At 67.1% G+C, this 57,345-nt stretch carries 50 protein-coding genes (2 of these 50 cut by a window edge); 21 read left to right on the top strand and 29 right to left on the bottom strand.

The window, feature by feature from the left end; genetic code table 11:
- From N5D45_RS07350 to N5D45_RS07380, 7 genes are all read left to right on the top strand, one after another.
- Positions 1-1,269: the 3' portion of a S9 family peptidase gene (locus N5D45_RS07350; protein WP_057503001.1), read on the top strand. The gene continues 1,101 nt to the left of window position 1, outside the view; only the last 1,269 of its 2,370 coding nucleotides appear in the window; its start codon lies beyond the left edge, outside the window; it ends in the stop codon at positions 1,267-1,269.
- Positions 1,266-1,685, top strand: coding sequence for an NUDIX domain-containing protein (locus tag N5D45_RS07355; RefSeq protein ID WP_049454181.1), 420 nt, complete (start codon positions 1,266-1,268; stop codon positions 1,683-1,685). Before N5D45_RS07350 ends, N5D45_RS07355 begins: the two co-directional genes overlap by 4 nt.
- A 30-nt stretch (positions 1,686-1,715) precedes the next feature.
- Positions 1,716-2,276, top strand: coding sequence for a hypothetical protein (locus N5D45_RS07360; RefSeq protein WP_049454183.1), 561 nt, complete (start codon positions 1,716-1,718; stop codon positions 2,274-2,276).
- Between the two features lie 32 nt (positions 2,277-2,308).
- Entirely contained in the window at positions 2,309-3,427 is a 1,119-nt protein-coding gene (locus tag N5D45_RS07365) for a hypothetical protein (protein ID WP_279938685.1), read from the top strand.
- A gap of 37 nt (positions 3,428-3,464) precedes the next feature.
- Positions 3,465-5,081, top strand: a complete 1,617-nt coding sequence (locus tag N5D45_RS07370; protein WP_279938686.1) for a hypothetical protein — start codon at positions 3,465-3,467, stop codon at positions 5,079-5,081.
- Between the two features lie 54 nt (positions 5,082-5,135).
- Positions 5,136-6,032, top strand: coding sequence for an oxygen-dependent coproporphyrinogen oxidase (gene hemF, locus N5D45_RS07375; protein ID WP_107433471.1), 897 nt, complete (start codon positions 5,136-5,138; stop codon positions 6,030-6,032).
- Positions 6,033-6,130: 98 nt separating this feature from the next.
- Complete coding sequence (locus N5D45_RS07380; RefSeq protein ID WP_279938687.1) at positions 6,131-7,651, top strand: hypothetical protein; 1,521 nt, start codon at positions 6,131-6,133, stop codon at positions 7,649-7,651.
- Between the two features lie 78 nt (positions 7,652-7,729).
- Here N5D45_RS07380 and N5D45_RS07385 read toward each other — a convergent pair whose 3' ends face one another.
- Both N5D45_RS07385 and polA read right to left on the bottom strand, forming a co-directional pair.
- The gene (locus tag N5D45_RS07385) at positions 7,730-8,209 is read right to left on the bottom strand and encodes a YetF domain-containing protein (protein WP_010482347.1); all 480 of its coding nucleotides are present in this window, start codon (positions 8,207-8,209) and stop codon (positions 7,730-7,732) included.
- Between the two features lie 328 nt (positions 8,210-8,537).
- Positions 8,538-11,312, bottom strand: a complete 2,775-nt coding sequence (gene polA / locus N5D45_RS07390) for a DNA polymerase I (RefSeq protein ID WP_279938688.1) — start codon at positions 11,310-11,312, stop codon at positions 8,538-8,540.
- Between the two features lie 98 nt (positions 11,313-11,410).
- On the opposite strand from polA, the gene N5D45_RS07395 reads away from it, so the two are divergent.
- A complete protein-coding gene (locus N5D45_RS07395; RefSeq protein WP_005411628.1) occupies positions 11,411-11,695 on the top strand; it encodes a DUF2782 domain-containing protein in 285 nt (94 codons plus the stop codon).
- Between the two features lie 133 nt (positions 11,696-11,828).
- On the opposite strand, the gene N5D45_RS07400 is transcribed toward N5D45_RS07395, so the two are convergent.
- The gene (locus N5D45_RS07400) at positions 11,829-12,275 is read right to left on the bottom strand and encodes a universal stress protein (RefSeq protein ID WP_005411629.1); all 447 of its coding nucleotides are present in this window, start codon (positions 12,273-12,275) and stop codon (positions 11,829-11,831) included.
- Between the two features lie 185 nt (positions 12,276-12,460).
- On the opposite strand from N5D45_RS07400, the gene N5D45_RS07405 reads away from it, so the two are divergent.
- The gene (locus tag N5D45_RS07405; RefSeq protein ID WP_010482354.1) at positions 12,461-12,607 is read left to right on the top strand and encodes a hypothetical protein; all 147 of its coding nucleotides are present in this window, start codon (positions 12,461-12,463) and stop codon (positions 12,605-12,607) included.
- Positions 12,608-12,688: 81 nt separating this feature from the next.
- Here the strand turns inward: N5D45_RS07405 and N5D45_RS07410 are convergent, their stop codons facing one another.
- The 7 genes from N5D45_RS07410 to rpmB all read right to left on the bottom strand — a co-directional run bounded on the left by N5D45_RS07410 (position 12,689) and on the right by rpmB (position 19,558).
- Positions 12,689-13,243, bottom strand: a complete 555-nt coding sequence (locus tag N5D45_RS07410; RefSeq protein ID WP_053443736.1) for a hypothetical protein — start codon at positions 13,241-13,243, stop codon at positions 12,689-12,691.
- Between the two features lie 106 nt (positions 13,244-13,349).
- Complete coding sequence (locus N5D45_RS07415; RefSeq protein ID WP_164192960.1) at positions 13,350-13,676, bottom strand: low molecular weight protein tyrosine phosphatase family protein; 327 nt, start codon at positions 13,674-13,676, stop codon at positions 13,350-13,352.
- A 105-nt stretch (positions 13,677-13,781) separates the two neighbouring features.
- Positions 13,782-15,974 carry a DNA helicase II gene (gene uvrD / locus N5D45_RS07420; RefSeq protein WP_279938693.1) on the bottom strand — a complete coding sequence of 731 codons (2,193 nt, stop codon included), beginning with the start codon at positions 15,972-15,974 and terminating at the stop codon, positions 13,782-13,784.
- A gap of 9 nt (positions 15,975-15,983) precedes the next feature.
- Entirely contained in the window at positions 15,984-17,405 is a 1,422-nt protein-coding gene (locus N5D45_RS07425) for an FAD/NAD(P)-binding protein (protein WP_125437847.1), read from the bottom strand.
- A 45-nt stretch (positions 17,406-17,450) separates the two neighbouring features.
- Entirely contained in the window at positions 17,451-18,869 is a 1,419-nt protein-coding gene (gene cls, locus N5D45_RS07430) for a cardiolipin synthase (RefSeq protein ID WP_010482360.1), read from the bottom strand.
- Between the two features lie 274 nt (positions 18,870-19,143).
- Positions 19,144-19,311 carry a 50S ribosomal protein L33 gene (rpmG, locus tag N5D45_RS07435; RefSeq protein WP_169411268.1) on the bottom strand — a complete coding sequence of 56 codons (168 nt, stop codon included), beginning with the start codon at positions 19,309-19,311 and terminating at the stop codon, positions 19,144-19,146.
- 10 nt (positions 19,312-19,321) lie between these two features.
- Positions 19,322-19,558 carry a 50S ribosomal protein L28 gene (gene rpmB, locus N5D45_RS07440; protein WP_005411638.1) on the bottom strand — a complete coding sequence of 79 codons (237 nt, stop codon included), beginning with the start codon at positions 19,556-19,558 and terminating at the stop codon, positions 19,322-19,324.
- 287 nt (positions 19,559-19,845) lie between these two features.
- Here rpmB and N5D45_RS07445 point away from each other — a divergent pair, with 287 nt between their 5' ends.
- On the top strand, positions 19,846-21,060 hold the full coding sequence (locus tag N5D45_RS07445) for a glycosyltransferase (protein WP_010482363.1): 1,215 nt from the start codon (positions 19,846-19,848) through the stop codon (positions 21,058-21,060).
- Positions 21,061-21,073: 13 nt separating this feature from the next.
- Here the strand turns inward: N5D45_RS07445 and dnaQ are convergent, their stop codons facing one another.
- Entirely contained in the window at positions 21,074-21,583 is a 510-nt protein-coding gene (gene dnaQ / locus N5D45_RS07450; RefSeq protein ID WP_010482365.1) for a DNA polymerase III subunit epsilon, read from the bottom strand.
- A 166-nt stretch (positions 21,584-21,749) separates the two neighbouring features.
- Positions 21,750-22,643, bottom strand: a complete 894-nt coding sequence (locus tag N5D45_RS07455) for a LysR family transcriptional regulator (protein WP_279938695.1) — start codon at positions 22,641-22,643, stop codon at positions 21,750-21,752.
- A 108-nt stretch (positions 22,644-22,751) separates the two neighbouring features.
- Here N5D45_RS07455 and N5D45_RS07460 point away from each other — a divergent pair, with 108 nt between their 5' ends.
- From N5D45_RS07460 to N5D45_RS07480, 5 genes are all read left to right on the top strand, one after another.
- The gene (locus N5D45_RS07460; RefSeq protein ID WP_010482367.1) at positions 22,752-23,141 is read left to right on the top strand and encodes a RidA family protein; all 390 of its coding nucleotides are present in this window, start codon (positions 22,752-22,754) and stop codon (positions 23,139-23,141) included.
- A 227-nt stretch (positions 23,142-23,368) separates the two neighbouring features.
- Positions 23,369-23,701, top strand: a complete 333-nt coding sequence (locus N5D45_RS07465; protein WP_019337929.1) for a hypothetical protein — start codon at positions 23,369-23,371, stop codon at positions 23,699-23,701.
- A 56-nt stretch (positions 23,702-23,757) separates the two neighbouring features.
- A complete protein-coding gene (locus tag N5D45_RS07470; RefSeq protein WP_010482369.1) occupies positions 23,758-25,011 on the top strand; it encodes a TolC family protein in 1,254 nt (417 codons plus the stop codon).
- Positions 25,008-26,213 (top strand): efflux RND transporter periplasmic adaptor subunit, encoded by a 1,206-nt coding sequence (locus tag N5D45_RS07475; RefSeq protein ID WP_143993862.1) that lies wholly within the window; start codon positions 25,008-25,010, stop codon positions 26,211-26,213. The genes N5D45_RS07470 and N5D45_RS07475 overlap by 4 nt, the downstream gene beginning before the upstream one ends.
- A 10-nt stretch (positions 26,214-26,223) precedes the next feature.
- The gene (locus N5D45_RS07480) at positions 26,224-29,433 is read left to right on the top strand and encodes a CusA/CzcA family heavy metal efflux RND transporter (protein WP_279938698.1); all 3,210 of its coding nucleotides are present in this window, start codon (positions 26,224-26,226) and stop codon (positions 29,431-29,433) included.
- 59 nt (positions 29,434-29,492) lie between these two features.
- Here the strand turns inward: N5D45_RS07480 and N5D45_RS07485 are convergent, their stop codons facing one another.
- The 8 genes from N5D45_RS07485 to N5D45_RS07520 all read right to left on the bottom strand — a co-directional run bounded on the left by N5D45_RS07485 (position 29,493) and on the right by N5D45_RS07520 (position 36,747).
- Positions 29,493-31,265, bottom strand: a complete 1,773-nt coding sequence (locus N5D45_RS07485; RefSeq protein ID WP_043399629.1) for a DUF885 family protein — start codon at positions 31,263-31,265, stop codon at positions 29,493-29,495.
- Between the two features lie 161 nt (positions 31,266-31,426).
- Positions 31,427-31,774 (bottom strand): lipid-A-disaccharide synthase N-terminal domain-containing protein, encoded by a 348-nt coding sequence (locus tag N5D45_RS07490; RefSeq protein ID WP_043399630.1) that lies wholly within the window; start codon positions 31,772-31,774, stop codon positions 31,427-31,429.
- The gene (locus N5D45_RS07495; RefSeq protein WP_043399632.1) at positions 31,774-32,496 is read right to left on the bottom strand and encodes a glycosyltransferase family 2 protein; all 723 of its coding nucleotides are present in this window, start codon (positions 32,494-32,496) and stop codon (positions 31,774-31,776) included. Before N5D45_RS07495 ends, N5D45_RS07490 begins: the two co-directional genes overlap by 1 nt.
- An 89-nt stretch (positions 32,497-32,585) precedes the next feature.
- Positions 32,586-33,551, bottom strand: a complete 966-nt coding sequence (locus N5D45_RS07500; protein WP_043399634.1) for an NAD-dependent epimerase/dehydratase family protein — start codon at positions 33,549-33,551, stop codon at positions 32,586-32,588.
- 85 nt (positions 33,552-33,636) lie between these two features.
- A complete protein-coding gene (locus tag N5D45_RS07505; protein ID WP_008267278.1) occupies positions 33,637-34,560 on the bottom strand; it encodes a ParB/RepB/Spo0J family partition protein in 924 nt (307 codons plus the stop codon).
- Complete coding sequence (locus N5D45_RS07510; RefSeq protein ID WP_010482381.1) at positions 34,560-35,357, bottom strand: ParA family protein; 798 nt, start codon at positions 35,355-35,357, stop codon at positions 34,560-34,562. Before N5D45_RS07510 ends, N5D45_RS07505 begins: the two co-directional genes overlap by 1 nt.
- 112 nt (positions 35,358-35,469) lie before the next feature.
- A complete protein-coding gene (gene rsmG / locus N5D45_RS07515; protein WP_010482382.1) occupies positions 35,470-36,108 on the bottom strand; it encodes a 16S rRNA (guanine(527)-N(7))-methyltransferase RsmG in 639 nt (212 codons plus the stop codon).
- A gap of 39 nt (positions 36,109-36,147) precedes the next feature.
- Positions 36,148-36,747, bottom strand: coding sequence for a 4'-phosphopantetheinyl transferase superfamily protein (locus tag N5D45_RS07520; protein WP_010482383.1), 600 nt, complete (start codon positions 36,745-36,747; stop codon positions 36,148-36,150).
- 84 nt (positions 36,748-36,831) lie between these two features.
- Here N5D45_RS07520 and N5D45_RS07525 point away from each other — a divergent pair, with 84 nt between their 5' ends.
- Positions 36,832-37,083, top strand: a complete 252-nt coding sequence (locus N5D45_RS07525; RefSeq protein ID WP_005411656.1) for a GlsB/YeaQ/YmgE family stress response membrane protein — start codon at positions 36,832-36,834, stop codon at positions 37,081-37,083.
- 72 nt (positions 37,084-37,155) lie between these two features.
- Here the strand turns inward: N5D45_RS07525 and xth are convergent, their stop codons facing one another.
- Together xth and N5D45_RS07535 are read right to left on the bottom strand one after the other, a co-directional pair.
- On the bottom strand, positions 37,156-37,923 hold the full coding sequence (gene xth, locus N5D45_RS07530) for an exodeoxyribonuclease III (RefSeq protein ID WP_010482386.1): 768 nt from the start codon (positions 37,921-37,923) through the stop codon (positions 37,156-37,158).
- A 170-nt stretch (positions 37,924-38,093) separates the two neighbouring features.
- Positions 38,094-39,503, bottom strand: a complete 1,410-nt coding sequence (locus N5D45_RS07535) for a coniferyl aldehyde dehydrogenase (protein WP_279938703.1) — start codon at positions 39,501-39,503, stop codon at positions 38,094-38,096.
- A 141-nt stretch (positions 39,504-39,644) separates the two neighbouring features.
- On the opposite strand from N5D45_RS07535, the gene N5D45_RS07540 reads away from it, so the two are divergent.
- Genes N5D45_RS07540 through N5D45_RS07550 form a run of 3 tightly spaced genes read left to right on the top strand, consistent with a single transcriptional unit; the run spans position 39,645 to position 41,223 of the window.
- Positions 39,645-40,112, top strand: a complete 468-nt coding sequence (locus tag N5D45_RS07540) for a hypothetical protein (protein ID WP_279938705.1) — start codon at positions 39,645-39,647, stop codon at positions 40,110-40,112.
- On the top strand, positions 40,109-40,531 hold the full coding sequence (locus tag N5D45_RS07545) for a hypothetical protein (RefSeq protein ID WP_164194059.1): 423 nt from the start codon (positions 40,109-40,111) through the stop codon (positions 40,529-40,531). Before N5D45_RS07540 ends, N5D45_RS07545 begins: the two co-directional genes overlap by 4 nt.
- Before the next feature lie 14 nt (positions 40,532-40,545).
- On the top strand, positions 40,546-41,223 hold the full coding sequence (locus N5D45_RS07550; protein ID WP_164194057.1) for a hypothetical protein: 678 nt from the start codon (positions 40,546-40,548) through the stop codon (positions 41,221-41,223).
- A gap of 140 nt (positions 41,224-41,363) precedes the next feature.
- Here the strand turns inward: N5D45_RS07550 and N5D45_RS07555 are convergent, their stop codons facing one another.
- Both N5D45_RS07555 and N5D45_RS07560 read right to left on the bottom strand, forming a co-directional pair.
- Positions 41,364-43,025: an MFS transporter gene (locus N5D45_RS07555; RefSeq protein WP_279938706.1), complete on the bottom strand. Its 1,662-nt coding sequence runs from the start codon at positions 43,023-43,025 to the stop codon at positions 41,364-41,366.
- Positions 43,026-43,135: 110 nt separating this feature from the next.
- The gene (locus N5D45_RS07560) at positions 43,136-44,563 is read right to left on the bottom strand and encodes a DcaP family trimeric outer membrane transporter (protein ID WP_019337935.1); all 1,428 of its coding nucleotides are present in this window, start codon (positions 44,561-44,563) and stop codon (positions 43,136-43,138) included.
- A gap of 245 nt (positions 44,564-44,808) precedes the next feature.
- Here N5D45_RS07560 and acs point away from each other — a divergent pair, with 245 nt between their 5' ends.
- Entirely contained in the window at positions 44,809-46,752 is a 1,944-nt protein-coding gene (gene acs / locus N5D45_RS07565) for an acetate--CoA ligase (RefSeq protein WP_279938708.1), read from the top strand.
- Positions 46,753-46,873: 121 nt separating this feature from the next.
- Positions 46,874-47,539, top strand: a complete 666-nt coding sequence (locus N5D45_RS07570; protein ID WP_005420420.1) for a response regulator transcription factor — start codon at positions 46,874-46,876, stop codon at positions 47,537-47,539.
- A gap of 102 nt (positions 47,540-47,641) precedes the next feature.
- Here N5D45_RS07570 and N5D45_RS07575 read toward each other — a convergent pair whose 3' ends face one another.
- The 5 genes from N5D45_RS07575 to N5D45_RS07595 all read right to left on the bottom strand — a co-directional run.
- Positions 47,642-48,097, bottom strand: coding sequence for a transposase (locus tag N5D45_RS07575; RefSeq protein ID WP_279938709.1), 456 nt, complete (start codon positions 48,095-48,097; stop codon positions 47,642-47,644).
- A gap of 146 nt (positions 48,098-48,243) precedes the next feature.
- Positions 48,244-48,819, bottom strand: a complete 576-nt coding sequence (locus tag N5D45_RS07580) for a manganese efflux pump MntP family protein (protein ID WP_010482394.1) — start codon at positions 48,817-48,819, stop codon at positions 48,244-48,246.
- A 318-nt stretch (positions 48,820-49,137) separates the two neighbouring features.
- Entirely contained in the window at positions 49,138-52,596 is a 3,459-nt protein-coding gene (locus tag N5D45_RS07585) for a PAS domain-containing hybrid sensor histidine kinase/response regulator (protein WP_260363797.1), read from the bottom strand.
- 134 nt (positions 52,597-52,730) lie between these two features.
- Positions 52,731-54,878 carry a S46 family peptidase gene (locus N5D45_RS07590; RefSeq protein WP_019337940.1) on the bottom strand — a complete coding sequence of 716 codons (2,148 nt, stop codon included), beginning with the start codon at positions 54,876-54,878 and terminating at the stop codon, positions 52,731-52,733.
- Between the two features lie 179 nt (positions 54,879-55,057).
- Positions 55,058-57,345 carry the 3' portion of a translocation/assembly module TamB domain-containing protein gene (locus N5D45_RS07595; RefSeq protein ID WP_164194168.1) on the bottom strand. The gene runs 1,573 nt beyond the window's last position, so only the last 2,288 of its 3,861 coding nucleotides appear in the window; its start codon lies off the right edge, out of view; the stop codon is at positions 55,058-55,060.

The following is a 57,345-nucleotide window of genomic DNA, read 5'->3' on the forward strand; positions in this document are numbered from 1 at the left end:
GTCAACGCTGCCGACGGCCGCGTGCAGAACCGCCACCGCCTGACCGACAACGCCTGGATCAACTGGGGCTTCAACGATTTCGGCTGGATGGCCGATGGCCGCACGCTGTGGCTGCTGTCGGAGGAATCGGGCTTCTCGCACCTGTACACCCAGGCCGGTACCGCAAAGCCGCAGGCGCTGACCAGCGGCAAGTGGGAAACCTCGGCGCCGGTGCCGTCGGCCGATGGCAAGGGCTTCTACTTCCTGTGCAACCAGCAGGCGCCACATGACTACGAAGTCTGCGCGGTCGACACCGGCAGCCGCCAGGTGCGCGAGCTGACCAGCCTCAACGGCGTGGAAGACTTCTCGCTGTCGCCGGACGGCCAGCAGCTGCTGGTGCGCTACTCCGGCGCCTACCTGCCGCCGCAGCTGGCCGTGCTGCCCAGTGCCGGTGGCCAGACACGCGTGCTGACCGACACCCGCACCGCCGACTACAAGGCGCGCCAGTGGATCCAGCCGAAGCTGGTGGCAGTGCCGTCCAAGCATGGTGCTGGCGTGGTCTGGGCCAAGTACTACGAACCGGAAAACAAGGAACCGGGGAAGAAGTACCCGATCGTGATGTTCGTGCACGGCGCCGGCTACCTGCAGAACGTGCACCAGCGCTACCCGGCCTACTTCCGCGAGCAGATGTTCCACAACCTGCTGGTGCAGAAGGGCTACATCGTGCTGGACATGGATTACCGCGGCAGCGAGGGCTACGGCCGCGACTGGCGCACGGCGATCTACCGCAACATGGGCCACCCGGAACTGGAAGACTACAAGGACGGCCTGGACTGGCTCGTCGACACCCAGCAGGGTGACCGCGACCACGCCGGCATCTACGGTGGTTCCTATGGCGGCTTCATGACCTTCATGGCGCTGTTCCGCTCGCCGGGCACCTTCAAGGCCGGCGCCGCGCTGCGCCCGGTGGTGGACTGGCACCAGTACAACCACGGCTACACCAGCAACATCCTCAACACCCCGGACATCGATCCGGAGGCGTACCGCGTGTCCTCGCCGATCGAGTACGCGCAGAACCTGCAGGACAACCTGCTGATCGCCCACGGCATGATGGATGACAACGTGTTCTTCCAGGACTCGGTGAACCTGACCCAGCGCCTGATCGAGCTGCACAAGGACAACTGGTCGATCGCGCCGTACCCGCTGGAGCGCCACGGCTACGTGCGTGCCGACTCCTGGCTGGACCAGTACAAGCGCATCCTCAAGCTGTTCGAGCAGAACCTGAAGTGAGCAACGCCGCGGCCACGATCCACATCGTGGCCGCGGTCATCCTGGATGACCGCGGCCAGGCGCTGGTGGTGCGCAAGCAGGGCGCCAGCCGCTTCATCCAGCCGGGCGGCAAGCCCGAACCCGGCGAGGCGCCTCTGCAGGCGCTGGCCCGCGAGCTGGACGAGGAGCTGGGCGTGCAGTTGCGTACGGCTTCAGCGGCTGCGCTGGGCACGTTCGAGGACTGGGCGGTGAATGAGCCTGGCCACCGCGTACAGGCACAGGCCTGGTGGGTGCAGGTGCACGGCACGCCACAGGCGCGCGCCGAGATCGCCGAACTGGCCTGGGTGCCGCTGCAACCACCGCATGGCCTGCCCTTGGCACCCTTGAGCGAACACCATATCCTGCCGGCGGTCGCCACCCGGGTGACGGCCCGCTGACCGCGCGGGCACCGATTGCAAGGACACCGGATGTCAATGTCGATCCCGCCGATTCCTTCGCTGGTCCAGCCGGCCTATCACGCCTGGGTGCGCCCGATCGCACAGGCCTCGTTCTGGCTGTCACTGCTGCTCACGGTCTACTTCGTGATGCAGGGACTGCTGCTGTGGCCGCTGCACAACCTTCCGATCTGGCATCTGGTTGAGAGGGAAGTGCAAGACCAGCACCTGCACAGCCTGATCTGGCTTTTGGCGCATCCGGTGGCCGCGTCGTTGATCGTCGCGCTGCTGTGCCTGGCCTCGACCCTGGCCAGCTGGGGCCTGCTGCGCGAGCGCAGCTGGGGCCTGTGGAGCTTTGTGGTGATCCTGCTGCTGAGCGCATTGACCAACTTTGCGATCGCCGGCTGGTTGGACGTGTTCATGCGTGACGTCATCCCGTTTCTCTCCGACGACGCCCTCCTGCAGCAGGAACTCCATCTGAAACGCTGGTTGATCACGCTGACCGTGGTGGCCATGTCATTTGTGTTCCTCGGCCTGCAGGGCTGGCTGGCCTGGCGCCTGCTGCGGCCGGACATCCGCTCACGTTTCCACTGAGTCCCCCTTTTCCGCACGACAAGGACCGTCGCATGCGCTTGCAGGCTCTTCTCCCCGCACTGCTGCTGTTCGCCGCGCTGCCAGCCGGCGCCGACGCGTTGCAGTGTGGCGAATACCGCAGCGCCGATGGCGGCATGGCGCTGGTGTTCACCACCCCCAGCAGCGGCTACCACCACGATGACGGCAGCGAGCCGCAGCCGCTGTGGGTTGATCGCAGTGCGGCGCAGACGCGCCTGGTCATGCTCGACGATGGCGTGGCGGAGCCGATCCGGATCAGTGCCGGTGGCCAGCGCATCGAGGACGACGGGGTGGTGACCTACACCCTGCGCCAGTCCCGTGCCTGCACCGTCGAGCCCAGCACGATGGACGGCAGCTGTCGCGCCGCCGGCAGCCACTGCATTGCGCAGCTGCCCACGGCCTCTCCCGGCCAGGCCCAGCGCGCGTGCGGCGAAGGCGTTGGCGCGGGCTGCTCGGCGCTGTTGCGACAACTGCGCGATGGCAACGCCGCAGCCGCTGGTGACACCGGCGCCGCCCTCTTCGAGCGCCCGTCCGCCTGCCGCGAACACACGCCCGAGCATGACCCGCAGGCCTGCGAGGCGCTGACCGGTGATGCGCTGGCCACCGCGATGCAGCGGGTGGGTGAACGCCTGCAACAGGAAGACGAAGACGCACTGGATTCACCGCTTCCGGCCGCTGCACGCGATCGTCTGCAGCAGCTGTGCCTGCAGCACCGCAGTGGTCGCTTCTGCGTCGAAGTGGCCGAACAGCAGTTGATCGCGCTGGAACCCGCGTTGGCGGTGCAGGCCCTGCAGGTGGTCTGCGATGCAGGCCGCATCAGTGCCTGCGAACGCATCGCACCGCTGCGCGATCTCGGCGCGGACCTGCGCCTCGTCCCGGCCCAGCAGGTGCCGTGCGGCCGCTATCAGGCCGACAGTGGCGTGATCGACAGGCTCGACTTCGGCGATGGCGCGCGTGGCCGTCTGCATGACGGCGCGATCCACCTGCAGCAGAACGGCGAAAACCTTGTGCTGCGTCAGCTCGGCAATGGCGACCTGCTTGGTATGGATGCGCAGACGGGATATCAGCGTTACCAGCCGGTGCCCGGCACGGCACAATGCACGCCCCCGCGCGAGGGCCGTGGTTCGCCGTAGCGCTTGGAGTTTTCCGTTCGATCGTCAAGGAGACGACATGCATTCACCCGCACCGCGCCGCCGCTGGCTGGCCTGGGCACTGCTGCTGGCCGCGCCGATGGCCGCCGCACAGTCACCGCAATGCGGCATGTTCAAGGCCGACGAAGGCAGCGGTACGCTGCGCATCAGCTCGCCAAACCGCGGCGAGCAGAAACACTTCGGCAGTGCGCCCTCTCCGGTCGCGTTCCAGCAGATCGACGGAAAGCTGCAACTGGTGAACCTGGAGTACGGCCTGCCCAGCGCGCTGCAGGTGCGCGATCGTGGCCGGACGGTCGAGGTGGATGGCACGGTCTACATCCTGCAGGCCCCTGCACAGTGCGCCGCAGCCGCCGCGCCGGCTGAAGGCAGCTGCCTGGCCGATGCGGCGGCGTGCCTGGACAACCGTCGCGAAGCCACCCCGGCCGCGCTGGAATCAGGGTGCCGGGAAGGCGTGCCCGGCATGTGCCTGCAACTGGCTGATCGTTGGCACGAGGAGGCCAAACCTACGGTCGAGGCCGATCCTGCCCTGGCAAAGGCAGCGCTCGACGCCGCCCTGTCCGGCATCAAACTCCCCGCCGCCTGTGACGACGGTGGCTTCGAACAGGGAACCCCGGCGTGTGCCGCCGCACTCGAGGCCGCCCCCGCAGTGCAGGAGCAGCTGGTCAAGGCGGCGATGACGGCAGCCATGACCGAAGCCGTGGTGACGATGACGGCGCCGACCGTGCCGGTGATCATTCCAGCCGAGCGGCGCCAGCAGTTGTTGCGGCTGTGCCGCGAGGTAGCGCACGGCGGCTTCTGCACCCGCGTGGCTGAGCTGTCCTGGGAGGCGGGAGATCCCCAGCAGGCGGTGCAGGCCCTGGTTGCAGCCTGCCCCCCCGGCAATGACACCGCCACCTGCCAGCGCCTGCCGGCGTTGCAGGCGGTGGGTGCATCGTTGCAGCCGCAGCCGGCAACGGTCCTGCCCTGCGGCAGTTACCGGTCCGACGGCGGCCTGATGGACACGCTGGATTTCGGCGATGCCGGCCTGGTCGGTGTCGGCTGGAGCAGCCATCTTCGCGCGCGCGTCGAAGCGGGCGACATCCGCATCCGCCACGACCGGGACGGCGACTTCGTGCTGCGCCCGCTGCCCGGCGGGCAGCTGCTGGGCCTGGATAACTGGACCCGCTTCCAGGTGTTCGTCCCCACCGGGGAGGGCCCGACCCGGTGCAGTGCGCCGAAGCAGTTCAGGGTGCTGCCACTGCCACAGGATTGCCCGCTGGCACTGACCAACGAGGACGGTGCCGACGCCTGCTGCGCGCAGGGCAAGCTGCAGGGCTGCAACATTCTCGGCAACCGTCTTGCGTTGTCCGGGCACTGGCTGCAGGCCGTCGAGCACTACACAACGGTCTGCCGTGCCGGTGTCCGCGAGAGTTGCGAGAATCTGGTCACCGCACAAGGCAACGGTGCGGAGGTGGACGCGCGTCGAATCCTGGAACAGCTGTGCAAGGCCGACCGCAGCGGCCTGCATGTGGCCTGCGACGTGCTCGAAACCCAGAACTGGGAGCTGATCACGCTGGGCGGTGCCCTGCAGAAGGCGGTTGACGAGGCGGCGGTGGACGACACTCCGGTACCGCGCAATTCCAACCGCAAGCGCTGAGCCGGCCAGGGCCTGCCCGCAGCTTCGGCCGGGCCCTGCGGTAAAGTACGCGCCATGAACGAATTCGAGCGCGTGCGCGCCTACCTCACCGACCTGCAGGACCGCATCTGTGCGGCGATCGAGGCCGTCGATGGCCAGGCCCGCTTCCAGGAAGACCTGTGGCAGCGGGCCGAGGGCGGTGGCGGGCGCACCCGCGTGCTGCGTGACGGTGCGGTGTTCGAGCAGGCCGGCATCGGCTTCTCCGACGTGGCCGGCAGCCGCCTGCCGCCATCGGCCTCGGCCAACCGCCCGGAACTGGCCGGCGCCTCCTGGCGCGCCACCGGCGTGTCGCTGGTGTTCCACCCGCTCAATCCCTACGTGCCGACCACCCATGCCAACGTGCGCTTCTTCCAGGCGCAGCGCGACGGCGAAGTGGTGGCCAGCTGGTTCGGCGGCGGCTTCGACCTGACCCCGTTCTATCCGTTCGACGAGGACGTGCAGCATTGGCACCGGGTCGCACGCGACCTGTGCACGCCATTCGGCGAAGAACGCTATGCCGCGCACAAGCGCTGGTGCGACGAGTACTTCTTCCTGCGCCACCGCAATGAAACGCGCGGCGTCGGCGGCCTGTTCTTCGACGACCTGCATGGCGACTTCGAGCGCGATTTCGATTACCTGCGCGCGGTCGGCGATGGCTTCCTCGACGCCTACCTGCCGATCGTGCAGCAGCGCAAGGACACCGCCCATGGCGAGCGCGAACGCGAGTTCCAGCTGTACCGCCGTGGCCGCTACGTGGAATTCAACCTGGTCTATGACCGCGGCACGCTGTTCGGTCTGCAGAGCGGTGGCCGCAGCGAGAGCATCCTGATGAGCCTGCCGCCGCGGGTGCGCTGGGAATACGGCTTCAGCCCGGAGGCCGGCAGCGCCGAGGCGCGCCTGGCCGACTACCTGGTGCCGCGCGACTGGCTCTGATCTTCCGGCGCCACGCCTGACGCGTGGCGCCTTCCCCGCCTGTAGTGCGTCCAGCACCGGACAGGTCCTGCTGTACCTCCTTCAAGGATGATCCCCCAATGTCTGTCGCTGTTTCCTTCCGTCCCCGCGCTGCGGGCTGGCGCTCCCTGCTGTTGCTTGCACTGGCCTCAGCCGCGCTGCCGGCATCGGCGCAGTCAATGGCCTGTGGTACTTACACCAACAGCAGCGGCACCACCACGCTGACCCTCGAGAGCGAGGGTCACGGCCACCTGTCCGGTCCCTACCAGGCCACCGAAGAACTGCGCGTGGCCCGCGAGCAGGACGTGCTCGGCACCGGCAACCTGAGCACCGGCCGCCTGGAAAACTGGTTCTTCGAGAACGACGACCGCAACATCGTCACTCCCTATGGCGAGTTCACCCGCCAGCGCTCCGCGGCCTGCAAGGCGATGCCGGAACCGATCGAGGGCGGCTGCGTGATGAATACCTCGGACTGCCTGGAGGCGTTGCCCGAGGCCGCACCGCCGAAGCTGCACGCCTGGTGCGCCGAAGGCGTGGGCGCGGCCTGCGTGCAGTTGCTGGAAACCTACCAGCAGCAGGCCAAGGACGCGGCCCCGAAGGCCACGCGGGCAGAGCCACCGATGCCTGAACTCTGCAAGGAAGATTCCCCATCGTTCGACGCAGAAGGATGCGAGGCGATGGCCTCAGTGGTGACCTGGGAGCAGATGGGCAAGCTGGTGTTCGGGCTGGAACACGCGATGGCGCCGCTGCTGCCGGCCGCGCAGCTCGATGAATTGTCTGCGCTGTGCCGGCAGCAGCACGGTGAGACGTTCTGCAGCAAGGTAGCCGATGTACTGTGGAGTGCCGGGCGCACGCTGCAGTCCCGCGACGCGGTGCAGCTGGCCTGCGCACAGCGCCCGGAGGCATCCGAGTGCGAGACCGCCAGACGTCTCGCGGTGCTGGACACGGTGCCGGCCACGGCGCTGGCACCGGTGCCAGCCATCACCCTGCCCTGCGGGCGCTACGAAGCCGAGCACAGCGTGCTCTCGCAGCTGAACTTCCTCGATGGCGGCGTGGTCGATGTCGAGGGCCGCAGCCAGCGCCTGCGCGCCAGCCTGGAAGGCGGGCGCATCCTGATCCGCCGCGACGTCGGCAGCGACTTTGTGCTGCAGGCGCTGCAGAACGGCAACCTGATCGGAATCGACAGCGGCAACCGCTTCGCCTACTACCAGCGCAAACCCTCTGCCGGCGGGGCCAGCTGCAAGCCACCGGTGGCCTTCGTGGAGATCCCGCTGCCGCTGGATTGCCCGACCCTGGCACGCAAGGACGGCGCCAAGGCCTGCTGTACCGATGGCAAGCTGCTGGGCTGCAAGGTTGCCGGCGAAGCGCTGTTCGAGTCCGAAAAATGGGCCGCGTCGCTGCCCTACTTCGAGACGCTGTGCGGCGCGGGCGTGCGCGAAGGCTGCCTGGCATTGGCAGCGGTGTATTCGCACACCGCAGACCCGAAGATCCCGCAAGCCATGGCTGCGATCTGCGCGAAGGATGGCAAAGGCACGCACGTGGCCTGTGATGTGGACGCCACCCGCAACTGGCCGGCACTGAAGGCCGAAGCCGCGCCCTGAGGCTCATGCACCTGTAGAGCCGAGCCCATGCTCGGCTCCGGACGCAAGGCAGCCGAGCATGGGCTCGGCTCTACAAGGTCAGGTGCTCTTCCTCGGAATGATGGTGATATGCCCGTTGATTTCCAGCAGGGCCAGCTCGACATCCTTCACGCCCAGGCCGCCCTGCTGGCGCATGGCGGCCTCGAAATCGGCACGCGTGACCTGCTCGCGACGCAGAACGGCGTCGAACAGGCGCCCATCACGCGCGATCACCACGGGTTCTCCTTCAACCAGGCGCTCGATCCGCCGGCTGCGGGTACTCACCCAGCCTACCCCATAGTTGAGCAGGATCAGGGTTGCGGCCAGCAGCAGGCCACCGCCCAGCGAGGTATCGGTGCCCAGCAGCGCGTTCTGCACCGCATTGCCCAGCAGCACGATCAACAGCACGTCGAACGGCGTGATCTGCCCTAGAGCCCGCTTGCCGCCAAGCCGGACCATGCCCAGCACCACGACATAGACCACCACCGCGCGCAGGATGAACTCCCACCACGGCATTGCCAGTGCGAACAGGTCGGGCATGGTCTTCCCCTGCGGAGCGGTGGCCCAGCGTGGCGCAGGCCATGGCGTCTGGCAACGGCGCAAATAAAAAGCCCCGCTGACCAGGGGGAGGTCAACGGGGCCGGGGAACGGGCACTTGGGGAGGAGTCCCCGTTCCGAGATCTGCTCCAGGGGATGGGAGAGATCCACAACAGGCGTTGCGCCTGTCGAGAGTTATAGAAGCACTCCGAACACTAACGGTTCGTGAAGGGGCCCAATTTAATGAACCTCGATCAGGGCAACATTCATGATCGAGTCAGAAACCTCTGACGAATGAACGAATTCACGTCGTTTTCGGCCTGAAACACCCTCAGTGTGCTTCGTCCCAGTTGTTGCCGATGCCGGTATCGACCACCAGCGGCACGCGCAGTTTGGCCGCTTGCGACATGCGCTCCACCACCTGCAAACGTAAGTCTTCAACGAAACTACTTTCGGTTTCGAAGACCAGTTCATCGTGCACCTGCAGGATCATCCGTGCCGGTGCCCCGCTGTCGCGCAGCCACCGGTCCACGTCCACCATCGCGCGCTTGATGATGTCGGCGGCGGTGCCCTGCATCGGCGCGTTGATCGCAGCACGCTCGGCACCGGCGCGCAGGCCCTGGTTACGTGCATGAATGTCGTTCAGGTACAGGCGGCGGCCGAACAGGGTCTCCACATAGCCCTGGTCGCGGGCCTGCTGGCGCATCCGCTCCATGAAGTCACGCACGCCCGGGTAGCGGCTGAAGTACAGCGCCACGTAGTCCTGCGCCTGGCCGCGGTCGATGCCCAGGTTGCGGGCCAGGCCGAAGGCGCTCATGCCGTACATCAAGCCGAAGTTGATCGCCTTGGCAGCGCGGCGCTCGTTCGGGGTCACCTCTTCCAGCGTACGCCCGAACACCTCGGCGGCGGTGGCACGGTGCACGTCGGCGCCCTGCTCGAAGGCACGCACCAGACCCGGGTCCTCGGACAGGTGCGCCATGATCCGCAGCTCGATCTGCGAGTAGTCGGCGGCCAGCAGCTGGAAGCCCTCCGGGGCGATGAACGCGCGGCGGATGCGGCGGCCATCTTCGGTGCGGATCGGGATGTTCTGCAGGTTGGGGTCCGACGAGGACAGGCGGCCGGTGGCGGCGCCGGACTGGTGGTAGCTGGTATGCACGCGGCCGGTGTCCGGGTTGACCATCTCCGGCAGCTTGTCGGTATAGGTGCTGCGCAGCTTGGCCAGCCCGCGGTACTCCAGGATCACACGCGGCAGCTCGTGCTGGTCGGCAATCGCCTCCAGTGCCTCTTCATTGGTGCTGGGCTGGCCCTTCGGGGTCTTCACCACCGCCGGCAGCTTCAGCTCGTCGAACAGCACCGCCTGCAGCTGCTTGGGCGAATCCAGGTTGAAGCTGCGCCCAGCCAGTTCGGTGGCCTTCTGCTGCGCCGCCAGCATGCGCGAGGACAGGTCCTGGCTCTGCCGGCGCAGTTCGTCGGTGTCGACCCGCACGCCGTTGGCTTCGATGCTGGTCAGCACCGGCACCAGCGGCATCTCGATGTCGCGGTACACGCTGTCCAGTGCCGGTTCGGCCAGCAGCTGCGGCTGCAGCGCGCGGTGCAGGCGCAAGGTGATGTCGGCGTCCTCGGCCGCATAGCGGCTGGCTTCGTCGATGCCCACCTGCGAGAACGGAATCTGCTTGGCGCCCTTGCCGGCCACGTCCTCGAACTTGATGGTTTTGTAGCCCAGATAGCGCAGGGCCAGCGAATCCATGTCGTGGCGGGTGGCGGTGGAATTGAGCACGAAGCTCTCGAGCATGGTGTCGTCGTGGTAGCCCTGCACGTCCACGCCGTGACGGCGCAGCACGTGCAGGTCGTACTTGCCGTGCTGGCCGAGCTTCTTCTTCGCCGGGTCCTGCAGCATCGGGCGCAGCGCATCCAGCACCTGCTGCATCGGCAGCTGGGCCGGCGCCCCCGGGTAATCGTGGCCGACCGGAATGTAGGCGGCCTTGCCCGGCTCGACCGCCAGACTGACGCCGACCAGGCGCGCACGCATCGCGTCCAGCGCATCGGTTTCGGTATCGAAGCTGATCAGGTCCGCCTGCTGCAGGCGCTCGACCCAGGCCTGCAGCTGCTCGGCGGTCAGCACGGTCTCGTATTCACCTGGCGCGGCCAGCGCCGGATCCAGCGTGCCCGCTGCCGGTGCCTCGGCGCTGCCGCGGGCAAAGCCTGCTGCCGTACCGCGCAGGCTCGGCGTTGCTTCGCTGGCGGCCGTCGGCGCCGGCAGCGGTGCACCCAGCTCCTTCAGCGCCTGGGTGAAGCCGTAGCGCGCATACAGCTCGGTCAACTCCGGCACGTCCTGCTCGCGCAGGGCCAGCATGGTCGGGCTGGCGTCCAGCTCCACGTCGGTGCGGATGGTCACCAGCTCGCGGTTCAGCGGCAGCCGCTCCAGCGCCGCCCGCAGGTTCTCGCCGATCTTGCCCTTCATGGTCGGCGCGGCCGCCATCACCCCATCCAGGTGCTGATACTCGGCCAGCCACTTGGCGGCGGTCTTCGGCCCGCACTTCTCTACGCCCGGCACGTTGTCGACGGTATCGCCCATCAGCGCCAGCAGGTCGATGATCTGGTCGGCGCGCACGCCGAACTTCTCCATCACCGCCGCGTCCGAATCCATGCGGCTGCCGGTCATGGTGTTGACCAGCTCGATGCCCGGGCGCACCAGCTGGGCAAAGTCCTTGTCGCCGGTGGAGATGGTCACCTTCAGGTCCTGCGCCACGCCCTGCAGGGCCAGCGTGCCGATCACATCGTCGGCTTCCACGCCGGGAATGCGCAGGATGCTGATGCCCAGCGCTTCGACGATGCGGCACATCGGCTCGACCTGGCTGCGCAGCTCATCGGGCATCGGCGGGCGGTTGGCCTTGTACTGGTCGTAGAGGTCATCGCGGAAGGTCTTGCCGGGCGCATCGACCACGAACGCCACGTAAGCCGGGCGTTCCTTCAGCGTCGAGCGCAGCATGTTGACCACGCCGAACAGCGCGCCGGTGGGTTCACCCTGTGCATTGGACAGGGGCGGCAGCGCGTGGAACGCGCGGTACAGGTAACTGGACCCGTCGATCAGGACTAATCTGCTCATGGGTCGATTCTACGCGCCCGTGCCTGCATCGCGGCGACACGGCAGGCGCCCGGCGATGGGGCATAATCAAGGCTCTTTCCAGGCAAAGGCCCCCGCCGATGAAGACCCTGATGCTGGCTTCCCTGCTCCTGCTCGCTGGCTGCGCCAGCATGGGTGGTGCGGGCGCTCCCCCGGTGGACGTCAAGGGCGCGGATGTATCCAAGCGCACCATGGACAACGGCGATGTCATCGAGGAATACCGCGTGTCCGGCCAGCTGCGCATGGTCAAGGTGACCCCGTCGCGCGGTGCCCCGTTCTACATGTACGACAAGAACGGCGACGGCCGTTTCGACAACGACAAGGATGGCGTGTCGCCGGTGTACTGGAAGCTGTACAGCTGGTGATCTGACCGGGGTCGGATCCCTGCGATCCAGTGGATCCACGCCATGCGTGGATTCACCCCCGGCCCCCCACAAAAAACAACGCCGGCGCGCATCCTGCGGCCGGCGTCGGGTCCCCTCCCCGGGAACGCTTGAATCAGCGGATGACCAGCACCGGCAACGTGCTGCGTGCCAGCACCTCGGCAGTCTGGCTGCCCAGCAGCACGCGGGTCACGCCACGGCGGCCATGCGAGGTCATCACGATCAAATCACTGTTGCGCTCGCCCGCCGTCTCGATGATGCCGTCGGCCGCGTAGCGGTCCAGCACATGCACCGGGTTGGCGGTAATGCCCTGCTCGGCGGCCTTGGCCAGCGCCGGCTGCAGCACCTTCTGCGCGCCTTCCTCGCGGTCGGCCTTGTACTCCGGGCTGTTCATGTAGCCCACGCTCCAGCCCATGGCGTCGTACATGCCGACGGCCCACGGCTCGGACACAGTCACGATATCGACCTCGGCATTGAGGTCCTTGGCCAGCTCCAGGCCCTTGGCCAGGCCCTTGTCGGCCAGCTCGGACCCGTCGGTGGCAATCAGGATGCGCTTGTACATGGTGGGGCTCCGTGGCGATCTGCCAGATGGGAACGACACCATTACACACCGGATGTGCAGGCTGCGCCTTGAGCAGGATCAATCCGGCGCCGCGCAGCGGCGTGTGCGCACCGTCCGCTTGCACGCACCGGTCGGGCGGCGCATGCTCGGCGGGCGGCGCACTGCCGCGCCCAAGGACGACCGACATGCAGGACAACAAGCCGCCCGTCTGGAGTTCCCAGAAATCCATCATGGTCGCCGCGATCATCGCCTTGGCGGTGCTGTTCGGCGGCTACCAGATCGGCAAGGACATGGCGCTGCGCGACAACGCCCTTCAGGCAGCGGGCAAGTAACCTGCTTCTGTAGAGCCGGGCCCATGCCCGGCTGCGGATGAAGCAGCCGAGCATTGGCCCGGCTCTACATCAGGCCCGCCCTCAGGCGATCTGCACCACGCGTGCGTTCTGGCACAGCGGATAGCTGGCCACGAATTCGGCAATCGCATCACGCATCGCCTCGAACGATTCGCCATACATGTACAGCGCGGTTTCGGTCGGGCCCTGCCACCAGCTGCAGATCTCGCCCAGGCCGTCGATGTTCTCCGACAGTTGTTCGAATACGTGGTTGGAATCGCACTGTTCGTAGACTTCGTCCGGCAGGTTCAGGCCATCCAGGTAGATGCCCAGGCCCTCGGTCACGCCGAAGCTGCGATCAGCCTCGCCAGCCCCCTGCAGCTGCGAACCCTTCGGCGCGCCCAGCTGTTCCAGCAGGTCGATCAGCTTCGGCACGCCATCCGCACCGACCAGTGCCACTTCGATGTCGCCGTATTCGACCTCACCCAGATCCGACATCGCGGTGCCGCCGCCGGTGAGCTCGCCCACCTGGGCCGCCTGCAGCAGCGCGTCGAGCGGATCCTCGAACAGCTCGTGGCGATGCTCGGGCTGCAGCCGGGCGTTCAACTTCACGGTGACGTGCAGCGTGGGTTCGGTCATGGGGGCGTTCCTGGAAGAAGTGCCGCCTATTGTAGAGCCAGGCCCATGCTCGGCTGCTTTTCGCGCCAGAAGCAGCCGAGCATGGGCTCGGCTCTACAACAGCCCGTCAGCGCAGGAACGGCGTCACCTTGCGCTTCAGCAACTCCACCAGCACCGGGGCCATGTACTCGTAGTCATCCGGGATATCCAGGCAGATCACCCGCTTGCCGTTCAGCCATGCCTTGTAGCGGCTGGACAGCCGGTTGCGGTGGGCGCGTTCCATCACGAACACCAGGTCGGCCCACTGCAGCAGCTCGGGGCTGAGCACTTCCTCGGCGTCGGCCAGCAGCCCGGCCGAGGCGGTCTCGATGCCCGGCCAATCGGCGAATACCTGCTCGGCCGTCGGGCTGCGCAGGCGGTTCTGGCTGCAGAGGAAGAGCACGTTGCGGGTCATGCGTACTCACCTTGGTAGAGCCGAGCGATGCTCGGCTGGTTTTCTCCGCCAAAAGCAGCCGAGCATGGCTCGGCTCTACAGGAATTCCTGCCCCCCCGACGGTGATCAGATCACCGTCAGGTTGGCGTAGGCCATCACCAGCCACTTGCTGCCGGCGTCGGCGAACTCGACCTGCACGCGGGCGTGGGCGCCGCTGCCTTCGTAGTCGGTCACCATGCCTTCGCCGAACTTGGGATGGGTGACCAGCGCGCCGAGCTTGATCGGCGGTGCTTCGATCGAGGCATGGCCTATCACCCGGCTGGCGCCCATCGAGGCCGGCCGCGAGACCTGCACCTTCGGGCGCACTTCATGCAGCAGCTCGCGCGGAATCTCGCGCAGGAAGCGCGAGGGCAGGCTGTAGTTGTCCTGGCCGTGGATGCGACGCGATTCGGCATAGCTCAGCACCAGCTTCTGGCGCGCGCGGGTGATGCCGACGTAGGCCAGGCGGCGCTCTTCCTCCAGCCGCCCGCTTTCTTCCAGCGAACGTGCGCTGGGGAACAGGCCGTCTTCCATGCCCGCCAGGAACACCAGCGGGAATTCCAGGCCCTTGGCCGAATGCAGGGTCATCAACTGCACACCGTCCTCGCCGGCCTGCGCCTGGCCTTCACCGGCCTCCAGCGCGGCATAGGCCAGGAACGCGACCAGCTCGTCCATGTCCTCGCCCACTTCCTCGATGTCGTCGGCGCGGCGCACGAAGCGCGACGCCACCGAGACCAGTTCGTCGAGGTTGTCGGTACGCGATTCCGAATCCAGCGCGTTGCGGCTTTCCTTGCTCCAGTGCTCGCGCAGCTGCGAGCGGGTCAGCACGTGGTCCACGCGCTCGGCCAGGGTCATGTGCACGGTCTGGGCCTGCAGCTCGTTGACCAGCCCCAGGAAGCCAGCCAGCGCATTGCGCGCGCGTGCGGCCAGCGCGTTGCCCTGGGTGACCAGCATGGTCGCTTCCCACAACGAGATGCCCTGTGCGCGCGCCTCGCGGCGCACTTCGTCGAGCGTGCGGTCGCCGATGCCCCGGGTGGGCGTGTTGACCGCGCGCTCGAAGGCGGCGTCATCGTTGCGGTTGGACAGCAGGCGCAGGTAAGCCAGCGCATCCTTGATTTCGGCACGCTCGAAGAAGCGCATGCCGCCATACACCCGGTACGGCACCTGTTCGCTCAGCAGCGCTTCTTCCAGCGCGCGCGACTGCGCGTTGCTGCGGTAGAGCACGGCCACTTCGGTGTAACTGCCACCGTCGCGCACCCATTGGCGGGCACGCTCAACGATGTAGCGCGCCTCGTCCATCTCGTTGTACGCCGCGTACAGATCGATCGGCTCGCCGTCGCCGCTGTCGGTCCACAGCTGCTTGCCGATGCGGTCGGGATTGTGCGCGATCACCGCGTTGGCGGCACCGAGGATGTTGGCGGTGGAGCGGTAGTTCTGCTCCAGGCGGATGGTCTGCGCACCCGGGAAGTCGCGCAGGAAGCCCTGCACGTTCTCGACCTTGGCACCGCGCCAGCCATAGATGGCCTGGTCATCGTCGCCGACCACGAACACGTGGCCGGAATCGCCGGCCAGCACGCGCACGAAGGCGTACTGGATGGCGTTGGTGTCCTGGAACTCGTCCACCAGGATCTCGCGGAAGCGGGCGCGGTAATGCGACAGCAGCGCCGGGTTGTCGCGCAGCAGTTCGTGCGCGCGCAGCAGCAGCTCGGCGAAGTCGACCAGGCCGGCGCGGTCGCAGCGCGCCTGGTACTCGATGTAGGCCTGGCGCATGGTTTCCAGCCACGCGTCGTGCGGCTCGGGCTGGATGTGCTGCGGGCGGCGGCCCTCATCCTTCTGCGCGTTGATCCACCACGCGATCTGCTTGGCCGGGTACTTGCCGTCGTCCAGTTCCAGCGCCTGCACCACGCGCTTGACCAGCCGCAGCTGGTCGTCCGAATCCATCACCTGGAAGCCTTCAGGCAGCTTCGCGTCCTGCCAGTGCAGGCGCAGCAGGCGGTTGGCCAGGCCGTGGAAGGTGCCGATCCACATGCCGCGGCTGCCATGGGGCAGCTGGGCGTCGATGCGGTGGCGCATCTCGCCGGCCGCCTTGTTGGTGAAAGTCACCGCGAAAATGCCGTGGGTCGGCACGCCATTGACTTCATGCAGCCAGGCGATGCGGTGGGTGAGTACGCGGGTCTTGCCGGAACCGGCACCGGCCAGCACCAGGTGGTGGCCGGGAGGAGCGGAGACGGCTTCGCGCTGGGCCGGGTTCAGGCCATCAAGCAGGTGGGAGACATCCATGCCCCCATTTTACGGCATCGCCGTCGCGGCTCCTGCGATCACTTCGGTGGCGAGCGCCTGCGCCTGCTGACGCAGTTCAGGCACCGCCAGGCTTTCCCACAGGCTGCCGATGCGCAGGCTGCCGAGCACGCCCAGCCGCGCCTGTGGCTGGCCACCGGCGGCGCGCAGGCGGCCGCCCGGCACCGTGCTGTCCAGGCCCAGCCCATGCGGGCCGGGGCGGGCCAGCCCATCGGCCTGCAGCTGCTGCAGCAACGGATTGCGCAGCGCACTGGCGCGGGTTTCGACGCCGGTGGCGTTGATCACACCGCTGATCGTCCACTGCTGTTCATTGCCGGAGGCATCGCGGCCCGACAACTGCAGCGCATCGCCGTCGCGCCAGACGCGCTGCAGGCGCGACCGGTGGATACGCAGTTGGCCGCTGTCCTGCAGGGCCTGCAGCTGCGCGTCCACCTCTTCGGCGATGCGGTGGCGATGCACGTCCCAGTAGCGCACCACATGGCGCAGGAAACGACGCTGGTCGGCCTCATCGAGGCTGCACCACAGCGCCTGCCCGTGCGGACGGATACGGTCCATCACGCTCTGCCATGGCAAGCCGTCGGCCTGCGCCTGACGCGCGAACCCACGTAGCGCGCGCAGGCGCTGGCGCAGGTTCATCGGCAGCAGCATCGCCGGATCGAACGTGGGCAGGCCGCCGTGTGCGTGCGGCAGCGGCAGCAGGCCGTGACGCGAGATCACATGCAGCGGGCCGGTGTGACCGGCAGCAACCAGCGCCAGCACGGTGTCGGCCATGCTCAGGCCGGAGCCGACAATGGCCACGGCCTGTTCGCCGGCCAGGGTACGCACACCGTCGTAGTCCCAGGCCTCGATCACATCATCGGCAGGCAGCGCGTCGGCACCGGCCACGGGCAACGGGCGCATGCTGTTGCCGGTGGCCAGCACCGCCTGCGCAGCATGCAGCGTGCTGCCATCGCCGAGTGTCAGCTGGTAGCCATGGTCATCCGGCTGCAGGCCCAGTACCGGCTGCGCGATCACCTGCAGCTGTGCGGGGCTGGCGGCCACGGCCTCCTGCAGGCGCTGCTGCAGGTAGGCAGCAAAGTAATGGCGACACACGTAACGCTCGCCCAGCACCTCGCGCGCCTCGCCCGGGTAGGCGTTGGCGGCCACCAGATAGTCGAGGAAATCGCCGGGCTGGTCGGCAAACGCACTCATCTTTGCCGCCGGTACGTTCAGCAGGTGCTCCGGCCATGGCGTGGCATAGGCGATACCCTGGGCCAGCTGCGAGGCGGGTTCGAAGATGGCCAGCGCCAGCGGCGCGTGGGCCTGGCGCAGTACCTGGATCGCCACCAGTACCCCGGCTGCACCACCACCGATGATCGCCAGGTCCAGTTCGCCATTACGCGGTGAATCAGTCATGTGCCGATTGTAGGCCATCGGCGATGACAGGCCGGATTGCCGGAATGGGCGGCCGGCATTGCCTTACATCAACGCATCGGCCAAGCGTGCGATGCCCTCGCGGCTGCGCCGCCAGGCAGGACGCTTGCGCCATTGCTGCAGATCCAGCTGCCGCGATTCACGCAGGTAGCCGTCCTCGATCCCGCACAACTGCTTCACCAGCGCGTGGTCGTAGCAGATCAGGCCGATCTCGGCATTCAGCGCGAACGAACGGATATCCATGTTGATCGAGCCGAGTACGGCGATGTCCTCGTCCACGCTCATGTGCTTGGCGTGCAGGAACTGCGGTTCGTACAGCGCGATGCGCACGCCACAGCGCAGCAGCTCGTCGTAGTAGGCCTCCTGCGCCCACGAGGTCAGCCGCTGGTTGTTGCTGGCCGACAGGATCAGCTGCACCTGCACGCCGGACAATGCGGCGATACGCAGCGCGCTCAACGTGGCCTCGTCGGGCACGAAATACGGGGTCACCATCACCAGCCGGCGCCGCGCCAGATGAATCAGCGCCGCAACCGCATCGCGCGCGTTGCTGTACGGGTAGGCCGGGCCGCTGGGCAGCAGCTGGGTGGCGATGTCGTCGCCGCATTCGGGAACATCGGTGATCACATCCAGGCGCTGGCCGGTTTCCATGTACCAGTCGCTGGCGAACACCGCTTCCAGATGCGCGACCGCCGGGCCGCGCACGCGCGCCACCAGCTCGCGGTTCGGGTGGCCAGGCACGAACTGCGGGCCGGCCAGATTCTGCGAACCGACATAGGCCACTTCGTTGTCGATCACCGCGATCTTGCGGTGGTTGCGCAGGTCCATGCGGCCGCTGCGGCGCCAGCGCAGGCCACCGGGCAGCATCGCACGCACTTCGATATCGCGAGCTTCCAGGCGTTTGCGATAGGCGCGCAGGCCACGCTTGGCACCCACCGCGTCGAGCAGCACACGGCACTGCACGCCCCGTGCAGCCGCACGCTGCAGTGCCTCGACGATAGCCTCGCCCACCGCGTCGTCGAACATCAGGTAGTACAGCAGGTGCACCCGGTCTTCGGCCTGGTCGATGTCGGCGATCAGCGTGTGCAGCGATTCGTCGTAGTCGGTCAGCAGATCGACGGCGTTGCCGTGCACCGGCATGAAATCGCCCTGGCGCTGCACCAGCGGCACGATCTCGGCGCTTGCGGTATCCGGCTGCGGGGTCCAGCGCAGGCGGTGCTGCAGCGCCTGTTCCTCGCGGATGACCTGCGAGGCCTCGGCCTGGCGGCGGATGCGTTCGCGTGACAGCCACGGGTGGCCAAACAGCAGATACAGCGGCAGGCCCAGCAGCGGCACGAAGCCGACCAGCAGCAGCCAGCTGCGCGCCGCACCCGGCGTGGTGCGGGTGGGAATCCAGCACAGCGCGACCAGCCGGATCAGCCAGTCGATCAGCAGCAGATACGAACCCAGCAGCCACTCGAACAGCATCGCGTCGCCCGTCGGGAGGTGATGGGCCATTCTGCCCAGCAGGGTGTGTAGAGTCGAGCCGCGCTCGACTGCTTTGAACCAGCGTGTTGACCAAGGTCGACACCTACCAGGCGCGGGGACAGTGCGCCGGCCAAGGTTGGCGGCCGCCGGGTATGGGAACAGCGTGCCGACCAACGGTCGGCACCCACCATGGGAACACCGGGCGTGGATACCGGGCATGAAAAAACCCGCCACAAGGGCGGGTTTCTTCGCGGGGATCAGCAATCCTTGCGGATTACTTGATCTTGCCTTCCTTGTACAGGACGTGCTTGCGCACGACCGGATCGTACTTCAGGAATTCCATCTTCCCCGGGGTGTTCTTCTTGTTCTTGTCGGTCGTGTAGAAGTGGCCGGTACCGGCCGAGGAAATCATACGGACCTTATCGCGCTTGCCTGCCATGATGCTTTACTCCTCAGACCTTTTCGCCGCGCGCACGCAGCTCAGCCAGAACGGAATCAATGCCGTTCTTGTCGATGGTGCGCAGTGCATGCGCGGAAACACGAAGCTTGACCCAGCGGTTCTCGCTGGCCACCCAGAAACGGCGCTCGTGCAGATTCGGCAGGAAACGACGACGGGTCTTGTTGTTGGCGTGCGAGACGTTGTTACCCGTCTGCACTCGCTTGCCGGAAACCTGGCATACGCGGGACATTGCGCACCTCGATAGTAGTAGTTGTCAGCCCGTAGCCCGGGAGACGGCGGCCTCGATGGTTGCCCACCACACGTCAAGAGAATCAAAGGGTTACGCTGGCGTTGGGCGGCCGGGGACGTGCTCCCGGGGGCGCCGCCCGGTAGAAAACCGGACACAGCGAGCCGCGCATTATGCACGGGTTCAAGCACTTGCGCAAGTTACCCACAGGCGAGGCGACTGAACGTGGCACGCCTCGTTCATGGCAGGGCTGGCCATACTGACGGCCCCTTCCGTGGCGGCGCCCCCCGATGCGACTGCTGGCCCTGACCTATGGAACCGAAGGCGACACCCGGCCGCTGGTGATGCTGTGCCATGGGCTGCGCCAGGCCGGCCACGAGGTGCTGCTGCTGGCCGAACAGGGAACGTTGGGCAGCGCGCGCGCGCTGGGGGTGCCGCACGCGGCGCTGGAAGGCGACATCCACGACGAAGTGGTGGCCCTTGTGGCACGCGGCAACAACCTGGCCGCCGCGTCGCGCGGCCTGGCGCGGATGGCCGGTCGCCACGTGCCGACCTGGATGACGCAGGCCGATGCGGCCGCCGCCGGCTGCGATGCCGTGCTGACCGGCGGCCTGGCCGCGCTTGTCGGCCTCAGCGTGGCTGAGCGGCACGGCCTGCCGGGCATCGGCACCGGCATGATTCCGCTGACGCCGACGCGCGACTTCGCATCGCCCTTTCTGCCGCCGATGCCGCTGCCGGGCGTCCTGCGCCGGGCCAGTTACGGGCTGGTCAACCAGGCGGTGTGGCGCACCTTCCGCGGGCCGATCAACGCCGCGCGCGCCGCACTGGGGCAACCGCCGCGCCGCACGCTGTGGACCGGCCTGCCGATGCTGTACGGCATTTCCCCGCAGCTGCTGCCGCCGCCTGCCGACTGGCCGACCGATCATGTGGTGTGCGGGCAATGGCGGATGCCGGAACAACCTTGGTCGCCGCCCGCCGACCTGCAGGCTTTCCTCGATGCCGGGCCCGAGCCGGTCTATCTCGGCTTCGGCAGCATGACCGGCTTCGACCGCGAGCGCGTGCTGTCGGCCCTGCTGCAGGCGTTGGCGCCACGCCGCGTGCTGCTGTTTCCGGGCTGGGCCGGACTACCGTCGGGTGCTTTGCCAGCGAACGTGTTCGTGGTCGGCCCGACCCCGCATGAAGCACTGTTGCCACGCTGCGCGCTGGCCATCCACCATGGCGGCAGCGGCACCACGCATTCGGCCTGCCGCGCCGGCATTCCCTCGCTGGTGATGCCGTTCGCCGCCGATCAGTTCTTCTGGGCGCGGCGCCTGCAGACGCTAGGGGTGGCGACTGCGCCGTTGTCACCCAAGCGGTTGGATGCGGGAGTCCTGGCGGCGGCCATCAGGTTCGCCGAGGACGGCGCGACGCGTGCGCGTGCGGTTGCACTGGGCGTAGCAATGGCGAGCGAGGATGGCGTGGCCACGGGCGTGGCGATGATCGAGCGCTGGCTGCAGCCTGCGTAACCCCGCGCGGCCATCAACGCAGATGCGGGATCACCTGGGCCAGCAGATGGGCATCCTTCAGCGCGCCGTGCAGGCCGCGATTGCCGGGAATGCGCAGGCGCTGCAGCACATCGTCCAGCTTGTTTCCCTGCCCGGGCCAGCGCCCGCGCGCCAGCTTCAGGCTGCAGGTGATGCGGCAGTGCTGGGCCAGCGTGGCGGGAATGCCGGCCAGGCGCAGCTCGTTGTCGAGGAAACCCACATCGAAGGTGGCGTTGTGCGCGACCATCTCGCTGCCGCGCAGGAAGTCCAGCAGTTCGGCGGCCTTGCTGGAGAACAGCGGCTTTCCCACCAGCATTGCATCGCTGATGCCGTGCACGCGCTGCGCGCCCCAATCGACCCTGCGCTGCGGTTGCAGGTAGGTGTGGAACTGGCGCCCGGTGAGCTGGCCTTCGATCAGTTCGACGGCACCGATCTCGATCACGCGATGACCCAGGCGGTGGGAGATGCCGGTGGTTTCGGTGTCCAGTGCGACGATGCGATTCATGCGTGGCGATGGTTCCTGTTGCGTGCCGCGATGATTTTCGCATGTCTGCAGCAGGAAGGTCCCACTGGAGAGCCGAGCCCGTGCTCGGCTCACGCGCTAAGCGCGGGCCTTGGGCGCTGGTGCCAGACGCAGCCGAGCGTGGGCTCGGCTCTACAGGCGCGCGCGATCAACCCGACGCTTCCACCACCCAATCGATGAACACCCGCAGCCGCTGGCTCATGTGCCGATTGGGCGGGAACATCACATGCATCGGCATCGGCGGCAGCTGCCAGTCCTCCAGTACCGGCAGCAGTTCGCCACGTGCGACATGCGATTCGGCCATGTAGCTGGGCAGCGCGACCACGCCGAGACCTGCCAGCGCCGCCGCCAGATAGGCGTTGCCGTCGTCGAAGCCGACCGTGTAGCGGCCCTGCACCTCGATGCGCTCATCGCCGCGCTGTGCAGTGAACACGCGGGCACGGCCACTGCGCGGGCTGAGGAAACCGACCATGTGGTGGTCCGACCCCTCCAGCGCGCGCGGGTCGGCCGGCATACCGAAACGCTGCACATAGCCCGGGCTGGCATGGAAGCCGATTGGCAACGCCGCCAGCGGCCGCGCCACCAGCGCCGGGTCGGATGGTGTGCCGCCACGGATCACGCAGTCGACGTTGTCGGCGATGACATCGACCTCGCGATCACTCACGCCGACGTCGAGCTGGATCTCCGGGTAGCGCGCCTGAAAATCCGGCAGCGCCGGTACCAGCCGCAGCCGCGCGTAGGGCCCTGGCACATCCACGCGCAGGCGGCCACGCGGCTGGGCGGCCGCGTCGCCCAGCCCGCCTTCGACCTCGTCCAGTTCGGCCAGCAGGCGGGCGATGCGCGGGTAATAGGCCGCGCCGTCGGCGGTGACGCTGACCCGCCGGGTGGTGCGGTTGAGCAGGCGCAGCCTTAGGTGCGCCTCCAGCTGCTGCACCAGCTGGGTAACCGTGGTGCGGCTGATCTGCAGGGTGTGCGCGGCGCGGGTGAAGCTGCCGGTTTCCACTACCCGGGCAAAGGCCCGCATCGCCTCGAAACGGTCCATGGCCGGCCGTGATTATTTGGGATTGGCAATCAATCTAGGCCGATCATCGCGGTTTATCCAGACAGCGCTCGCGAGGAGGATGGCGTTCTCTCCCACGGGATCTTCCCCATGTCACAGCGTGATGTCGTTTTCCCCGCCGGGCGCCAGGCCCTGTACGAGCGCAACCGCTACTCTCCGGCGATCCGGTCCGATGGCTTCCTGTTCGTTTCCGGCCAGGTCGGCAGCCGCGAGGACGGTTCGCCCGAGCCGGACTTCGAGACGCAGGTGCGCCGCGCCTTCGAGAATCTCAATGCGGTGTTGGCTGCTGCGGGCTGCACGTTCGATGACGTGATCGACGTGACCGTGTTCCTGGTCGATCCGGAAACCAACTTCGAGAAGGCCTGGGCGATCGTGCCCGAGTACTGGGGCGAGGCGCCGCACCCGACCCTGACCGGTATCGGCGTGACCTGGCTGTATGGGTTCCAGTTCGAGATCAAGGTGATCGCGAAGCTGCCGTGACCGATCCCATGCTCAGCTGGTCGTGCGAAAGCAGCCGAGCGTAGGCTCGGCTCTACAGACGCGCAGCCCGGTGTCCGACCCCACGGGCCGAAAAGCGTGCCGGCCAAGGTCTGCACCCGCCAGGGCAGAAGGCCCCAGGCCGCCCACCTGAACGGGAGATTCCGACGTATTCCCGAAGCGGCCATTGATATTGTATCCGGCGAAAACCGCTTGCTAGCCTCCCCTTCATGCGCTGGATCACCCGCCACCTCCGTTCGACCCTGCTGATGCTGCTGATGGCGGCATTCGTGGTCGTGCCGGTGGCCGATGCCCTGGCGTGCACGGTGGAACCGCACGCCAGCACGGTGCATGTGGAATCCGCACCGGATGCCGATGGCGATACCGACGGCAAGCATGTCGGTGCCTGTGGCCACAACCACTGCCACCACTCCAACCTGAGCCTGCCGGCGCACACGATCGCCGCCTTCGGGGCGCCACTGCCGGCGCGCTGGATGAGTGCGGGCGATGCGGCGACCTATGCGGTCGCCCAGGATGAATTGACGCGTCCACCCCGGGCGTGAGTTGAGCGCGTCCCGCGATTGCGGGCTCCCGTTTCACTCACAACCGGAATCCCCCTATGTCGATCCTGACACCTCGGTCGCCGCGTGCGGCCGGGCTGGTCGTCGCCGTGTTGCTGGGCCTGGCCCCGGCGGCATCGGTGATGGCGCAAGCCGCCCCCTCCTACGACACCCTGCTTGAACGCCTGGACCAGCTGCCCGGCACTCGTGTGGGCACGGCACTGGCCGAGGCCGCCGATGCGCGCGCCGACCAGGCCCGTGCGCTACCCAATCCCTCCCTTTCCTGGTCGGCCGAAAACGCCTGGGGCTCCGGCACCTACCGCGGCATGGGCAAGGCCGACACCGTACTCACCCTGTCCCAGCCGCTGGAGGTCTGGGGCCAGCGTGGCGCGCGCGTTCGTGCCGCCCGTGCCGAGGCCCAGGCGGCCAACCTGCGTGGCGCGCAGAGTCGCAGCGACGTGGCCAGCCAGCTGGCGGTGGTCTATGCACAGGCGGAAAGTGCACTGCGCCGCTACACCCTGGCCGAGGAAGCACTGTCACTGACCCGCGATGACGCCAACGCCGTCAACGCCATGGTCAAGCAGGGCCGCGAACCACAGCTGCGCGCGGTGCAAGCGCAGAGCGAAGTAGCCAATGCCATGGCGTCGCTGGATGAAGCACAGGCGTTCCGCGATGCCGCGCTGGCCCGCCTGGCCGGCACCGCGCTGCTGGATGCGCCGGTGCAGTCGATCGACAACAGCCTGCTCGACCGCGCACCGCCGCTGCCGCGCGGTGCCACCGATACCGCACTGGCAGTGCGCATTGCCGAAGCCGAAGCCGATGCGGCGGGCAAGCTGGTCGACGTGGAGCGCAAGCGCGCCCTGCCCGACCTCAGCGTCACCGCCGCACAGACCCGCTTCCGCGAAGGCGGCGAGCGTGCCTACAACCTCGGGCTCAGCCTCAGCATCCCGCTGTTCGACCGTAACCGCGGTGGCATCCGCGCCGCCAATGCCGACCAGCGCGCGGCCGAGGCACGCCTGGACCAGCAGCGCCGCGACAGCGAGGCCGCACGCCTGTCCGCCGTGGCCGGGCTGAAGGCGGCCGGCAGCCGCACCCGTGCCGCCGATGAAAGCGTGGTCGCCGCCGAAGAGGCCTACCGCCTTGCACGCATCGGCTTCGACGCCGGACGCATCTCGCAGCTGGAACTGCGCAGCACGCGCAGCGCCCTCATCGCCGCCCGCGGCGCCGCCGTGGATGCGCGCCTGTCGCGCGTCGGCGCGGAAATCGATCTTGCCCGCCTTGAAGGGCGCGCACCTTTTGTGGAGGCCCCATGACTCTCTCCCGTACCTTCCCGCTGATCGGCGGCGTGCTGCTGACCGTGCTGCTGGCCGGCTGCGCAGGCAATGCGCAGACACCTGCAAATGAAGACCCCGCCGCGGCCAAGGCGGGCACCGACGATGGCCATGGCCACGCGACCGACAGCAAGGAAGCCAAGGCGGAAGCCGCCAAGGCGCCGGCTGACGCCGATGAAGGCGTGGTGCCGCTGACCCCGGAGCAGATCAAGGCGTCCGGTATCGAGGTGGTCGCCATCGGCCGCGGTGGCGGTGGCTCGACGCGCCTGTCCGGCCGCGTCGAGCCGTCGGTGGGCGCACGTGCCTCGGTGGCGTCGACCGTGACCGGCCGCGTCGAACGCGTGCTGGTCGCACCGGGCACCGCAGTGAAGCAGAACCAGGCCCTGGCCATCGTGGTCAGTGGCGAAGCGGCGGTGTTCCGTGCCAATGCGCTGGCCGCCTCGGCCGAAGCCGAGGCTGCGCGCCTGGCCTATGGCCGCGACAAGGCGCTGGTCGACCAGGGCGTGGTCGCCCGCCAGGAAATGGAAGCCTCGCGCGCACGCTCGCTCGCGGCACAGGCCCAGGCCGCCGCCGCGCAAGCGCAGGCCGCCGCCAACGGTGCGCCCGATGCCAGTGGCCGCGTGCGCATCACCAGCCCGGTGGCCGGCATCGTCGGCAACGTGCAGGTCACTCCAGGCGGTGTGGTCGCCGCCGGCAGTGCGGTAGCCGACGTCGCCGATCCGGCGATGAACGAGCTGGTGTTCACCGCACCGCCGGCGCTGGCCGCGCAGGTCACGCCGGGCATGAAGCTGGAAGTGAGTGTGCCGGGTGGCAGCTTCACCGCCACCGTCACCGGCTCGGCCGCCGATGTGCGCCAGCAGGGCGGCGTCGCGGTGATCCGTGCCGCGCCGGTGAATGCCGCGTTGCCGCCGGCCGGTTCGCCGGTATCGGCGGTGGTGGTCACCGAAGGCCAGGACGGCTCGCTCAGCGTGCCCGCCGATGCGGTGCAGAACGTCGATGGCAGCAGCGCTGTGTTCATTGCCGTCGAAGGCGGCTTCAAGGCACAGCCGGTACTGGCCGGGCGTCGCGCCGGCGACCGCATCGAGATCCTCGGTGGGCTGACCGGCAACGAGCGCATCGTCGGTGCCAACGCCTTCCTGCTCAAGGCCGAACTGGCCAAGGGCGAAGCCGAGCACGGCCACTGAGGAGGCGACCATGTTCAAGCTGATCATTGAAACAGCGGTGCGCCACCGCTGGCTGGTGGTGTTCATGGCCGCACTGATCGCCGCCGTGGGCCTGTTCCAGCTCGGCAAGCTGCCGATCGACGCGGTGCCGGACATCACCAATCGCCAGGTACAGATCAACACGGTGGCGCCAGCACTGACCCCGGAGCAGATCGAGCGGCAGGTGACCTATCCGCTGGAAACCGCGCTGGCCGGCATTCCCGGCCTGACCACCACGCGTTCGCTGTCGCGCAATGGCTTCTCGCAGGTCACCGCGATCTTCACCGATGCCACGGACATCTACTTCGCCCGCCAGCAGGTAGCCGAGCGCATGCGCGAAGCGTCGGAAGCCCTGCCCGATGGTGCATCACCGATGCTGTCGCCGGTCACCACCGGCCTCGGTGAAGTGCTGATGTGGACGGTGGACTTCACCACGTTCGACCCAGCCAAGCTGGCCAAGCCCGGTGAAGCCGGCTGGCAGGCCGGTGAGGTCTACCGCACACCGGAAGGCAACCTGCTGCGCACGCCGGAGGAACGCGCGACCTACCTGCGCACCGTGCAGGACTGGATCATCGCGCCGCAGATGCGTTCCAGTCCGGGGCTGGCCGGCGTCGATACGGTCGGTGGCTACGTCAAGGAATACGGCGTGCATCCGGACAGTGCCAAGCTGGCCGCGCACGGCCTCGGCCTGGCCGACCTGGTCACTGCCCTGCAGCGTTCCAACGTGCAGGCCGGTGCCGGTTTCGTGCAGCGTGCCGGCGAGGGCCTGGTGGTACGTGCCGACGGCCTGGCGCTGACCACCGACGACCTGGCGCAGGCGCCGGTGGCCACCCGCAATGGCGTGGTGGTGCGCGTGGCCGATGTGGCCGACGTCGACCTGAGCCGCGCGCCGCGCCTGGGTGCGGCCAGCCGCAATGGCCATGAAGCCGTGCTGGGTACCGCGCTGATGATCGCCGGTGGCAACAGCCGCACCGTGGCGCAGGCAGCTGCGGCGCGCCTGGAACAGGTGAACAAATCGCTGCCGGCCGACATCGTGGCGGCACCGGTGCTGGACCGCAGCGTGCTGGTCAATTCCACCATCAAGACCGTGGCCAGGAACCTCACCGAGGGCGCACTGCTGGTGGTGGTGGTGCTGTTCCTGCTGCTGGGCAACCTGCGTGCGGCGACGATCACCGCGCTGGTGATCCCGCTGTCGTTCCTGTTCGCAGTGATCGGCATGAACCGCTTCGGCATCAGCGGCAACCTGATGAGCCTGGGTGCGCTGGACTTCGGCATCCTGGTGGACGGTGCGGTGATCGTGGTCGAGTCGACCCTGCTGATGCTGGGCCAGCGCCGCGCCGAACTGGGCCGTGCGCTGACCGCGATGGAACGCCTGCGCGTGGCCGCCGATTCGGCGCTGAGGATGGCGCGCCCGGCGGCGTTCGGCCAGCTGATCATCCTGCTGGTGTTCGCGCCGATCCTCACCCTGGAAGGCGTGGAGGGCAAGACGTTCCACCCGATGGCGGCCACCTTCATGCTGGCCCTGGTCGGTGCCTTCCTCTTCTCTTTCACCTTCGTGCCGGCGATGGCCGCACTGCTGGTGCGCGAGCCGAAGCTGAAGGACGGCGAGGCACACAGCGATGATGGCGAGCACGAAACCAGGCTGATCCGTGTACTGCGTGCGCGCATCGAGCCGGTGATCCGCAAGGCCGTGGCGCATCCGCGCACGGTGGTGGCCGGTGCGGTGATGATGGTGGTGGTGGGCATCGGCTCGTTCTCGCTGCTGGGCCGTGAGTTCATGCCGACGCTGGACGAAGGCAACGTGGCGATGCAGGCCCTGCGCGTGCCATCGACCTCGCTGGAGCAGTCACTGGCCATGCAACTGGCGTTGGAGAAGGTGATTGCCAAGCAGCCGGAAGTGGAGACGGTGTTCTCGCGTACCGGTACCGCCGAGGCGGCGATCGATCCGATGCCGACCAACATCTCCGACAGCGTGATCGTGCTGAAGCCGCGCAAGGACTGGCCCGATCCGAAGCTGGCCAAGGACGCACTGGTGGCGCGCTTCGAGAAACTGGCCGGGCAGCAGCTGGGCAACAGCTTCGAGTTCAGCCAGCCAATCGAGCTGCGCTTCAACGAGCTGATTTCCGGCGTGCGTACCGACCTGGCCGTAATGATCTTCGGCGATGACTTCAGCCAGCTGCAGAAGGTGGCCGACCAGGTGGCGTTGAAGCTGCGTGCGGTGAACGGCGCGGCCGACGTGCGGGTGGAACAGATCTCCGGCCTGCCTACGCTCAACGTAGCGATCGACCACGTGGCGGCGGCGCAGTACGGGCTGACCGCCGCGGACGTGAGTGATGCGCTGTCCACCGGCATTGGCGGCACTGCGGCGGGCAAGATCTTCGAAGGTGATCGCCGCTTCAACGTGGTGGTGCGCCTGGACGATGCCTCGCGCAACGATCCGGACCAGCTGGCCTCGCTGCCGATCGCCACGCCGTCAGGGCTGGTGATTCCGCTGTCGTCGGTCGCGCGCATCACGGTGAGCGAAGGGCCGAACCAGATCAGCCGCAACAATGGCAGCCGCCGTGTGGTGGTGCAGGCCAATGTGCGTGGCCGCGACCTGGGCGGCTTCGTCGGCGAGGCACAGGCCGCAGTGGCCGACGTGGCACTGCCGCCGGGTGCCTACCTGACCTGGGGCGGTCAGTTCGAGAACCTGCAGCGCGCGGAGAAGCGGCTGGCGACGGTAGTACCGGTGGTGTTCCTGCTGATCGGTAGCCTGCTGTTCATGGCGCTGCGCAGCGGCAAGGAAGCCATTCTGGTGTTCAGCTGCGTGCCGCTGGCGCTGGTCGGCGGCATCCTCGCCCTGCTGCTGCGTGGCATGCCGTTCTCGGTATCGGCGGCGGTCGGCTTCATCGCCGTCTCCGGCGTGGCGACCTTGAACGGCCTGGTGTTGATGCAGGCGATCCGCGAACGCCTGGATGCCGGCGACCTGCCGCTGCAGGCGGCGATCAACGGTGCCTCCAGCCGCATCCGCGCGGTGTTGACCACGGCGCTGGTGGCGATCGTCGGCTTCATTCCGATGGCGATTGCCAGTGGTTCCGGCGCGGAGGTGCAGAAGCCGCTGGCGACGGTGGTGATCGGTGGCCTGATCACCGCCACCGTGCTGACCCTGCTGGTGCTGCCGACGTTTGCCGCGCGCGTGGCCAAGCCGCGGGCGGTGGGGTGAGGTGAGAGGGGGTCGGAGCCCCGCCCTTCGGGCGGGGCTCCGACCCGATCACACGACGGTCAGGCCTTCTTGCGTTCGGCGATGTAGGCCTGGATCTGCTGTTCCAGCACCGGCAGCGGCACCGAGCCCTGCTTGAGCAGGGTGTCGTGGAAACCCTTGATGTCGAACTTGTCGCCCAGCTCCTTCTCGGCCTGCGCACGCAGGCGCACGATGGCGATCTCGCCCAGCTTGTAGCTCAGCGCCTGGCCAGGCCAGGAAATGTAGCGGTCCACTTCGGTGGTCACTTCATGCTCGCTCAGCGCGGTGTGGTCACGCAGGTAGGCCAACGCCTGCTCGCGGGTCCAGCCCTTGCTGTGCACGCCGGTGTCGATCACCAGGCGCGCAGCACGCCACATCTCGTAGGTCAGACGGCCGAAATCCTCGTACGGGGTTTCATAGATGCCCATTTCCACGCCCAACTTCTCGCAGTACAGCGCCCAGCCTTCGCCATAGGCGGAGATGTAGGCATTGCGGCGGAACTCGGGCAGGTTCTTCTGCTCGGCGGCGATGGCGCCCTGCAACGCGTGGCCCGGATCGGACTCATGCAGGGTCAGTGCCGGCAGGTTGTACAGCGGGCGCGACGGCAGGTTGTAGGTGTTGAGCCAGTAGGTGCCCATGCCACCGCGGCCGGCGGTCCAGAACGGCGCAATGTCCGGCGGCACCGGCACGATGGTGAAGCGGGCGCGCGGCAGCGTCATGTACTTGCCAAGCTGGCCATCGGCGCGCTTGGAGATCCACGCGGCACGCGACAGCAGCTCTTCCGGCGTCTTGGCGTAGAACCGCGGGTCGGTACGCAGGAAGGTCAGGAATTCGGCGAAGCTGCCCTTGAACTTCACCTGCTTGATGATGTCGTTCATTTCCTTCTGGATGCGTGCGACTTCATCCAGGCCGATGCGGTGGATCTCGTCCGGCGACAGGTCCAGCGTGGTGTATTCGTGGATCTGCTGCTTGTAGTACGCCTTGCCGTCGGGCATCGCTTCGGCGGCCAGGGTGGTGCGCGCCTGCGGCACGTACTCGTTGACGAAGAAGGTGCGCAGCTGCTGGAACGCGGGCACCACCTTGCCACTGATCGCTTCACGCGCCTGCGCCTGCAGCCTGGCCTGTTCGGCCGCCGGAACGGTGTTGGGCAGCTTCTTGAACGGCGCGTACAGCGGCGACTCGGTCGGGTCCTTCAATTCGGCGACGGTGGCGATGGAGACCTCGCGGCCATCGAGCACGGCACGCGGCACGCTGAAGCCGCGCTTCAGGCCGGCGCGCATGTTGTCGGTCTGCTGGCCGAAGTAGCGCGGCACATCGTTCAGCCGTGCGATGTAGTTCTGGTAGTCCTGCACGGTCTTCATCTCGCGCCGGGCCATGAAGGACAGGTTGGACCAGAACGAGGAGTCGGCGTTGAACGGCATCTCGTAGCCACGCAGGCGCGTCTCTTCGGCCAGGTTGAACACCTGGTCGTGGTAGATCGCGTAGTTGACCTGGTTGTCGGGCGACAGGGTCTTCGGATCGATCTTCTTCAGCGCGGCGAGGGTCTCGTCCCACACCTTCAGGCGCGCCTGCTGCGCGGCCGGGCCGACATCGGGCATGCGGGTGGCGTTGGCCGGAGCGTCTTCGTCCTCGCTGGCCTCGCCGCCGCCATCCTGGCGCCACTTCCATTCCTTCTCGTACAGCGCGCGGAAGGCAGCATCGGCGGGCGATTCGGTGGCCACGCTGGCCGGTGCGGCGGTGGCGGGCGGCGCGGCCAGGGCCACGGCAGGGGCGGACAGGGCGATCAGCAGGGCAACGGCAAGACGGGTTTTCACGAGCACAGGTTCCCGGGAAGGCAGACCCCGATCATGGCACCGCTCACCGTCCGTGGCATGGGACGAAGGTCCTGCCTGCGCCGCGGACCGGGGCCCCGGTAGCGGCCAACCTTGGTTGGCCCCAAACCCAGCGCCGACCAAGGTCGGCATCTACCGGAGACCTAGTGGCTGGCCTTGTCCCGCTTCCAGCCCCGGTGCTTGATGTCCAGCTGCAGGCTGTACAGCGCGGTGAACGCCGGGAACAGGTTCTGCAGCACGCCCACCGAGTCCTGCTTGGCCGAGAACAGGAAGTAGCTCAGCGTCATCAGGCTGCCGACCACGCTCATGTACCAGAACAGCCGCGGGATCACCGGCTTGCCCGCACGCTTGGACGCGATGAACTGGACCAGCCAGCGGCCACCGAACATCAGCGCGCCGGTATAGCCGATCAGCTTCCAGCCGGTCACATGCAGGCCGGTCCAGTACAGCCAGGTCAGCGGCTGGTCGAGCCAGTGAAGTTCCAGCCCCATCACCGCTCTTCCACCGCAGTGCGCTTGCTGCGGGTGATCAGCCAGGCCACGCCGCGCAGATCACGAATGCCGACCAGCGCGCGGCCCAGATTGTTGTACTTGGACACGCCGGCGGTACGGTGGCGGTGGTTGACCGGCACGCTGGTGGTCTTCCAGCCAGCACGCTGCATCAGCGCCGGCAGGTAGCGGTGCATGTGGTCGAAGTACGGCAGGTCGAGGAACGCGCTGCGCTCGAACAGCTTGATGCCGCAGCCGGTATCGGGCGTATCGTCGCGCAGCATGCGTGCACGGATGGCGTTGGCCCACTTGCTGGCCCAGCGCTTGCTGCCGCTGTCCTGGCGGTTGACACGCCAGCCGGCGAACAGCTTCACCTGCGTCTCGGCGGCATCGCGCGCGGCCAGCAGTTTGGGAATATCGGCCGGATCGTTCTGGCCGTCACCATCGAGGGTGGCGATCCAGGGCGCCCGTGCGTGCTTGACGCCGGTGCGCACGGCGGTGCTCTGCCCGCTCTGGTTCACGTGGTGCAGCACCCGCAGTTCCGGCGTGGTCGCCTTCAGGCCCTGCAGCACCGACAGGGTGTCATCGCGCGAGTGATCGTCGATGTAGACGATCTCGAACGGCAGCCGCCCGCGCAGTGCAGCGGTGATTTCGGCAACCAGCGGGGCGACATTGTCGCGCTCGTTGAATACCGGGACGACAACGGAAAGCTCGGGTTGGCTCATAAGGCACTCGGCCAAAGGGGGACAAAGACCGCGCATTCTCCGAAGCCGAGGTTATCCGAAGATGAATCCGGCTGTGTGAGGATCTCTCCTCAGGCGCGATCACCAAAGTACTCGCGGCACCACTGCACGACGGGGGGCAACCCTTCTTCGATCGGGGTCACCGCATCGAAGCCGAATGCGTCATGGGCGCGCCGGGTGTCGGCCATCGTGCGTACCATGTCGCCGGGCTGCATGGGCTTGTAGACCTTCTGCGCGGGGCGGCCGGCCGCCTGCTCGATCACGCTGATGAAGCGCTCCAGCTCGACCGGCGTATGGTTGCCGAGGTTGAACACCCGGTGCGGTACCGGACCATCGGCCGGATGCGCGAGCGCGCCGAGAATACCCGACACGATGTCGGAGACATGTGTGAAATCGCGCTGCATGCGGCCTTCGTTGAACACGTCGATCGGCCGCCCCGCCAGCACCGCGCGCGAGAACAGCAGCGGCGCCATGTCCGGCCGGCCCCACGGGCCATACACGGTGAAGAAGCGCAGGCCGGTGGCATGCAGGCCGTAAAGCTGCGCGTAGGTGTAGGCCATCAGCTCGTTGGCCGCCTTGGTCGCCGCGTACAGCGAGCGCGGCTGGTCCACGCGCTGGTCCTCGGAGAACGGCGGCGTGGCTGAATCGCCGTAGACCGAACTGCTGGAGGCATAGACCAGGTGTTGCACGCCACGGTGGCGACACAGCTCGAGCATGTTGACGAAGCCGACCAGGTTGCTGTCGACGTAGGCATGCGGGTTTTCCAGCGAATAGCGCACGCCGGCCTGCGCGGCCAGATGGATCACCGCGGTCGGCTTCACTTCTTCGAACAGTGCCGCCAAGCCCTGCTGGTCGGTCAGGTCCAGGGTGCGCAGGTCCAGCGCCGGGCACAGCGCTGCCACGCGGTCGCGCTTGATCTGCGGGTCGTAGTAGTCGTTGAAGTTGTCCAGGCCGACCACCGGCTGGCCCGCCTCCAGCAGCGCGCGGGCGGTGTAGGCACCGATGAAGCCGGCAGCGCCGGTGAGCAGGATGGTCATCGCGGGTCTCGATCAAAGCACCCCGCTGCCATCGGCGTGGCCGACGTCGCGGGGATGCGTCGGCCGGCGTGATGTGGCGCCGGGTTCAGCCCTGGCGCGTACGCAGCTTTTCCAGCACGCCGTCCAGGGTGTCCAGATCGGTGTAGTGGATGATCAGCTTGCCCTTGCCGCCACGGCCGTGGTTGATCGCCACCTTGGCACCCAGCGCTTCGGACAGTTCGGTTTCCAGCGAGGCGATGTCGGCCTGCTGCACCTTCGGCGTCGCCACCGGGCGGTTGCTCGGCACCTTGCCGGCGGCGAAGGCCTGCGCACGGCGCTCGACCTCGCGCACCGACCAGCCTTCATCGGCCGCTTCCTGCGCCAGCTTGCCGGCCAGCTCGGGGGCCAGGGTCAGCAGCGCGCGGGCGTGGCCCATTTCCAGGCGGCGGGTTTCCAGCAGCAGGCGGATCGCCACCGGCAGCTCCAGCAGGCGCAACAGGTTGGACACCGCCGCGCGCGAGCGGCCGACGGCCTCGGCGGCCTCGGCATGGGTCAGGGTGAATTCGCTGATCAGGCGCTGCAGCGCCTCGGCTTCTTCCAGCGGGTTGAGGTCTTCGCGCTGGATGTTCTCGATCAGCGCCATCGCGATGACGGTGCGGTCTTCCAGCTCGCGCACCACCACCGGCACTTCGTCCAGGCCGGCCAGCTGCGATGCGCGCCAGCGGCGCTCACCGGCGACGATTTCGTAGTTGCCGGCGGGCAGCTGGCGCACCAGGATCGGCTGGATCACGCCCTGCGACTTGATCGAGTCGGCCAGCTCGGACAGCTTCCCCTCGTCCATCTCGCGGCGCGGCTGGTACTTGCCCGGCTGCAGCTGGCCCACGGCCAGCTTGCGCAGCACTTCACCCGGTAGCGGCTCGATCACCGCGGTGGTGGCCTGCACCTGACTGACCGCGCCTTTCGGGCCCAGCAGCGCATCCAGGCCACGGCCGAGGCCTCGCTTCTTGGCTGCCGGCTTGCTGCTGGTCATCAGACGGTCTCCACGGCCTTGGTGGCCTTGTTGCGTTCGTTGTTGCGGCGGATGATCTCGCCGGCCAGGCCCAGGTAGGCCACGCCACCGCGCGAGGCGCGGTCGTAGCCGACGATGCTCTGGCCATGGCTGGGCGCCTCGGCCAGGCGCACGTTGCGCGGCACGATGGTGCGGAACACGCGGTCGCCGAAGTGCTCGGTGAGCTCGGCCGAGACCGCGTTGGCCAGATTGTTGCGCACGTCGAACATGGTGCGCAGCACGCCTTCGATCTCCAGCGCCGGGTTAAGGTTGGCACGCAGCGCATCGATGGTTTCCACCAGCGCGCTCAGGCCTTCCAGCGCGTAGTACTCACACTGCATCGGCACGATCACCGAATCGGCGGCGGCCAGCGCGTTGAGCGTCAGCAGCGACAGCGCCGGCGGGCAGTCGATCAGGATGTAGTCGTACTCGTCGCGGATTGGTGCCAGCGCGCGCTTCAGCCGCTGCTCGCGCTCGCTCTGCGCCATCAGCTGGATCTCGGCGGCGGTCAGGTCGATGTTGCCGGGCAGCAGGTCGTAGCCTTCGGCGGTCTGCACGCGCACGTCGGCGGCGCTGGACTCGCCCAGCAGCAGATCGTAGGTGGAAGCGGCCAGCTCACGCTTGTCCACGCCACTGCCCATGGTCGCGTTGCCCTGCGAATCCAGGTCGACCAACAGCACGCGCTTGGGTGCGTTGGCCAGGGAAGCGGCCAGGTTGACGGCGGTCGTGGTCTTGCCGACGCCACCCTTCTGGTTGGCGATGGCGATGATGCGGGCCATGCGGGTGTGCCTCGTCGACGTGTGCTGGGACCGGTCATTATGCGTACAACCGGCCCCTTGCGGAAATCGTGAATCGCCAACCCGTTGTTCCACAAAGGGCTGGCGGCGGGAATCAGGGACCTGTAACCGTGACCAGGTGGCGTTCGCCGGCCAGGCCGGGCACGCTCAGCGGGGTCACCTCACGCACCTTCCAGCCAGCCGGCAGGTCCGCGATCTCCTCATGCGGGTAGACGCCCTTCATGGCCAGCAGCACGCCGCCGGGGCGCAGCAGGTGGCCACCAACGCGGACGATGCCGGCCAGGGTGTCCATCGCGCGCGCGGTCAGCTGGTCGTAGCGGCCGGCCTCGTCCAGCGCCTCGGCGCGCGATTCGGCCACGCGGGCATTGTCCAGACCCAGCTGGCGCACGGCCTCGCGCATGAAGCGCGCCTTCTTGCCGTTGCTCTCGACCAGGGTGACCTGCAGGCCCGGGCAGGCGATCGCCAGCGGGATGCCAGGCAACCCGGGGCCGGTGCCGAGGTCGGCCAGGCTGCCATCGGCCACGAACGGCTGCATCGCCAGCGAGTCGAGCAGGTGGCGGGTGACCATCTCCTGCGGATCGCGGATGGCGGTGAGGTTATAGGTGCCGTTCCAGCGGTGCAGCAGGGCCAGGTAGCGCAGCAGCGGCGGCGCCAGTGCGGCGTCCAGGCCCATGCTGGCCAGGCCCTGTTCCAGCGTGGCGGCCACGCTGGCGGGAAGTGGGTGTTCGCTCATGCCGGCATTATCGCCGGTTTTGCGCGCTGATTCCCCGCTTCAGTGCGGATACCAGGCCAATGCCGCACGGAACTGGCCGCTGGCCTGCCATTCGTGCAGGTGCCAGCGCGCGGCCTCGCCCAGTTCCGGGTCGCACCAGCGCAGGTGCAGGGCGCCATCGGCCCCCGGCGCCAGCTGCAGGCGGTGCAGGCCGAACGAGATGCCCTGTCCATGCGCCTTCAGGATGGCCTCCTTGATGCACCACACGCGGAAGAACCAGTGCTCGCGCCCGGCCTCGTCCAGGCTTTCCAGCCAGGCCACCTCCTCGGGGTGGAAGAAGCGCTGCACGATCTCCAGCAGGCGGGCCCGCGGCCGCAGCAGCTCCAGGTCCACGCCCAGCCGCACACCTTCGCCCAGCGCCACCAGCAGCACCTCGCCGCTGTGGCTCCAGCCGGTGCCGTAGTGGGCCAGCGTACCGCTCAGCTCCGGCCGGCCCTTGTCGTCGCGGACCAGCGGCAGCGTCTCCGGGTCGGCACCCAATGCCTGCGCCAGCACCTGCCGCGCCTGCGGTTCACCGCGGTGGCCCGGCACGTGCGGGCAGCGCCAGACCGTCACCGGACCGAAGCGCCACGGGCCATCGAGGGTGGCTGGCAGGCTCATCCGCACGCGCCCGTCACGCAATTCCACGACGGGTTCACAGCCCTGCGCGTCAACTGGTCACAGTTCCCCACCGGAGGTTCGATCATGGGCATCATCATCTGGCTGATCGTCGGCGGCATCGTAGGCTGGCTGGCCAGCATCATCATGAAGCGCGATGCCCAGCAGGGCATCATCCTCAACATCGTGGTCGGCATCGTCGGCGCGCTGATTTCCGGCTGGCTGTTCGGCGGTGGCATCAACGAAGCGATCACCATCCGCACCTTCCTGTTCTCGCTGATCGGTGCGGTGATCCTGCTGGCGATCGTCAACCTGTTCACCCGCAAGAGCATACGGTGATCTGAGGGTAGTGCCGGCCGCTGGCCGGCCGATGTTCCAGAACGGGCCCGGCAATCGCCGGGCCCCGTTCGTTCAACCGATCTGTACCCACGCCGGCGCATGGTCGCTCGGGCGTTCCCAGGTGCGCGGCTCGCGGTCGATGCCCGAAGCCACCGCACCGCTCTTCAGCGCATCGGAGACCAGGGTCAGGTCGATGCGCAGGCCCAGGTTGCGACGGAAACCAGCGGCGCGGTAATCCCACCAGCTGAAGGTACCCGCCTCGTCGTTGTGCAGGCGGAAGCCGTCGTGCAGGCCCAGCTGCAGCAGCTTGTTCAATGCGCCGCGCTCGGCGGTGGAGGTCAGGATGTGGTTGTCGTTCCACACCTCCGGGTCGTGCACGTCGCGCGCGTCCGGGGCGATGTTGAAGTCGCCCATCACGATCAGCTTCGGGTGGCGCTGCAGCTCTTCGGCGATCCAGGCATGGACCGCTTCCAGCCAGCGCAGCTTGTAGTCGTACTTGTCGGTACCGATGTCCTGGCCGTTGACCACGTACAGGTTGATCACGCGCAGGTCGCCGAAGGTACCGGCGATGACGCGCTTCTGCTCGTCCTCGAAGCCGGGAATGCCGATCTGCACGTCCTGTGCAGGCTCACGCGACAGCAGCGCCACGCCGTTGTAGGTCTTCTGGCCGGCGAACACGCTGCGGTAACCCGCGGCGATCAGCGCCGAATCGGGGAACTTGTGGTCCTCCAGCTTGGTTTCCTGGATACCGACGATGTCCGGGCCGAAATCCTTGAGCCACTGCTCCAGGTGCGGCAGGCGGACATTGAGCGAATTGACGTTCCACGAGGCGATCTTCATGCGGGCATTCTAACCGGGTGGCTGGGATGGGCGTCGGCCCGGATTCCCGTGTAGAACCGAGCCCACGCTCGGCTGCATTGATCAGGCACCCAGCCAGGAGCAGCCGAGCGTGGGCTCGGCTCTACAGAAGAATCGGGCGCTGATTCCGTAGAGCAACGCCATGCGTGGCTTCACCGCAGCAACAGCCTCAACAACCCCGCAATCTTCGAGTACGGCGGGCGCAGCCGGTCACTGGCCGCCCAGCGCGACTGCCACAGCACGGGCAGGCGCTTGCTCATCGCATCGAAACCCGCCCGCCCGTGGTAGGCGCCCATGCCGCTTGCCCCGACCCCGCCAAACGGCAGGCCATCGGCGGCGAAGTGCAGCAGGGTGTCGTTGACCGTCACCCCGCCCGCCACCACCTGGCCGAGGATGCGCTCCACCGTGGCCGTGTCATGGCTGAAGGGATACAGCGCCAGCGGCCGGTCACGGGACAGCACGTCGGCCAGCGCAGCATCCAGGTCCGGGTAGGCCCGCACGGGCAGGATCGGGCCGAATATCTCCTCGCGCATCAGGTCCAGGTCGTCGGGCGGGTCCAGCACCACGGTCGGCACCAGCAGGCGCTCGCGGTCGGCGCGCGCCTCATCCACCTGCGCCAGTGGAATCACTGGCACGCCGCGTTCCCGTGCCTGTGCCAGATAGCCCTGCAGGCGCCGGTACTGGCCTTCATTGATGATGCGGGTGTAATCGCCGGCATCGCTGAAATCGCCATAGCGCTCGCGCACCTGCTGCTGCAGCGCCTGCACGAACTCGCGCTGGCGCGCGGTATCGATCAGCACGTAATCCGGCGCGATGCAGGTCTGGCCCGCGTTGAACCACTTGCCGGTGGCCAGCCGCGCGGCGGCCTTGTCCAGCGGGAAATCGCGACAGACGATGGCCGGCGACTTGCCGCCCAGCTCCAGCGTGACCGGCACCAGATGCTCGGCGGCGGCGGCCATCACCTTGCGGCCCACGGCGGTCGAGCCGGTGAACAGCAGATGGTCCAACGGCAGCGACGACACCGCTGCGGCCACGTCCGCCCCGCCCTGCACCACCGCCACCCGATCGGGCGGGAACACACTGACCAGCAGATCGGCCAGGAACGCGCTGGTACGCGGCGTATGTTCCGAAGGCTTGAGCAGCACATGGTTGCCTGCGGCGATGGCGGTAGCCAAAGGCACCAGTGCCAGCGTGACCGGGTAGTTCCAGGGCGAGATCACCCCGACCACACCCAACGGCGTCGGTCGCAGCTGCGCGCGCGCCGGCCACAGTCGCCAACCGGCACCGACCCGCTGCGGCTTCGACCAGCGTCGCAGGTGGCGGCGCAGGTGGTCAATGGCCGACAGCACGCTCATGCCATCGGCCAGTTTCGATTCAACGTGGGCGCGATGGCCGAAGTCTTCGGCGATGGCCTGGGCCATTTCGTCCAGGCGTGGCTTCAACGCCTCGCGCAGGCGGCGCAGGTCGTGCTCGCGCTGGTCGAGCGAAGGGCGCTGCGACTGCCACGCGCTGCGCAGGGTGTGCAGGATGGCGGGGAGATCGGCCGGAGTAAGGGTGGTCATGGGCCGATTGTAGGGTCGAGCCGTGCTTGGCTCGCATGCCAACCTTCACGCGGTGGCGCATGGCCTCATTGGCCGGGATGTGTTCAATAACGTCATCCGATCCAAGAATAGTAAGGACATGTGCAATTTCGTACTTTCTTCATGGCCATGCTGGTTCACCCGCCTCAGGCTAATGATTCTCCAAAACCAGATGATGGGAAAATGCGAATTATCTCCGCATGCTTGGCTGGCTGGGTTCTGATTACTGCAACCACCGTCGCAGCAAGTCCACCCATTGATTACGCCCGGGTCGTCAACGCCAAGATCTCAAAAATGCAGGGACTTTGGGTGCGATTTCTTGATGTCTCAGGTTCCCCGTGCTTCACGATTCAGATCTTCAAATCTGCTTCGTTGGACACGCTCATCCGCCATAAGGAAATCTGCTCGATCGGGGGGAAGAGATTCTCGAGTGATTTCAGTTACGTCGGAATCACGGAAGTTCAGTTCAAAGCAGATCATCTGAGCCTGAAAGTCGAAATCATACATGCTCCTCCCAGCTTTGATTTTGATGATGTACGAACCTGCTCAGTGCCGATACGAAATGGCACCATCGGAGATCTGGTGTGTTGAATCGGCTGCTGACTCCCCCAGCTTTGATGCTTGCTATTGGTGTTGCTCTGCTCAGCAACACCAGTAAGGCCACCGAGCACCCCATCGACTATTCGAAGGTCACCAATGCGGAACTGCGAGGGGCAGGGAATCTCCTGGTCAGATACGTGCTGACAGCAGACAATCCGTGCCTGACGATCCAGTACCTGAAACCCGGTCATCCAGGCGTCTTCCTGCGCGAACGGACCATCTGTTCTCTCGGCGAGACCCGATTTGATCGCGACTTCGCCTTGGTCGAATTCAAGACCCTCGATTTCCACGATGATCGTCTGGATGTAGAAATGGAATTCACTCCCTCGCGAAGGGGCCACAAGGCGATCAGGCGGTGCTCCATCGCCCTGCAACCTGATTCCATCGGCGATCTGATATGCAATCGATGATGGTAGGGCTTGCTATGGCCGCGGTACTGTCTCTGACCGCAGAGTCGACCGCTCCCCGGCCGGCCCGGTCCTCCATCGCGCTGAACAAAGAGCGAGAGTATGTCCCGATGGTGGGCGACAGCCTGGCGTCGCTTGTAGGCGAGCTGGACGGCGAGCCCACCTCTGGCGCCACCATCGATCGGGTGCTGGCTGCATTGGAGGAGCGACTGAACCGCATCTCATGCAAGCCAACAGAGCCCGATGACGCGCAATCGCTGCCACGTGACGTCACCTGCAGCGCACCTGATGCAGAGCACCTTTTTTCCTACTACGCGGCCTTGCGGCGGGCAGAGACGCCGGCAGAACACGATGGTCATGGCCGTCGCTTTCTAGATGCCTATGAGATGTTGCTCAAGGACTCACCGGATGTCGCCCTCACGCGGCCACGCAAAGATGAAGCAGTGGACGGGCTGTTGCACTTGCTCTTTCCGTTCGAAGCCTGGAACAAGAGGCTAAACATCCCTCGCAATCAGGTGCACCTCCCATTTGTTCCTGTATGCAACCTCGTTGTCGCTCGCGCTGCGCGTTGCCCGGGAGCCGACCAGTTGCGCAGGCAGATCCGCCAGGCAGGCGATGAGAGCGCGCAGCGTCGGTTCTGCATCGAAGCGTTTTCAAGGCGGCAGTTTGAGCAGAGCGATGGATGCCCGGAGTAGCACGTCCTGCGACCGGGGTCGGAGCCCATTCGCGCGCGAAAGGGTTCCGACCCCAGTCGCCACCCCACAAACAAAAAGGCCGCGATCTGCACCACGGCCCCTGAAACCCGGTGGGTGCCGACCGTTGGTCGGCACGCCGGTTATTTGGTGATATCCACGTCCTTGGTTTCGCGCAGGAACAGGCCGCCGATCACCACCGACATCAGCGCGATGATGATGGGGTACCACAGGCCGTAGTACAGGTTGCCGGTACCGGCCACCAGCGCGAAGGAGATCGCCGGCAGGAAGCCACCGAACCAGCCGTTGCCGATGTGGTACGGCAGCGACATCGAGGTGTAGCGGATGCGGGTCGGGAACAGTTCCACCAGGTAGGCAGCGATCGGGCCGTAGACCATGGTCACGTACAGCACCAGCAGCCACAGCATGAACACCGTGCCGGCAATGTTGATGCGTGCACCATCGGCCTTGGCCGGGTAGCCGGCGGCGGTCAGGGCGGTCTTCAGTTCCGCACCGAACGCATCGGCCTTGGCCTTGCCGTCTTCCTTGGTCAGGCCGGCGGCCTCATACGAGGTGACACTGGCGCTGCCCACGTTCACCATCGCCAGCGAGCCGGCGGCGGCGGGCTGCACGTCGTACGGCACACCGGCCTTGGTCAGCGCGGCGGTGGCCACGTCGCAGGAGCTGGTGAACTTGCGCAGGCCCACCGGATCGAACTGGAACGAGCAGGTAGCCGGGTCGGCCACGACCAGGGCCGGCGAGCTGCTGCGGGCTTCTTCGATGGCCGGATTGGCGAAGTGGGTCAGGCCCTTGAAGATCGGGATGTAGGTGACGGCGGCCAGCAGGCAGCCGGCCAGGATGATCTTCTTGCGGCCGATACGGTCGGACAGCCAGCCGAAGAAGATGAAGAACGGTACGCCCAACGCCAGCGCGGCCGCGATCAGCAGGTAGGAGGTGGTGGCATCGACCTTCAGCATGCTGCTGAGGAAGAACAGCGCGTAGAACTGGCCGCCATACCAGACCACCGCCTGACCCGCCGCCGCACCGAGCAGGACCAGCAGCATCAGCTTCAGGTTGCCGCCCTTCAGGCTGTCACGGAACGGGGTCTTGGAACCCTTGCCCTCGGACTTCATCTGCTGGAACAGCGGCGACTCGCTCAGCTGCAGGCGGATCCACACTGAGACACCCAGCAGCAGGATCGAGACCAGGAACGGAATGCGCCAGCCCCAGGCTTCGAAGGCTTCATTGCCCAGGAAGTAACGGCAGGCCAGGATGATCAGCAGCGACATGAACAGGCCGAGCGTGGCCGTGCACTGGATGAAGCTGGTGTACAGGCCACGTTTGTCGTCCGGCGCGTGCTCGGCCACGTAGGTGGCGGCACCGCCGTACTCGCCGCCCATCGCCAGGCCCTGGGCCAGGCGCAGGATGATCAGGATCACCGGCGCGGCGAAACCGATCGAAGCGTAGTTGGGCAGCACGCCGACCAAGAAGGTCGAGATGCCCATGATCAGGATGGTGACCAGGAACGTGTACTTGCGGCCGATGCGGTCGCCGAGGCTGCCGAAGAAGGCCGCGCCGAACGGACGCACGAAGAAGCCGGCGGCAAACGCCAGCAGGGCGAAGATCATGCCCGTGGTTTCATTGACGCCACTGAAGAACTGCTTGGCGATGATGGCCGCGAGCGAGCCGTACAGGAAGAAGTCATACCACTCGAACACCGTGCCGAGGCTCGATGCGAAGATGACCTTCTTGTGGCCCTTGGTCAGGGTGCCCGCTTTGTGTGCGGTACTGGGTGTGCTGGACATGGGGCGTTTTCCCTCGGTAGATGCCGACCTTGGTCGGCACTCAATTCGGTAGGTACCGGCCGCTGGCCGGCACGCAATCTCTGTAGGTGCCGACCTTGGTCGGCACTCCTCTAGAAGCTGTACTTGGTGGTGAACTGCAATCGGGTGATGTCACCCTTGTTGCCGTTCTCCACTTCGCGACGGCCGTACATCAGCTCCGCGCCGATATCGACCTTGGGCAGCGGCGAATAGAAGATGTTGCCGCGGATGCTCTGCACGCTCTTGGTCACCAGTGGGCCGAGGATGCTGTCGTTGTCGTAGTCGCTGCGCGCGTAGATCAGGTTGGTGCGCAACTTCGGCGAGAACGCATGCCGCCAGCCCACGTAGCCGGCAAGCACGCCGGTCGGGTTGAGTTCGTCGCGGGCCACGTCATAGGCACTGTCGGCGGTGATGCCCAGGCCGATGTAGCGGGCGATGCCTTCGCCGCCGGTCAGCTGGTAGTGCAGCGAATCGCTGTCACCCATCACCCATTTGCCGCCCAGGGTCAGGCCGCCAGCCACCTTGTCGGCCTTGGCGCCGGTGGCCTGGTTGTCGACCTTCAGCTGACGGACGATGCCGCCGACACCGAAGGTGCCCCAATCACCCTTCCAGCCATAGCGCATGGTCAGATCGGGCAGGCTGCCACGGTCGGAGTTGGCGCTGGCGTTGGTCCATGCCCCGGTGACCGGGTTGCGGGTACCGGTGAGGGTGGTGGTTTCCGGGTTTTCCAGCGCGACGCTGAAGCCACCCTGGGTGTAACGCACCTGGGCCTGGCGCACGAAGATCACGCCATCGGTGGGGCCGACGAAGTCGACCGCCTCGGGCAGTGCGGCCGCGTCCATGAAGTTGGACCAGGTCTGGCCGGCCATCCAGTTGTTCCAGTACATGTAGGCGTGGCGCAGGGTCACACCGTAGGTATTGGTGGCGGTCTGGTTGCCCAGTGAATTGCCGAAGAAGTCCATCTCGAAGAACGCACCGGCCTTGTTGCCCGATTCGCTCACGTTGTCGATGCCCAGGTTGAAGCGCGAGAACTTGGCGTGGGCATTGAAGTCGGTGCCCGAACGCTTGCCGCTGCCGCCAGCGCCTTCCACCGGGGTCTGGCCCGGCAGGTACAGCGAGCGGCCGGTGGCGTCGTCGGCCAGCTGGCCATCGCTGGTCTGGGTGGCCAGGAAGTCGGCCTTGATGAAGCCGCCGATCTTGACCGTGGTGCCCGGCGCCGCGCCCGGGGTGATGGTGGTGACCTGGATGGGCTGCTTGCCGGCCGGCACCTGTGCGACCGGCTTCTGCTCGGCCTGCACCGTGCGGACTTCGGTTACGGCCTGCTGGGTCTGGCTGATCTGGGTCTGTTGTTGTTGCTGCGAAGACAGCAGCAGCTGGACCTGGCGTTCCAGTTCGGCAACGCGTGCTTCCAGCGCCTTCTCTTTGGCGGTCTCTGCGAACGCCATGCCCGGTGCGACCAGGGCGACCAACAGGCAGGCCGCCAAAGGTGTGCGCACGGCTTTCAACGTACGGTGGCTCATGTTGCCCTCTCTCCCAAGTGGCAAGGTGATGCCGCGCGTGGGGCACGGTCGAGCCGAGACTGCGGGGCGATTATGTATAGCGGCTATTCGCCATTGGTCGAACCCGGCCCTGCTGGGCGCTCACTTTCGACCATGGTCTAACCAGAGTGGTGACGCGACCGGGGGTGGATGGGGCAAACTGAGGGGGATCGGTCGCTGCGATGCTGCGACCGCACACACAAAGTCAACGTGCAAGTGAGGGTGCCATGGCTGATATCTACCCCGTCGATCCGCAGTTCGCCGCCAAGGCACGCATCGACAAGACGTCGTACGAACAGCAGTACCAGGCTTCGGTGACCGACCCGGATGGTTTCTGGGGCAAGGCGGCAGAGCGCCTGCAGTGGATGCGCAAGCCGACGAAGATCAGGAACGTCAGCTACGACCTGTCCGACTTCCACATCAAGTGGTTCGAAGATGGCGAACTCAATGCCAGCGTGAACTGCCTGGATCGCCAGCTGGAAACGCGCGGCGACAAGACCGCCCTGCTGTTCGAGCCGGACGGCCCGGATGCGCCGGCCCAGCACGTCACGTATCGCGAGCTGTACGAGCGCACCTGCCGCCTCAGCAACGCGCTGCGCAACCTCGGCGTCAAGAAGGGCGACCGGGTCACCATCTACCTGCCGATGATCGTCGACGCCGCGGTGGCCATGCTGGCCTGCGCCCGCATCGGTGCGATCCACTCGGTGGTATTCGGTGGCTTCGCGCCGAACTCGATTGCCGACCGCGTCAGTGACTGCCAGAGCAAGCTGATCATCACCGCCGACGAAGGCCTGCGCGGTGGCCGCAGGATTCCGCTGAAGGCCAACGTCGATGCGGCGCTGAAGCTGCCGGGCACGAACACGGTTGAAACCGTGCTGGTGGTGCGCCACACCGGCGGCGCGGTGGACATGCAGGCCCCGCGCGACCGCTGGTTCCACGATGTGGTGGACAGCCAGCCGGCCACCTGCGAACCGGAACGCATGAACGCGGAAGACCCGCTGTTCATCCTCTACACCTCCGGTTCCACCGGCAAGCCGAAGGGCGTGCTGCACACCACCGGCGGTTACCTGCTGTACGCGGCCTACACCCATGAAGCGGTGTTCGACCTGCGCGAGGACGACGTCTACTGGTGCACCGCCGACGTCGGCTGGGTCACCGGCCACAGCTACATCGTGTACGGGCCGCTGGCCAACGGCGCGACCTCGCTGATGTTCGAAGGCGTGCCGAACTACCCGGATACCTCACGCTTCTGGAACGTCATCGACAAGCACAAGGTGACGATCTTCTACACCGCCCCGACCGCCATCCGTGCACTGATGCGCGAAGGCGAGGAGCCGGTGAAGAAGACCTCGCGCGCGTCGCTGCGCCTGCTCGGCAGCGTGGGCGAGCCGATCAACCCGGAGGCCTGGCGCTGGTACTACGAGGTGGTCGGCGACAGCCGCTGCCCGATCGTCGATACCTGGTGGCAGACCGAGACCGGCGGCATCCTGATCTCGCCGCTGGCCGGTGCGATGGAACTGAAGCCGGGTTCGGCCACCCTGCCCTTCTTCGGCGTGCAGCCGGCGCTGGTCAATGCCGATGGCGAGATCCAGGACGGCCCGACCGAGGGCAACCTGATCATCCGTGACTCCTGGCCGGGCCAGATGCGCACGGTGTACGGCGACCACCAGCGTTTCATCGATACGTATTTCCGCACCTACCCGGGCAGCTACTTCACCGGTGACGGGTGTCGCCGCGACGAAGACGGCTATTACTGGATCACCGGCCGCGTTGACGACGTGATCAATGTATCCGGCCACCGCATCGGCACCGCCGAAGTGGAAAGCGCGCTGGTCTCGCACCCGAAGGTGGCCGAAGCGGCCGTGGTCGGCTTCCCGCACGACGTGAAGGGCCAGGGCATCTATGCCTACGTGACCCTGGTGGCCGAAGAAGCGCCGAGCGACGAACTGCAGAAGGAACTGGTCGCGTGGGTACGCAAGGAAATCGGCCCGATCGCCACGCCGGACCACCTGCAGTGGGCGCCGGGCCTGCCGAAGACCCGCTCGGGCAAGATCATGCGCCGCATCCTGCGCAAGATCGCCGAGAACGCGCCGGACCAGCTCGGCGACACCTCGACCCTGGCCGATCCGTCGGTGGTGGCGTCGCTGGTGGACGAGCGCAAGGTGCGCTGATGGCGTGACTGCAGGCGCAGGACGCGCCAGGGACGTGGCCGGGAGGAGGGACCCGGCCGCGTCCGACCCGTCCTGCACCTGCCATCACGTCGCTCTTTTTCCTGATCGATAAGCTCGACCCATGACCACCCTCCTGATTGCCGATGACCACCCGCTGTTCCGCGAAGCCCTGCGTGGGGCCGTGCAGCGGGTCATCCCGGGCGTACAACTGTTCGAGGCCGACAGCGTGGAAGCACTGTACGCGCTGGCCGATCAGCACAACGACGCCGACCTGGTCCTGATGGACCTCAACATGCCGGGTGCGCAGGGCTTCAACGCACTCGTGCACATGCGCTCACTGCATCCGCAGCTGCCGGTGGTGGTGGTGTCCGCGCGCGAAGAAGCCACGGTGATGCGCCGCGCGCTCGACCACGGTGCGCTCGGCTTCATTCCCAAATCGGCCGACTCGGACACCATCGGCCATGCACTCGGCACCATCCTCGATGGCGAGACCTGGGCACCGCCGGAGGCGCACAACGTGCCGCCCACCGGCAGCGAAGAACGCGAAGTCGGCCAGCGCCTGCGCGAGCTGACCCCGCAGCAGTTCCGCGTCCTGCAGATGCTCGGCGCCGGCCGCTTGAACAAGCAGATCGCCTACGACCTCAACGTCTCCGAAGCAACGATCAAGGCCCACGTCACCGCCATCCTGCGCAAGCTCGGCGTAACCAACCGCACCCAGGCCGTGCTGATGGCCGGCAAGCTGGCCATCGACGACGACGCCATCGTGCTGCCGCCGGAAGAAGACTGATTGTGACCGACTATGGAGCCGAGCATGGGCTCGGCTCTACAGACGTCATGATGCCCCTGTGGAGCCGAGCCCACGCTCGGCTGCTCTTTGCCTCAATACCAATCACTCCTCAAGCGGCCATCGACTCCACACATAGGGGTATTCCCCGATGCGCGTGGCCAGCCCAGCACGCACCGGATTGACCGCGATATACACCGCCTGCGTGTGCAGGCATTCATCGCTGCGCAGCACGTGGTCGTAGTATCCCGGCTGCCAGATCGGCGCGTTGGCATCAGCGCGCCTGCCGATGGAACGCCCGCTCCGTGATTTGAGGATCTGCATGCAGCCGGCAAGCGTGCCGGTACGGAGTTCGAACAGCCAATGCAGATGATCCGGCATGACCACCCAGGCGAGGGAGGAGGTCCGCCCCGTCCGCTCTACGGTGCGCAGGGCTTCGATCAGCAGATCGACGTTGGCCTTGTCGTCGAACCAAGGACGGCGTGCGCGTGTCACAGCCGTGATCGCGTAGACATTGCCGGTCTGCGACCAGCGACCAAAGCGGAGTGCGGGACTGGCCATGCGAAGAGGCTATGGCACGCATGACAGCCCTTCCATCAGTGCAACACCGCAATGCTTGTCAGCCAACACCCTGAGGTAGAGCCGAGCCCATGCTCGGCTGGCGCGCGAAGCAGCCGAGCATGGGCTCGGCTCTACAGGAACAGGCGTTACCCCACGCCGTGCAGGTGTTCGTACAGGATCGTCGCGCCGATGATCACCAGGATTACGCCACCGATGATCTCGGCGCGCTTGCCGACCATGCTGCCCAGCACGCGGCCGAGCATGATGCCGACGGTGACCATGGTCAGCGTGCACAGGCCGATGACTGCGGCCATCACACCGATATGCACGTCCATGAAAGCCAGGCCGATACCCACCGCCATCGCATCGATGCTGGTGGCGAAACCGGTCAGCGCCAGCTTCCAGAAGCCGTGGTGCTGCGAAGGATCTTCGTCTTCCTCGGCGCTGTCCGGACGCAGGCCGTTGTAGATCATGTGGATGCCCAGCGCACCGAGCAGGCCGAAGGCGATCCAGTGGTCGAACGCTTCCACGTACTGCAGGGCGGCACGGCCGAGCAACCAGCCGATGATCGGTGTGATCGCCTCGATGACGCCGAAGATGATGCCGGCGCGCAGCGCATCGCGGAACACCGGCTTGCGCATGGCCGCACCCTTGCCGATCGCCGCGGCGAAGGCATCGGTGGACATGGCAAAGCCGATCAGGAGGATCGAAATGGGGGACATTGGCGGCTGCTGAGGTCGGGCTAGGACGGACGCACGGCTCGCGCTCGCGCCCAACCTGACGTTGCGCGCGCGGGCCGCTGGTCTCGCCAACCATCATGGTTGTCCACGCCACGGCGCACTGGCCGAGTGTGTTGACGTGGACGATTCCTGCGAAGGAATCCGGCTACTCCCCAAGGGGACGCGCAGCTTAGCACCGCGATTCGCGCATGGCGCATCTGCGGCGAAACGCGCAGGCAGGGCTGGTTTGTATAGCGATGGCTATATCAGCCCCGCACTGCGTGCCGGAGCCGAGCGTAGGCTCGGCTCTACAGTTGCACGTCAGGCATCGTTGTTGCCGGCATCGCGCAGCGCGCCCAGGAAGGCGCGCAGCGAGGCCGGCTTGATCGGCTTGGTCAGCACGCGGTAGCCGCGTTCGCGCGCCATCCGCTTCAACTCGTCGCGACCATCGGCGGTCAGCAGCGCGCCGGGCAACGGGTAGCCCGCAGCCTCGCGAAGTGCCACCAGCGCATCCAGGCCATCCATGCGGTCGTGCAGGTGGTAGTCCACCAGCATCACCTGCGGGCGCTCGGCGATCTTCTCCAGCGCCTGGTCGACGGTGGCGGCAGTGATCACCTGCACCTGCCAACGGCCAAGCAATGCACGCATGCCGTCGAGGATCTCCTCATCGTTGTCCACGCACAGCACGCGCAGGCCGGCCAGCGAATCGCTGCGCACCGGTGCGGCCACCGCCTGTACCGGCGTGGCCAGCTCGGCGTAGCCCGGCAACGGCGCCACACGCGGCAGGATGATCGAGAACATCGAGCCGCTGCCGACGCGGCTGCGCGCATTGAGGCGATGGTCAAGCAGGCGCGAGATGCGCTGGCAGATCGACAGGCCCAGCCCCAGACCCTGCTCGCCCCAGTCGAACGGCTGCTGGTAACGGTGGAACTCATCGAAGATCTGCCGCATGTGGTGCTCGGGAATGCCGGGACCGGTATCCCATACCTGCAGCTCCACTTCGTCGCTACGATGGCGCACTGCCAGCACGATGCGCCCCTGGCGGGTGTAGCGCAACGCATTGGCCAGGAAATTCTGCAGCACGCGGCGCAGCAGGCGGCGATCACTGCGTACCCACGCCGGGCGCGCGAACAGGTCCAGGCGCAGGCCACGACCGGCGGCGACCGGCGTGTACTGCGCCGCCAGTTCGCGCATCAACGCACTCACGTCGAACTCGCCGATCACCGGGTGCAGGCCACCGGCATCCAGCCGCGACACGTCCAGCAGGCCATCCAGCAGTTCTTCGGCCGCGCGCAGCGACGCATCCACGCGTTCGGCCAGGTGCTTCTGCTCATCGCTCACGTGGTCGCTGTCACGCAACGCCGAAGCGAACAGGCGCGCGGCGTTCAGTGGCTGCAGCACGTCATGGCTGATCGCTGCCAGGAAACGCGTCTTCGACTGCTGCGCGACCTCGGCCTCGTGCGAGCGCTCGGCCACGCGCTGTTCCAGCGTCTCGTTGGCTTCCAGCAGTGCTTTTTCCGCGTGCTTGTAGTCGGTGATGTCGTTGTAGCTGGTCACGTAACCGCCGCCGGGCAGCGCCTGCCCGCGCATCTCGATCACCTTGCCGTCGCTGCGGGTGCGCTCGAACACGTGCGGTGAACCGGCGCGCATGTAGCCGATGCGGCGGTTGATCTGCACTTCGATATCGCCCTCGCCCAGTTCGCCGCGCTCGGCGTTGTAACGGATCAGGTCGGCCACCGGGCGGCCCACGTAGAGCATCCCGTCGGGGTAGCCGAACATGTCCTGGTACCGGCGGTTCCATGCGGTCAGGCGCATGTCCGGATCGACCACGCTGACCCCGGCGCTGATGTTCTCCAGCGTGGTCGACAGGATCTCGCGGTTGAAGCGCAGCTCCTGCCCGGCTTCGTCCAGCACTGCCACCACTTCGCCCAGGTCCATGCCCGAGCCACGCAGCAGGCTGGTCAGCAACAGGCGTGCGGATGCCGCGCCGATCGACGCGGCCAGCAGGCGTTCGGTGAACTGCACCCACGGGCGGTCTGCAGGCGCGGAGGATTGCAGTTCACGGCCCAGCGACTGCGCCTGCTCGAAGAACGAACGCCGCGCATGGCGCTCGCCGACCACGCGCGAGGCCAGTGCCAGCAGATCGCCCACATGCACGTGGCCGGGCCAGCCACCGGCCACCGACGGGCGCTCGGCATAGGGGTCGAGGAACGGCGCGGCGCGCAGCCGCTCGTCCACACCGGGGCGCCAGCGCGCGGACACCAGCATCATCGTCGCCGCGTTGACCAGCAGCGACCAGAACGTGCCGTGGGTCAGCGGATCCCAGCCGGTCATGCCGAACAGCTGCTGCGGACGCAGCCACTCGATGCCGAACGGACCGTGCTGCACCCAGGCGGCATCAACCCAGCCGGCCATGGTCATCGCCGGCAGCAGCAGCGTGTACAGCCATGTCGCGAAGCCGAGCAGCATGCCCATCTCGACGCCACGCCGGCTGGCGCCACGCCAGTACAGGCCGCCGATCAGGCCCGGTGCGAACTGCGCCACTGCAGCGAACGCCATCAGGCCGTACGACGCCAGCGTGCTGTCGTTGCTGCTGGTGCGGTAGTAGCTGTAGGCCATCAGCGCCAGCAGCAGGATCGCCAGGCGGCGGATCCACAGCACGCGCGAGGCGACATCGGCGGCTTCCTGATGGTCGCCACTGCGGCGCAGCAGCACCGGCATCACCAGGTCGTTGCTGACCATGGTGGCCAGCGCGATGGACGACACGATGACCATGCCGGTGGCCGCGGAGAAGCCGCCCACATAGGCGATCAGCGCCAGCGCATTGCGGCCTTCGGCCAGCGGCAGGGCCAGCACCATCGAATCGTCGGCGACGCTGCCGCCGGTGCCGAACAGGGTCACGCCGGCGGTGGCGATTGGCAGCACCATGCCCGAGATCAGCACAAGATAGCCACCGAACATCCAGCGCGCGCGGCGCACATCGCGCACGTCACCACATTCGACCACGGCCACGTGGAACTGGCGCGGCAGGCAGATGATGGCCAGGAAACTCAGCAGCGTCTGCGAGATGAATCCCACCGGCGGCAGGCCGGTGAACAGCGTATGCACCGACTCGACCACCGCGTCGGTGCGGTTGCTCAGCCACAGGTAGGCGAACACGCCCACCGCCACCATCGCCAGCAGCTTGATCACCGATTCGAAGGCGATCGCCAGCATCATGCCGTGGTGGTGCTCGGTGGCATCGACCTGGCGGGTGCCGAACAGGGTGGCGAACAACGCCATCAGCAGCGCCACATACAGCGCCGGATCGGTGAAGAAGCCGGTCGGGCCGGTGTTGCCGGTCAGTACCTGCAGGCTCATCGCCACTGCTTTGTACTGCAGCGCCAGGTACGGAATGATGCCAATCAGCGCGATGATCGCCACCAACGCCGCCAGCCGCCGCGAACGGCCGAAGCGCGAGGAGATGAAATCGGCGATGGAAACCACGTTCTGGCTGCGCGCGATCAGCGCCAGGCGCTCGATGATGCGCCAGCCGAACAGCAGCAGCAGCAGCGGGCCGATGTAGATGGGCAGGTAGCCCACGCCGTTGCGCACGGCGGTGCCGACCGCGCCGTAGAAGGTCCACGACGAGCAGTACACGGCCAGCGCCAGGCTGTAGACCACCGGCCGCAGCCACGGCCGGTCGGGATACATCGGTCGACGGTCACCCCACCACGCCACGCCGAACAGCAGCGCAGCATAGGCAACCGAGACCAGCAGCAGGATCCAGCTGGAGACCACGCGTGCGTTTCCGTCGGAAGAACCCGCAGTGTAGGCCAGGCGTGGCCGGGGGTGCGGGCTCGTTGGGGCAACCACCCCCACCAGGGTGGGGGCCTACGCGGTGCGGGCCACGACCGTTGGTCGTGGCCGGCTCCTTACTGGGCCGGCACGCCCATTTCCTTCAGCAGCTCGGGCGCCGGGTAGACTTTGGCCAGCAGCCAGCGCAGGTAGCGCATGTCTACGTGCACGGCGCGCTTGTAGCGCGGATCGAACCACCAGCTGGCGCTGACCGACTCCCAGTTGCTGTCGAAATTCAGGCCGATCAGTTCGCCCTTGGCGTTGAGCACCGGCGAGCCGGAGTTGCCGCCGGTGGTATCCAGGTTGGTCAGGAAATTGACCGTCTGGGTCTTCAGCGCCGGGTCGGCGGTGCTGCCGAAGTCGCCCTTGGCGATCGCCGCCAGCAGCGGCTTGGGTGCGTCGAACGGATAGGCGTTGGTGTTCTTCTCGACAATGCCGGCCACGGTGGTCACCGGCGAATAGGTCACGCCATCACGCGGGTGCAGCGCCTCGACCTTGCCGTAGCTGATGCGCAGGGTGCGGTTGGCGTCCGGGTACACCGCACGGCCCTGCTTGGCACGCCAGGCGAACAGCGCCTGCATGTACGCCGGGCGCAGGCGCAACTGCTCGCCTTCGCGGGTCTTGCTCTCGTTCTCGATGCGCAGCTGCGCGGCCACCAGCGGGCCGGCCACGGCGATCAGCGGATCGGCGGCAAGTGCCTTGCCCTCGCGTGCGGCAGTGAAGCGCGACAGGCGCTGCGCCTCGTCACCCAGCTGGGTGCCGGCATAGAGGGTGCCCAGCGCCTTGGCCAGCTGCTCCGGGGTACGGCCGAAGGCCGCGTCGAACTCGGCCACGCGCTGCGCGTCCGGCAGCTGCTGGTAGCGGGTCAGCAAGGTGGTCAGCAGGGCCTTCTCGACCTCCGGTGCATAGCGGCGCTGGACCTGCTTGAGCACGCCTTCGATCATCGCCTGGTCGCGCTGCTGGTAACCGCTCTCGCGCTGCGCGTCCGGCTTGGCCGATTCGATGCGCAGGCGCTCCAGCAGCAGTGCCGAGCGCAGCAACTGGCTCTGCGCAGCCATCTGATCCAGCAGCAGGTCACGCTCGCCCACCGCCGCACCCTGCGACAGGTTGGCCAGCAGCGCCTTGATGTCGCCCTGGTACTTGCGGTCGGTGGCAGCCAGCATCGCCGTCTCGTCGGCGGCACGCTGGGCCTTGGCGTCGCTGCGCAGCAGGCCTTCCAGCTCACCGGCGGCGCGCTTGCGGTTGTTCTTCAGCGACTGCAGCTGCGAGGCGTAGCGGGTACGCGCCTGCGCATCCTTGGCGGTGGCGGCCTCGATGGTGTCGATCATCTGCTGGAACACCGACACGCGGCGCGGCAGCACGGTATCGATCTGGCCGGCGAACTCGGCGGCGGTACGGTGGCGGTAGGTGATGCCCGGGTAACCGGCGAGCATCGCGTAGTCGCCTTCCTTCGGGCCTTCCACCGACATCTGCAGGTGTGCCGGTGCCTGGTAGGGCACGTTGTCCTTGCTGTAGGCGGCCGGCTTACCGTCCTTGCCCACGTAGGCGCGCAGCAGGGTGAAGTCGCCGGTGTGGCGCGGCCACATGAAGTTGTCGATCTCATCGCCGTAGTTGCCGATCGCACGCGGCGGCGCATACACCAGGCGCACGTCGCTCAGTTCCAGCTGGGCGATGCGGTAGAAGTCGGTGCCGTAGTACATGTTGGCCACCGAGCAGCGCACGCTGCCGTCCTTCTCGCACTCGGCCACGATCTGCTTGCTGGCCGCATCCACCGCATCGAAGTAGGCGCGACCGGTCTTGCCACGCGCCTGCGCCAGCACCTGGTCGGTCACCTTGTCGAAGCCGACGGTGACCAGCACGCGGAAGTCCGGGTTGGCCGGACGCTCGTCGGCACGGTCCTTGGCGATGAAGCCACCGTTGATCAGGTCGTGCTCGGGCGAGCTGTTGTACTGGATCACGCCCATCGCCACGTGGTGGTTGGTCAGCAGCAGGCCGTCGGCGGACACGAACGAACCGGTGCCGCCACCGGCGCGCACCACCGCGCTCAGCGGCGGCGCAGTGACGTTGGCCAGGTCGGCCGGATTGCCCTTGAAGCCTGCGGCCTGCAGCGGCTTGGCCAGTTCCGGCAGCTGGGTCGGCATCCACATGCCTTCGTCGGCGTGGGCACCGGCGGCGAGGGTCAGGCCCAGGGCCAGGGCGGTGGGAAGGGCTTTGCGTGGTGACATGAGGCAATCCGGTACGACAGAACAGCCCGGGACCATAGCCGCTGGGGCCGGATGGGGCAACGGCCGATGGTTGGGGGCCTGTCAGGTAGAGCCGAGCCCATGCTCGGCTGCTCTTCCTGCAGGCCGCGCTGCGCGCGTAAGCCGAGCATGGCTCGGCTCTACAGGGATGCCACGGCGGGTTATTTCTCCCGCCGCCAGTTGATCGACCCACGGTTTTCCACCGTGCTCGATTCCACTTCCACGTCGAAGCCGCGACGCAGCAGGTACTTCAGCGTGATCACCGAACCGGCACCGACCAGCGACACGCCGTAGCCGACGTACAGCTTGGGCGAGATGTACTTGCCGACACCGATCACCGAGCCGCCCAGCGCGCGCGACTGGCTCACACCGGCGTCGTCCAGGCCCAGCTTGGCGCCCAGCTGCGAAGCCAGCAGGCCGCTGCCGGCCGAGAGCGCCGCGGAAGCCGCGTTGACCTGCTGGGTCTGGTCGCTGCTGGCACCGGTCAGGCTGCGGCCCAGCACCAGGTAGGCCAGTGCTTCGGACTGCGACATCGCCGGCTCGGACCACACGTCCGCACGCGGCTGCTGCGCACGCCCGGTCACGTCGATGCCGGCGGTGACATCACCGATCCGGCGCTCGGCACGGATGTTGATGCGCGGGTCGGACACCGCGTTGTAGTTCCAGGTGAGGTTGCCACGGGTGATGGTCAGGTCCTGCCCATACGCCTTGTAGCGGCCACTGACTTCCAGCCCGCCATTGGCGGTCATTTCGCGGCCAGGCTTGGCCCAGACCTGCATCTTGCCGGTCAGCGCACCCTTCAGGCCGAAGCCGGTCATCTTCACCTTGTCGCCAAGGCTGACGGTCAGGTCCATGTCCAGCGGCGAGGTGCGCGACTCCTCCGGGTCGGCCGGGTCCAGCACCACCACGTCTTCGGACACCGAGGTGCCACGGTCCAGGCGTTCGAGATCGATGTCGGCCTCGGGCACGTGCACGGTGCCACGCAGCTCCATCGCCGCCTTGGCCAGGGTGAAGTCGAGGTTGGGATTGGCGACGATACGCAGCTCGCTGGTGTTGGACAGCAGCACGTTTTCGCCGTGGATCTTCAGCTGCAGCGGCTGTGCATCGCCAAACCAGGACAGGCCACCATCCACGTACAGCGTGCCCTGACCAGAGTTGGCCTGCGCGGTGATCTTGGCCGAACCGTCGGGCTGCGCCACGAAGCTGCCCTTGCCCTGGTCGAAGGTCAGGCCCAGCGCGGGGAATTCACCCTTGAAGTTGCTCAGCTGCGCGTCGCCACCCAGCGACGGCTGGCCACGCGTACCACGCAGGCTGACGTGGCCCTCGATCAGGCCGGTCGGTCGCACGATGTCCGGCGAGAACAGCTCCAGCCAGTACAGCCGCGACATATTGAGGTAGAGCTCGCCGTTCAGCGGTGCACTGGCTTCCCAGCCGGTCTGCATCCTGGCATCGACGAAGCCGTTGCCCTGGAAGCCCATGCCCAGATAGCCCTTGATGCTGGCCGGGGTCATGTCGAGCTTGAGCGAGAACTGGTCATAGCGCACCAGCTCGCCGCGGGTGGTGTCCCCCACGGTGTTGCGGTTCTCACCCAGGCGCACGCCGCCTTCCTTCGAGCGCACTTCCACATGGCCTTCCCATGCATTGCCGCGCGGGCGGATTTGCGCGTCCAGGCTGACATCGCCACGCAGGTAGATGCGACGGCCGGACTGTGGTGGCAACCACGGCTGCACCAGCGCAAGCGGCAGTGCATCACTGCGCACCACCAGGCCCTCGCGCGGCCAGTTGGCCTGTGCGCACAGTGTGCCGCTGCTGGTCGCGGCCAGGCAGGCTTCGCCCAGGGTGTAGGTGCTGCCGTTGATCGCGAACGCCGCCGGTGCACGCAGCGACCAGGCATCGCCCTTCACCGGTGCGATGCGCAGCGCGGCCAGCTCGCCACGCCACTGCGCGCCCTGCTGGCGGACGCTGCCCTGCAGCTCGATCGCGCCCATCTCGTTGCGGGTCTGCGCCGCCAGGCGCAGGTTGGAGACACTGCCCTGCGCATCCAGGTTCAAGCGTTCCAGCAGCATGCCGGCATTGACCTGCTGGCCCTGGATCGCCAGCGTGCCGCTGTCGCCGCGCCATGGCAGGTGGCCCTTGATGCTCACGCTCTCGGCGCCGTAGCCGTCCCAGTTGAGGTTGTTGCCGACCAGGTCGGCGGTGATGTCCGGCGCATCGCGCGGGCCCTTCACCTGTACCTGGCCACGCAGGCCGCCATCGGCGCCCGGCAGCAGATCGCTCAGCTGCAGTGGCTCAAAGCGTGCATCGATGTCGAGGCGATCACCGACCTTGCCCGACGCGGTCACCCGGCTGCTGCCCAGCGACAGCTTCAGGTCACCCTGGCCCTGCGCGCCCTGCAGCGCGAACTTGCCCTGCGCGTCGAGGTTGCGCTGGCGCAACACGCCCTTCAACC

It is taken from the genome of Stenotrophomonas sp. GD03819 (assembly GCF_029841665.1).
In the GTDB taxonomy this organism is placed as follows: Bacteria; Pseudomonadota; Gammaproteobacteria; order Xanthomonadales; family Xanthomonadaceae; genus Stenotrophomonas; species Stenotrophomonas geniculata.

Coding starts and splice junctions, on each gene's coding strand:
- N5D45_RS07360 (WP_049454183.1), top strand. CDS start 1,716: ATGTCAATGTCGATCCCGCCGATTCCTTCGCTGGTCCAGCCGGCCTAT.
- N5D45_RS07365 (WP_279938685.1), top strand. CDS start 2,309: ATGCGCTTGCAGGCTCTTCTCCCCGCACTGCTGCTGTTCGCCGCGCTG.
- N5D45_RS07370 (WP_279938686.1), top strand. CDS start 3,465: ATGCATTCACCCGCACCGCGCCGCCGCTGGCTGGCCTGGGCACTGCTG.
- hemF (WP_107433471.1), top strand. CDS start 5,136: ATGAACGAATTCGAGCGCGTGCGCGCCTACCTCACCGACCTGCAGGAC.
- N5D45_RS07380 (WP_279938687.1), top strand. CDS start 6,131: ATGTCTGTCGCTGTTTCCTTCCGTCCCCGCGCTGCGGGCTGGCGCTCC.
- N5D45_RS07385 (WP_010482347.1), bottom strand. CDS start 8,209: ATGCCCGACCTGTTCGCACTGGCAATGCCGTGGTGGGAGTTCATCCTG.
- polA (WP_279938688.1), bottom strand. CDS start 11,312: ATGAGCAGATTAGTCCTGATCGACGGGTCCAGTTACCTGTACCGCGCG.
- N5D45_RS07395 (WP_005411628.1), top strand. CDS start 11,411: ATGAAGACCCTGATGCTGGCTTCCCTGCTCCTGCTCGCTGGCTGCGCC.
- N5D45_RS07400 (WP_005411629.1), bottom strand. CDS start 12,275: ATGTACAAGCGCATCCTGATTGCCACCGACGGGTCCGAGCTGGCCGAC.
- N5D45_RS07405 (WP_010482354.1), top strand. CDS start 12,461: ATGCAGGACAACAAGCCGCCCGTCTGGAGTTCCCAGAAATCCATCATG.
- N5D45_RS07410 (WP_053443736.1), bottom strand. CDS start 13,243: ATGACCGAACCCACGCTGCACGTCACCGTGAAGTTGAACGCCCGGCTG.
- N5D45_RS07415 (WP_164192960.1), bottom strand. CDS start 13,676: ATGACCCGCAACGTGCTCTTCCTCTGCAGCCAGAACCGCCTGCGCAGC.
- uvrD (WP_279938693.1), bottom strand. CDS start 15,974: ATGGATGTCTCCCACCTGCTTGATGGCCTGAACCCGGCCCAGCGCGAA.
- N5D45_RS07425 (WP_125437847.1), bottom strand. CDS start 17,405: ATGGCCTACAATCGGCACATGACTGATTCACCGCGTAATGGCGAACTG.
- cls (WP_010482360.1), bottom strand. CDS start 18,869: ATGCTGTTCGAGTGGCTGCTGGGTTCGTATCTGCTGCTGATCGACTGG.
- rpmB (WP_005411638.1), bottom strand. CDS start 19,558: ATGTCCCGCGTATGCCAGGTTTCCGGCAAGCGAGTGCAGACGGGTAAC.
- N5D45_RS07445 (WP_010482363.1), top strand. CDS start 19,846: ATGCGACTGCTGGCCCTGACCTATGGAACCGAAGGCGACACCCGGCCG.
- dnaQ (WP_010482365.1), bottom strand. CDS start 21,583: ATGAATCGCATCGTCGCACTGGACACCGAAACCACCGGCATCTCCCAC.
- N5D45_RS07455 (WP_279938695.1), bottom strand. CDS start 22,643: ATGGACCGTTTCGAGGCGATGCGGGCCTTTGCCCGGGTAGTGGAAACC.
- N5D45_RS07460 (WP_010482367.1), top strand. CDS start 22,752: ATGTCACAGCGTGATGTCGTTTTCCCCGCCGGGCGCCAGGCCCTGTAC.
- N5D45_RS07465 (WP_019337929.1), top strand. CDS start 23,369: ATGCGCTGGATCACCCGCCACCTCCGTTCGACCCTGCTGATGCTGCTG.
- N5D45_RS07470 (WP_010482369.1), top strand. CDS start 23,758: ATGTCGATCCTGACACCTCGGTCGCCGCGTGCGGCCGGGCTGGTCGTC.
- N5D45_RS07475 (WP_143993862.1), top strand. CDS start 25,008: ATGACTCTCTCCCGTACCTTCCCGCTGATCGGCGGCGTGCTGCTGACC.
- N5D45_RS07480 (WP_279938698.1), top strand. CDS start 26,224: ATGTTCAAGCTGATCATTGAAACAGCGGTGCGCCACCGCTGGCTGGTG.
- N5D45_RS07490 (WP_043399630.1), bottom strand. CDS start 31,774: ATGGGGCTGGAACTTCACTGGCTCGACCAGCCGCTGACCTGGCTGTAC.
- N5D45_RS07495 (WP_043399632.1), bottom strand. CDS start 32,496: ATGAGCCAACCCGAGCTTTCCGTTGTCGTCCCGGTATTCAACGAGCGC.
- N5D45_RS07500 (WP_043399634.1), bottom strand. CDS start 33,551: ATGACCATCCTGCTCACCGGCGCTGCCGGCTTCATCGGTGCCTACACC.
- N5D45_RS07505 (WP_008267278.1), bottom strand. CDS start 34,560: ATGACCAGCAGCAAGCCGGCAGCCAAGAAGCGAGGCCTCGGCCGTGGC.
- N5D45_RS07510 (WP_010482381.1), bottom strand. CDS start 35,357: ATGGCCCGCATCATCGCCATCGCCAACCAGAAGGGTGGCGTCGGCAAG.
- rsmG (WP_010482382.1), bottom strand. CDS start 36,108: ATGAGCGAACACCCACTTCCCGCCAGCGTGGCCGCCACGCTGGAACAG.
- N5D45_RS07520 (WP_010482383.1), bottom strand. CDS start 36,747: ATGAGCCTGCCAGCCACCCTCGATGGCCCGTGGCGCTTCGGTCCGGTG.
- N5D45_RS07525 (WP_005411656.1), top strand. CDS start 36,832: ATGGGCATCATCATCTGGCTGATCGTCGGCGGCATCGTAGGCTGGCTG.
- xth (WP_010482386.1), bottom strand. CDS start 37,923: ATGAAGATCGCCTCGTGGAACGTCAATTCGCTCAATGTCCGCCTGCCG.
- N5D45_RS07535 (WP_279938703.1), bottom strand. CDS start 39,503: ATGACCACCCTTACTCCGGCCGATCTCCCCGCCATCCTGCACACCCTG.
- N5D45_RS07540 (WP_279938705.1), top strand. CDS start 39,645: ATGGCCATGCTGGTTCACCCGCCTCAGGCTAATGATTCTCCAAAACCA.
- N5D45_RS07550 (WP_164194057.1), top strand. CDS start 40,546: ATGGCCGCGGTACTGTCTCTGACCGCAGAGTCGACCGCTCCCCGGCCG.
- N5D45_RS07555 (WP_279938706.1), bottom strand. CDS start 43,025: ATGTCCAGCACACCCAGTACCGCACACAAAGCGGGCACCCTGACCAAG.
- N5D45_RS07560 (WP_019337935.1), bottom strand. CDS start 44,563: ATGAGCCACCGTACGTTGAAAGCCGTGCGCACACCTTTGGCGGCCTGC.
- acs (WP_279938708.1), top strand. CDS start 44,809: ATGGCTGATATCTACCCCGTCGATCCGCAGTTCGCCGCCAAGGCACGC.
- N5D45_RS07570 (WP_005420420.1), top strand. CDS start 46,874: ATGACCACCCTCCTGATTGCCGATGACCACCCGCTGTTCCGCGAAGCC.
- N5D45_RS07575 (WP_279938709.1), bottom strand. CDS start 48,097: ATGGCCAGTCCCGCACTCCGCTTTGGTCGCTGGTCGCAGACCGGCAAT.
- N5D45_RS07580 (WP_010482394.1), bottom strand. CDS start 48,819: ATGTCCCCCATTTCGATCCTCCTGATCGGCTTTGCCATGTCCACCGAT.
- N5D45_RS07590 (WP_019337940.1), bottom strand. CDS start 54,878: ATGTCACCACGCAAAGCCCTTCCCACCGCCCTGGCCCTGGGCCTGACC.